The sequence below is a fragment of the Parvibaculum indicum genome (assembly GCF_011762095.1).
In the GTDB taxonomy this organism is placed as follows: domain Bacteria; phylum Pseudomonadota; class Alphaproteobacteria; order Parvibaculales; family Parvibaculaceae; genus Parvibaculum; species Parvibaculum indicum.
This window is the reverse complement of record NZ_JAASQO010000022.1, coordinates 1-43,163: the sequence shown is the minus strand read 5'-3', so window position 1 is coordinate 43,163 and position 43,163 is coordinate 1. Positions and strand designations below refer to the sequence as shown.

Annotated in this window: 36 protein-coding genes; 20 read left to right on the top strand and 16 right to left on the bottom strand. The window is 57.7% G+C overall.

Annotated features, from left to right (window positions below):
* Positions 1-315 precede the first annotated feature (315 nt).
* Complete coding sequence (locus FHS78_RS18430; RefSeq protein WP_205305385.1) at positions 316-1,659, top strand: APC family permease; 1,344 nt, start codon at positions 316-318, stop codon at positions 1,657-1,659.
* Between the two features lie 241 nt (positions 1,660-1,900).
* On the opposite strand, the gene FHS78_RS18425 is transcribed toward FHS78_RS18430, so the two are convergent.
* The 4 genes from FHS78_RS18425 to FHS78_RS18410 are packed head-to-tail and all read right to left on the bottom strand — an operon-like array spanning position 1,901 to position 5,583.
* Entirely contained in the window at positions 1,901-2,449 is a 549-nt protein-coding gene (locus tag FHS78_RS18425) for an ion channel (RefSeq protein WP_343042015.1), read from the bottom strand.
* Positions 2,450-2,483: 34 nt separating this feature from the next.
* Entirely contained in the window at positions 2,484-3,329 is an 846-nt protein-coding gene (locus tag FHS78_RS18420) for an ATP-binding cassette domain-containing protein (RefSeq protein WP_167095888.1), read from the bottom strand.
* A 9-nt stretch (positions 3,330-3,338) separates the two neighbouring features.
* A complete protein-coding gene (locus FHS78_RS18415) occupies positions 3,339-4,448 on the bottom strand; it encodes an ABC transporter permease (protein ID WP_167095886.1) in 1,110 nt (369 codons plus the stop codon).
* Positions 4,449-4,452: 4 nt separating this feature from the next.
* Positions 4,453-5,583, bottom strand: coding sequence for an ABC transporter permease (locus FHS78_RS18410; protein ID WP_167095884.1), 1,131 nt, complete (start codon positions 5,581-5,583; stop codon positions 4,453-4,455).
* Between the two features lie 619 nt (positions 5,584-6,202).
* Here FHS78_RS18410 and FHS78_RS18405 point away from each other — a divergent pair.
* From FHS78_RS18405 to FHS78_RS18355, 11 genes are all read left to right on the top strand, one after another.
* Entirely contained in the window at positions 6,203-6,835 is a 633-nt protein-coding gene (locus tag FHS78_RS18405; RefSeq protein WP_205305384.1) for a cupredoxin domain-containing protein, read from the top strand.
* Positions 6,836-6,889: 54 nt separating this feature from the next.
* Positions 6,890-8,725, top strand: a complete 1,836-nt coding sequence (locus FHS78_RS18400; protein WP_281356711.1) for a copper resistance system multicopper oxidase — start codon at positions 6,890-6,892, stop codon at positions 8,723-8,725.
* An 11-nt stretch (positions 8,726-8,736) separates the two neighbouring features.
* Positions 8,737-9,534 (top strand): copper resistance protein B, encoded by a 798-nt coding sequence (locus tag FHS78_RS18395; RefSeq protein WP_167095882.1) that lies wholly within the window; start codon positions 8,737-8,739, stop codon positions 9,532-9,534.
* Between the two features lie 79 nt (positions 9,535-9,613).
* Positions 9,614-9,970: a hypothetical protein gene (locus FHS78_RS18390; protein WP_167095880.1), complete on the top strand. Its 357-nt coding sequence runs from the start codon at positions 9,614-9,616 to the stop codon at positions 9,968-9,970.
* A gap of 83 nt (positions 9,971-10,053) precedes the next feature.
* A complete protein-coding gene (locus tag FHS78_RS18385; RefSeq protein ID WP_205305383.1) occupies positions 10,054-10,389 on the top strand; it encodes an SHOCT domain-containing protein in 336 nt (111 codons plus the stop codon).
* Positions 10,390-10,531: 142 nt separating this feature from the next.
* Complete coding sequence (locus FHS78_RS18380; RefSeq protein ID WP_167095878.1) at positions 10,532-11,119, top strand: Spy/CpxP family protein refolding chaperone; 588 nt, start codon at positions 10,532-10,534, stop codon at positions 11,117-11,119.
* 73 nt (positions 11,120-11,192) lie between these two features.
* A complete protein-coding gene (locus FHS78_RS18375; RefSeq protein ID WP_167095876.1) occupies positions 11,193-12,122 on the top strand; it encodes a cation diffusion facilitator family transporter in 930 nt (309 codons plus the stop codon).
* Positions 12,119-13,039: a DMT family transporter gene (locus FHS78_RS18370; RefSeq protein ID WP_167095874.1), complete on the top strand. Its 921-nt coding sequence runs from the start codon at positions 12,119-12,121 to the stop codon at positions 13,037-13,039. The genes FHS78_RS18375 and FHS78_RS18370 overlap by 4 nt, the downstream gene beginning before the upstream one ends.
* A 72-nt stretch (positions 13,040-13,111) precedes the next feature.
* Entirely contained in the window at positions 13,112-13,540 is a 429-nt protein-coding gene (locus FHS78_RS18365; protein ID WP_167095872.1) for a c-type cytochrome, read from the top strand.
* Positions 13,541-13,565: 25 nt separating this feature from the next.
* Positions 13,566-14,636: a phospholipase D-like domain-containing protein gene (locus tag FHS78_RS18360; RefSeq protein ID WP_167095870.1), complete on the top strand. Its 1,071-nt coding sequence runs from the start codon at positions 13,566-13,568 to the stop codon at positions 14,634-14,636.
* 25 nt (positions 14,637-14,661) lie between these two features.
* Positions 14,662-16,053, top strand: coding sequence for an MFS transporter (locus FHS78_RS18355; RefSeq protein ID WP_167095868.1), 1,392 nt, complete (start codon positions 14,662-14,664; stop codon positions 16,051-16,053).
* Positions 16,054-16,357: 304 nt separating this feature from the next.
* Here the strand turns inward: FHS78_RS18355 and FHS78_RS18350 are convergent, their stop codons facing one another.
* Together FHS78_RS18350 and FHS78_RS18345 are read right to left on the bottom strand one after the other, a co-directional pair.
* Complete coding sequence (locus FHS78_RS18350) at positions 16,358-16,684, bottom strand: 2Fe-2S iron-sulfur cluster-binding protein (protein WP_167095866.1); 327 nt, start codon at positions 16,682-16,684, stop codon at positions 16,358-16,360.
* A 68-nt stretch (positions 16,685-16,752) separates the two neighbouring features.
* On the bottom strand, positions 16,753-17,466 hold the full coding sequence (locus FHS78_RS18345; RefSeq protein WP_246220593.1) for a cyclic nucleotide-binding domain-containing protein: 714 nt from the start codon (positions 17,464-17,466) through the stop codon (positions 16,753-16,755).
* A 175-nt stretch (positions 17,467-17,641) separates the two neighbouring features.
* On the opposite strand from FHS78_RS18345, the gene FHS78_RS18340 reads away from it, so the two are divergent.
* The 5 genes from FHS78_RS18340 to FHS78_RS18320 all read left to right on the top strand — a co-directional run bounded on the left by FHS78_RS18340 (position 17,642) and on the right by FHS78_RS18320 (position 26,737).
* Complete coding sequence (locus tag FHS78_RS18340) at positions 17,642-19,942, top strand: nitric-oxide reductase large subunit (RefSeq protein ID WP_167095865.1); 2,301 nt, start codon at positions 17,642-17,644, stop codon at positions 19,940-19,942.
* Between the two features lie 786 nt (positions 19,943-20,728).
* On the top strand, positions 20,729-21,928 hold the full coding sequence (locus FHS78_RS18335; RefSeq protein WP_167095863.1) for a TolC family protein: 1,200 nt from the start codon (positions 20,729-20,731) through the stop codon (positions 21,926-21,928).
* Entirely contained in the window at positions 21,925-22,932 is a 1,008-nt protein-coding gene (locus FHS78_RS18330; RefSeq protein WP_167095861.1) for an efflux RND transporter periplasmic adaptor subunit, read from the top strand. The genes FHS78_RS18335 and FHS78_RS18330 overlap by 4 nt, the downstream gene beginning before the upstream one ends.
* 9 nt (positions 22,933-22,941) lie before the next feature.
* Positions 22,942-26,106, top strand: coding sequence for an efflux RND transporter permease subunit (locus FHS78_RS18325; RefSeq protein WP_167095859.1), 3,165 nt, complete (start codon positions 22,942-22,944; stop codon positions 26,104-26,106).
* A gap of 100 nt (positions 26,107-26,206) precedes the next feature.
* The gene (locus FHS78_RS18320; protein ID WP_167095857.1) at positions 26,207-26,737 is read left to right on the top strand and encodes a PepSY domain-containing protein; all 531 of its coding nucleotides are present in this window, start codon (positions 26,207-26,209) and stop codon (positions 26,735-26,737) included.
* An 862-nt stretch (positions 26,738-27,599) separates the two neighbouring features.
* Here FHS78_RS18320 and FHS78_RS18315 read toward each other — a convergent pair.
* The 5 genes from FHS78_RS18315 to FHS78_RS18295 all read right to left on the bottom strand — a co-directional run bounded on the left by FHS78_RS18315 (position 27,600) and on the right by FHS78_RS18295 (position 31,814).
* Positions 27,600-29,249 carry a recombinase family protein gene (locus FHS78_RS18315; RefSeq protein ID WP_167095855.1) on the bottom strand — a complete coding sequence of 550 codons (1,650 nt, stop codon included), beginning with the start codon at positions 29,247-29,249 and terminating at the stop codon, positions 27,600-27,602.
* Positions 29,249-29,686: a DUF2924 domain-containing protein gene (locus tag FHS78_RS18310; protein WP_167095853.1), complete on the bottom strand. Its 438-nt coding sequence runs from the start codon at positions 29,684-29,686 to the stop codon at positions 29,249-29,251. Before FHS78_RS18310 ends, FHS78_RS18315 begins: the two co-directional genes overlap by 1 nt.
* Positions 29,683-29,961, bottom strand: coding sequence for a DUF3489 domain-containing protein (locus FHS78_RS18305; RefSeq protein WP_167095851.1), 279 nt, complete (start codon positions 29,959-29,961; stop codon positions 29,683-29,685). The genes FHS78_RS18310 and FHS78_RS18305 overlap by 4 nt, the downstream gene beginning before the upstream one ends.
* Before the next feature lie 240 nt (positions 29,962-30,201).
* On the bottom strand, positions 30,202-30,909 hold the full coding sequence (locus tag FHS78_RS18300; protein WP_167095849.1) for a nucleotidyltransferase domain-containing protein: 708 nt from the start codon (positions 30,907-30,909) through the stop codon (positions 30,202-30,204).
* The gene (locus tag FHS78_RS18295; protein WP_343042014.1) at positions 30,906-31,814 is read right to left on the bottom strand and encodes a WYL domain-containing protein; all 909 of its coding nucleotides are present in this window, start codon (positions 31,812-31,814) and stop codon (positions 30,906-30,908) included. The genes FHS78_RS18300 and FHS78_RS18295 overlap by 4 nt, the downstream gene beginning before the upstream one ends.
* Positions 31,815-32,127: 313 nt before the next feature.
* On the opposite strand from FHS78_RS18295, the gene mblB reads away from it, so the two are divergent.
* From mblB to FHS78_RS18280, 3 genes are read left to right on the top strand one after another with little or no spacing between them, the layout of a single operon-like run.
* On the top strand, positions 32,128-33,297 hold the full coding sequence (gene mblB / locus FHS78_RS18290; protein WP_167095847.1) for an anti-phage 6A-MBL system MBL-fold protein: 1,170 nt from the start codon (positions 32,128-32,130) through the stop codon (positions 33,295-33,297).
* Positions 33,298-33,301: 4 nt separating this feature from the next.
* The gene (cap2-3, locus tag FHS78_RS18285; protein ID WP_167095845.1) at positions 33,302-35,584 is read left to right on the top strand and encodes an anti-phage 6A-MBL system cap2_3 protein; all 2,283 of its coding nucleotides are present in this window, start codon (positions 33,302-33,304) and stop codon (positions 35,582-35,584) included.
* A complete protein-coding gene (locus FHS78_RS18280) occupies positions 35,577-36,230 on the top strand; it encodes a hypothetical protein (protein ID WP_167095843.1) in 654 nt (217 codons plus the stop codon). The genes cap2-3 and FHS78_RS18280 overlap by 8 nt, the downstream gene beginning before the upstream one ends.
* Before the next feature lie 375 nt (positions 36,231-36,605).
* On the opposite strand, the gene FHS78_RS18275 is transcribed toward FHS78_RS18280, so the two are convergent.
* From FHS78_RS18275 to FHS78_RS18255, 5 genes are all read right to left on the bottom strand, one after another.
* On the bottom strand, positions 36,606-38,546 hold the full coding sequence (locus FHS78_RS18275) for a hypothetical protein (protein ID WP_167095841.1): 1,941 nt from the start codon (positions 38,544-38,546) through the stop codon (positions 36,606-36,608).
* Positions 38,547-38,727: 181 nt separating this feature from the next.
* Positions 38,728-40,098, bottom strand: a complete 1,371-nt coding sequence (locus FHS78_RS19715; RefSeq protein ID WP_167095839.1) for a type II restriction endonuclease — start codon at positions 40,096-40,098, stop codon at positions 38,728-38,730.
* The gene (locus FHS78_RS18265; protein WP_167095837.1) at positions 40,095-40,550 is read right to left on the bottom strand and encodes a very short patch repair endonuclease; all 456 of its coding nucleotides are present in this window, start codon (positions 40,548-40,550) and stop codon (positions 40,095-40,097) included. Before FHS78_RS18265 ends, FHS78_RS19715 begins: the two co-directional genes overlap by 4 nt.
* A complete protein-coding gene (gene dcm / locus FHS78_RS18260) occupies positions 40,543-41,847 on the bottom strand; it encodes a DNA (cytosine-5-)-methyltransferase (protein ID WP_343042012.1) in 1,305 nt (434 codons plus the stop codon). The genes FHS78_RS18265 and dcm overlap by 8 nt, the downstream gene beginning before the upstream one ends.
* A 584-nt stretch (positions 41,848-42,431) precedes the next feature.
* Complete coding sequence (locus FHS78_RS18255) at positions 42,432-42,962, bottom strand: hypothetical protein (RefSeq protein WP_167095835.1); 531 nt, start codon at positions 42,960-42,962, stop codon at positions 42,432-42,434.
* Positions 42,963-43,163: the final 201 nt, after the last annotated feature.

Genomic DNA, 43,163 nt, shown 5'->3' with positions numbered 1-43,163 from the left:
AGCCTCCATGGAGAAACTCCTTCCCGCCAATCAACGGGAAGCAAAATCAATCATCACCTCAAAATGCGAAAGGTGGGGCTACAACACCGCTTACAAAGATGGAGACGGGTGCGCCAAAATGCTGCATGACTTCGTGTAACTCGTCGTCGGAGATATAGTCATCCCGGGGACAATCGATCCGTTGCTATGATCCAAATGTCGATGGCATCACCATCCAAAACGAACTTTCCACCAGGGGACGATGCAGGGGTATTAGCCCACAACGACATTTTGCCGCTCCCTCTTAGTGGCGAGAGTGAATATTAGCTGGAACAAATGGATGAAATGAAACATAGCCATGGCGATGAGGGTTACAAAGCGGGTTCGATAACGCTTGGTGGTGCCGTCGCTATGGGCACTGGTGTGATGATCGGTGCGGGTATATTCGCTCTCACAGGGCAAATTGCTGAGCTTGCCGGACCAATTTTTCCCTTGGCTTTCATTGTGGGCGCGATCGTCACAGGATTCAGCGCGTACAGCTATATAAAGATGTCAAACGCTTGGCCGTCTGCAGGCGGGATCGCGATGATCCTGCAAAAATGTTACGGCCCCGGGGCTGTCGCGGCGGGTGCCGCCTTGCTTATGGCACTCAGCATGGTTATCGCCGAAAGCCTCGTCGCGCGAACATTCGCTACCTATCTTTTGCGACCCTTCGATATCAACGGAGGGCCGTTGGTACCGATTCTTGCCGTCACGGTGATTATATTCGCATTTCTGGTGAACATCGCGGGCAACCGATCGATTGGCTTGTTTTCCCTGGTCATGGCGGCGATCAAGATCGGTGGCATTGCACTATTCGGGGTAGCGGCTCTGTGGTCGAGTGGGATTGAATTTTCAGCAACCTCGCAGAGTGGAGATAGCTTTGGCATCACAGGTTTCATCGCTTCAGTTGCATTGGCTATCCTGGCTTTCAAAGGCTTCACAACGATCACGAACAGCGGTGCCGAGATCACTGATCCACATCGAAATGTTGGGCGCGCAATCTTGATATCGATCGGGCTTTGCGTCGTGGTGTATCTGCTGGTGGCCTTCGGTGTGGGGTCCAGCCTTACCATTGATCAGATTAAGGCTGCACGCGACTACTCGCTGGCGGAGGCGGCTGCTCCGGCCTTAGGCGAGATTGGCTTTCTGCTCACGGTTCTGTTGGCTGTGGTGGCCACGGCCACGGCTGTGCTCGCCAGCGTTTTCGCAGTGTCACGGATGCTCGCGATGCTCACCGATATGAAGATGATCCCGCATAGCCATTTCGGAATGTCGGGGCCCATCCAGCGACATACGCTAGTTTACACGGTCGTGATCGCGTCGACGTTGACGATCCTGTTTGATCTTGGCCGGATCGCCTCGCTCGGAGCATTTTTCTACCTCGTGATGGACATGGTCGTGCATTTTGGTGTCTTAAAATTCCGCCGACGTGAAGTCGGCGCCAAGGTACCTGTACTAGTGGTTGCGCTGGCCTTCGACACTTTGGTCCTGGCGGCTTTTACAATGATGAAGCTACAAAGCGATCCCGCTATCGTTGCCTATGCAAGCGCGGGTATCGTCGCGGTCTTCATCTACGAACGGTTTTACTTGGCACACTGGCTGATGCCTCAGCATGTAGATGACCAGTCGGGCGTATGAAGCGGACATCAGTTGTGTCCCCGAAGCAGCGGAAATTGACTCTCGCTGAGGTTCCGCCGTTCCAGTTTCATGCGTTGACGTCAGCCCGGGACACACTCCTTTGGAGGCTGATCCGCTCCGGACTTATGCAGAAAAACTATTGATGTGAGTCGGTTCGGATGGCTCCCAGATATTTGCGCTAACCGTATCGAAGGATACGTGGAGCAACTGGGGGGATATTTTCAATCGAGCTGTTTCAGCATTAAGGGCGAGCGCAGGGCTGCCAATCCCAAATCCTGTTCATTAGCGTGAATAGAAATGAGGCGGACCATGCGATGAGCAGAAGACCGTTGAGCGCCTCAACGCCGGTCAGAAAACGTATGTGTCCGGTCGGAAAGATGTCGCCGATTCCCAGCGATGTATAGGTAGTCGCTGAAAAGTAGAAGTAGTCAAGCGGGGCCATGAATTGTTTGCCAATGAAGCCTCCGATGAAAAACACGTGCTCTGCTAGCGCATAGGCTCCTGCGTAGAATGAAATTTCTGCCATATGAGCAGCGAAGAGTGCAGCGGCGACTGCCAGAACGCGCGCAGAGGGGGTTAACGGAATTGATGCCATACCGCTGGAGCACCATCGAAGGCATCCGAGGTGAATGAGCGCCGTGATAAAAAAGATAGAGACCGTGAGAAGGGCAGAATAAAGCAAGGTTGCACCTCGAATAACTTTCGTTTCGCGGGTGTTGCCGTAAGGAGCGTATGCGGCACACGAGGCATGACAGGGCGAGTACAAGTCGGGGGGCGTGTCAAAGTCCACATGTGGCAGTAAGCCCTCCCCGAACAGAAGCGAGCTAGGTAGCGGGAAGGTATTTGTTTGGTTCGGTCAGAAACTTCTCCCTGCAGCGTTCCGAGCAGAAGACAAACTCTTTATCACCGTACCGTGCCGAGGAAGTTGCCACCCAGCGATCTACGCGCATGCCGCAGACCGGATCGCGAGCCCATTCATGTGGTTCGGCCTTGCGGTCGCGCAACCTTCCGTCTTCCAGCCACAGGATGTGGTCGGCGATATCCTCAATCCGTTCATCATGCGTGACGATCACCACGGCACGTCCATCTTCTTTCGCGATTTCCTGAAGTAGCATTGCCACTTCGAGCCCTCTCTGGGAATCCAGATTGCCTGTCGGTTCATCCGCCAGAATAATCGGCGGGTCGTTGATAAGGGCTCTGGCGACGGCAACTCGCTGCTTCTCGCCACCGGAGAGCCTGTCGGGCCGTGCGTCTCGACGATGTGAGAGATCAAGTCTGTCGATCAGGTGATCTGCTCGCTCGCGAGCCTTCTCCATACTTTGGCCAGAAAGCCGCGCCGGAAACACAATGTTTTCCGCCACACTGATGGCGGACAGCAGGTTGTAGGCCTGAAAAACAAAGCCGATTTCGCTGGAGCGCATGGAGGCCAGTTCGCCTTCGTTCCTTCCCGTGAGTTTCCGGTCCAGTAGTGTGACGGTACCTGACGTGGGTTTCAGCAGTCCGCCAAGCATGGACAGCAATGTTGTCTTACCCGAACCGGATGGCCCCTTGATCAGTACCAGGTCCCCCTTGTTGACCTTCAGGCTTACGCCATCGACGGCATGAACCAGCGCGTCGCCTGACCCGAAATGCTTGATGAGGTTCTGTGCAGCGAGGATCTCTTCGGCCATCCGCTCCTCCTAGTCCTGAAACACGAGCATAGGATCGACGCTCAGCACGTAGCGAAGCAGCAACAACGCTGAGAGCAGCGCGAGGCAGAGAGTTGCCGTTCCCAAAACGAGCACCGTTATGGAAGAGAAGCTCACCGCGATGCCGGGCACCCAGTGACGCAGCCCAGCCTCCAGCGGGTAGGTGACGAGAGCTCCAATGACTATTCCGAGGAATGAGACGACGGCGGTCTGCGCCAGTGCGGATCCGGCAAGCTGTTTCGTCGGTGCCCCGAGTGCCTTCGCGATTGCGAATTCCCGTCGGTGGCTCGAGGAAAAAACAAAGGCGGTGAAGATGACGATGAGGCCCGCTACAGCGAGCCCCATGACCTCCAGAACGCCGATAAGCGCGCCGCCCATCCTCATCGCAAGATTGAAGTCGTTGTGTCGAAGGGCTTGCGGTGTAAGGGCGGAGGCCTTCTCGACTTCGTGATTGATCCGCGCTGCAAGGTCGGACGGTGATGTATCCGGTCGGGCAAACACAAGCAGCACATTGGCGCCGTCTCCCATATCGAACAGATTTCGTGCATCTGTCTCATCCAGAAAGATAAGGGGATTGGCCATTGAATAGGTCCCTCGGGAAACGCCGGAAAGGATAAAGCTCTCATCTCCGACACGCACCCTGTCACCCGGTTGCAGGTCCTGTGCCCTGGCCATCGGCGCTGGCAGGACAACATGGCCGGGCGTGGGCGCAGTCCACCCGGTTGCCCGTTCCCATGCGGATCTGGCTTCTGACGCTGAAGGGATACCGACAACATATGCGAGTTTTTCCTGCCCATTGGGACCGATCAGACTGTCGCGATAGAGAAAACGGGTTACGCCGGCCACACCCTCGACCTGTCGAACGGCATAGATGGCGTTTTCGTTGAGCCGCGATCGTGCCATGTGGAGGTCGCTGATGCCGTCCTGCAAGACCCAGACGTCGCCGGGTGTTCGTTCGATGAAGGTCACGATCTGGTCGGCTTCACCTCGAAACACCGCATCAAGATAAAGGGCCAGGAGAAGGGCAAGCGCGATACCGCAGGCCGCGGTCAGGACGCTCCATTTCTCGACGAGCAGTGATTTGACGCTCCAGTAAAACATTGCCCTACCTCTGAAAGACGACAGCGGGGTCGAGGCGCAGCAGCGTCCGCATCGGGAAAAGGCTACCGGCGATCGATGCCATGAACATCACACCGATGCCCTGGGCGAGGACCGCCATATCGACAATGCGGGCGCCATACAGCGGATCCCAAAGCGATACGGCACGAGCGAGCAGCGTTGCAAGAAGGACGGCCGGCGGAAGACTGAATGCGAAAAGAATCAAGCCACCGCACAGGAGAGTCCCTGCAAGCCACAAGGGGCGCGCGCCCAGGGCCTTTTGAATGCCGAACGCGCGAAGCTGAGAGCGCACCTCGCCATAGCGGAGCATGCTCATGGTGAGAAGTGCGATGACCCAGGCAATGCCGGAAACGAGATACAGGACCGGGCCGATCAGTCTGTCCCCGAATGCTGCGTCCGCCTCGCCAAGTTCGGTCGGCGTGAAGATATCAGCATCCGGAAGCGCTCGTTCCAGGGCGGCGCGGACAGAACCGATATCCTGCCCCGGGATCACCTCGACAAGCAGCGCTGAGACAAGTGATATGTCTCCCGTAGCGAAGGGGAGTTCGGCGTCCAGCGCCATATCGATAAGCCGGTCATATGTCACGAACACATAGGGTGTGAATGGCGAGGTGCTGCCGGATGACAGCCCGACGACGGTCAGTTTGTTGTCGAGTACCCTGACCTTGTCGCCGAGCACGATCCCGTGAAGCGCGGCAAGGTTTTTGTCGAGCACAATTTCGGGGGCGGGGGTGGGCATACGCCCTGATGCCAGAGAGGGGGGACCGCCAGCATCGTCGAACGCGAGCAACATGGCCGGCGTTCTGCGACCGCTCTCGTTCAGGATGACAGGCAGAAGCATGACTGGCGAAACGCTCGCTACTCCGTTCACACTCTCGGCCCTCAGCCTCGAAAGCTGGGGGAGCTTTGATGGAGCCAGTGCGAAATAAGAATTCCCGCTTTCGATTGCTACGAGATCCGCTGGAAGTGACGCAGGAAACAGCCGAAGATCGTCATGGATACCGACCCTCAACCCCTCGAAGAGTAGGACGAGGGAGAGCACGGCGGCATAAACGGCGATCATGAGAACCGCTCGCTTCGGTTCGCTGATCCATTGTTTCCAGCTCCAATACAGCATCCAGTTCCCCGTCATATCCGGATGAAAGCGAGATCGCTGACCTCGATGAACTCGCGCGGAATAAGCTGTTTCGTAGTTTGCTTATAGCATTCCCTTGACCTTCCCGCTGATGGAAGGTTTATGATTTGCTCAGGTTGAAAATGGCTTCGGGCCGCGTTGGTATGAAACTCCTGCGGGACATAGCGCTCTCATGCGTGCTGATCGCCGCTCTGCTGGTCTCCGGCGGGGCGATTGAGCCCGCGCATGCCGACACCGGTCCGCATCACGATGCCATGGAGGGCCCGGTCCATACGGATGATGCCGTTGCAATAGATGCTACTGAAGATTGCGAGGTGTCCACGGGCATACCAACGGATCGGGACTCCGCGCCTGTGCATTGCTGTCATAGTGTTGTGTGCACCACCGGTTTCGTTTTCGAGCCGATTCTCGGCCTCTCGGCCATCAGGGCGTCGCTTCTTCTGACTGTCCGTCCCCGCTCGTATTCCAGCCGGGACCTCTGGAAGGGAACGCCGCCCTGGCAACCTCCGCGTTCTTTCGTCTGATCACCGCGCCCGCATAGCGCCGCGACTTTTCGCGTGCGGGCCCTATCCAGCGATCAACGAAAGACGAGGTTTTCTCGATGTTTCCGAAACGAACGATGCCGCGCGCCATGACCGCGGCGGGGGTGGCCATATTCATGGCGGTGCTGCCCATGAATGCCAGAGCGAGTGAAGCAGGGGCCGGCATGTCCGGCCACATGGAAGCCGAAAGCAGCCATATGGGTGGCGAAGCCATGCATGAAGACGATCATGCCGGCGGCTCGAAGGTCATAGGCCGGCCGGGCGACCCATCGAAGGTGGACGAGGTTATCAGGGTCGATTTGTCGTCCTATGCCTTCTCGCCAGATTCAATAAAGGTCCGGCCCGGCGAAACGATTCGTTTCGTTCTGACCAACAAGACCGACCTCCTGCACGAGTTCAACATCGGCACCAGCCCGATGCATGCCGAGCACCGCAAGGAGATGCTCGAGATGATGCAGAGCGGCATGCTGACGCCAACAGGCATGGCGCCGGCGTCTCCCGGCGCGTCCGGGGCTGGCATGATGAAGCATGACGACCCGAACTCGCAGCTCGTCGATCCGGGGACAACGCGGGAACTGGTTTGGCAGTTTCCGACAAAGCAGCCGGAAAATGGACCGCTGCTCTTCTCCTGCAATATCCCCGGACATGCCGCAGCCGGCATGACGGGCACTTTCACCTTCACATCCGGGTAATCGGGATCCCGGCGGCCTCGCGCCGCCGGGTGACCTTTCACTGAGGCGAGGATAATGACCAACAACGAACAGTTTTCACGCAATGGCATGCCGCCGGTTGCTCTTTCGAGGCGGCGCTTCGTGCAGGGCGTGGCCGCGGGCGGGTTGCTTGCAGGCCTCGGCCTTCCCACGCGTCCGGCCCGGGCATCCGAATTCGGCACGGGCGGCGAGGTGCTGAAGGGCACGAATATCGATCTCTCTATCGCGCCGCTCGGTGTGAATTTCACCGGCGCGCCCGCCACCGCCATCGCCGTCAACGGGCAGGTGCCCGCGCCGGTTCTTCACTTGCGCGAGGGCGACGAGGTGCGTCTGCGCGTGAAGAACGCCACCCCCGACCTCGCGGCCATTCATTGGCACGGGCTTCTGTTGCCGGCGACGCAGGACGGTGTGCCGGGCATCAGCTTTGCCGGCATCAAGCCCGGCGAGACGCACACTTACGCCTTCAAGCTGCGCCAGCACGGCACCTATTGGTATCACAGCCATGCGGGCTTCCATGAGCCGAAGGGCGTTTATGGCGCATTGATCGTGGAGCCGAGAGAAGGTCCGACGATCCGTGCCGATCGCGACTATGTGGTCGTGCTGTCGGACTGGAGCGACGAGGAGCCCGCGGCGATCTTCGACAATCTCAAGAAGCAGGCCGACTACTATAATTTCAGCCAGCGGACGTTCTTCGATTTCACGAAGGATGTCGCGGAGAAGGGGCTGGGCGCGACGCTTGACGACCGGCTGATGTGGGGCGCCATGAACATGACGCCGACCGACATCGCCGATGTGACGGCCTATACCTACACCTATCTGATGAACGGCAAGGCGCCTGCGGAAGGCTGGTCGGCACTCTTTCGTCCGGGCGAGCGCATTCGCCTTCGCTTCATCAATGCCTCTTCCATGACCTATTTCGATGTCCGCATTCCGGGCCTCAAGATGAAGGTCGTCGCGGCGGATGGGAACGATGTCGAACCGGTTTCCGTCGACGAATTCCGGATGGGCGTTGCGGAAACCTATGACGTGATTGTCGAGCCGGAAGACGACCGGCCTTATGCGGTGTTCGCACAGTCGATGGACCGTTCAGGCTACGCCTTCGGCACGCTAGCGCCGCGTGCCGGCATGCGCGCCAAGGTGCCCGCGATGGATCCGCGTCCGATGCTGACCATGGCGGATATGGGTGGCATGGCTGGCATGTCCGGGATGAGCGGCATGCAGGACATGTCTGGCGTGACCGAGGCCTCCCCGATGGGCGGCAATAATGCCGGTATGGCCGGCATGTCGCATGCGGGCGGAATGCACGGCATGGATGCGTCCGGCGGCAAAGTCATGCCCGCTGCGGCCATGATCGAGGTCACGCATCCGGCTTCCGAAGACGGGCCGGGCGCGGTGATGCAACCGAGTTCCGTTTCACTCACCTATAGCGACCCGGGACCTGGCCTGCGAAAGAAAGGCCGTCGGGTACTTACCTATGCGGATTTGCGCGGCGTCAACAAGGTGCCGGTCACGCGGGATCCGGATCGCGAGATCGAACTCCATCTGACGGGCAATATGGAACGCTACATGTGGTCGTTCAACGGCGTGAAATTCTCAGACGCCGACCCGATCCACATGCGCTATGGCGAGCGGGTTCGCGTGCGGCTCGTGAACGACACGATGATGGCACATCCGATCCACCTTCACGGCATGTGGAGCGAAATCGACAACGGGCAGGGCGATCACCGTCCGCTCAAGCACACGGTGAATGTGAATCCCGGTCACGCCATCGACTATTTCGTGAATGCCGATGCGCCGGGTGGCTGGGCCTATCACTGCCATCTCGTCTTCCATATGGATGCGGGCATGTTCCGCAAGGTTTCGGTGTCGTGAGGAGAGCAGACATGAAAAACCGGAAATCACACGTCGCTCTTGCTGCGACACTTGTCCTGACGGCCTTTGCGCTTCCCGGTATGGCGAATGCGGACGCCTATCCGGAGGGTGTCACGGATAAAGACCTCGCGACCGCCGATGCGCCGCCTGCCGACTGGCCTGCGACCATTCACGACAATCCGGTCACCTACGCTCTGATGGCGGAGCAGCTCGAAATCCGAAATCCCGGCGACCTCAACACGTTCAAATGGGACGTGCAGGGCTGGGGCGGGACGGATCTCGACAAGCTCTGGTTCAAGACGGAAGGCGAGCGGACGGACGCCAAATATGACGGCGTTCGGGCGGAGCTTCTCTATTCGCGGGCCGTCGCCGATTACTGGGACCTTCAGGCGGGCGTGCGCACCGACCTCGCCAGCAACACCGCGTCGCGAAGCTGGGCGGCATTCGGGGTTCAGGGGCTTGCACCGAATTTCTTCGAAGTTCAGGCTACGGCCTATGCAAGCGATAACGCGCACTACGCCCTGCGCGGTGAGGTGAGCTACGACATTATGTTCACCCAGCGGCTTGTCTTGACGCCCCGTGTGGACGCCATGTTCTACAGCAAGGACGACCCGAAGAGGGAACTGGGCGCAGGGCTCTCGAGCGCGGAAGCGGGCGTGCGGCTTCGCTACGAGATCCGGCGCGAACTGGCGCCCTATATCGGCGTCAACTGGGAAAGAAAATTCGGCAGCACGGCAAGCATGGCGCGCGCCGGCGGTGGGGACGTCGAGCTTACGACCTTCGTCGTCGGCCTGCGTCTCTGGTTCTGAGGTTCTGGTGAACACGGAGCACGTCTCAGCCGGTGCAGGTGCTCCGTCTGCAAGCAACCGGCCAACTAGGGAGATCAAAATGAAAAAGCAGGCTACAGCAGTTGCATCTGCATTCGCGTTGTTCGCTTCCGTCCTTATTGCCCCCGGCATTGCATCCGCCGCAGGCATGGGGATGGAAAATGGTCAGCAAATGCCCATGGGACAACAGCAAATGGATGCAGGCCAGCAATCAATGGGTCCCGGTCAGCAAATGCACAGGGGCCAGCCGATGCAGACAAACGGGCGAATGCCGATGGGGCAGGGCATGCAGCAGCATATGGGAGGCATGCAGGACATGTGTGCCCGGATGCTCGAGCAGCATGGCCAAATGATGAATGGCGGCATGATGAATGGAAATCGTGCCCAGGCTCAGGCATGCCAGAATTTGAACCGGTAGGTCTGCAGTCCACCATGCAATACATGTGAAAGCGTGCAGGGGAAGCGGAAAGCTTCCCCTCGCACGCAGAAATGGAGAACACAATGGGTACGCTGTCAATTGCAGCCGCTTTTTCCGGCGTTTTGCTCCGGTCGGTTCCCGTCGCGGCGTATATGGGCGGTTCGGGAGCGGATAGCGGCTATGGTCATATGTCCGGATACGGAATGGGATTTTTCGGGATAGGACACTGGCTTTTCGGCATTCTCCTGATTGTGCTGTTTGCGGCGTTGATTGCAGGATTCGTTCGCCTTTTTGCCGGTGGCAATCGAGGGAAATCTCAAGGTCAGGATCCTGTGACCGCCCTGGACCTGCTCTACGCGAAGGGTGAAATTTCGCGCGAGGAGTATCTGAAGAGGAAAGCCGATATCACCGGGAGCTGATGGCGCCACGCGCGATGCGGAAAATGTAACGCTGTTATTCCGTATGCGGTTTATCGGGAGTGATGTTCGTTGATCTCGCGCAATGCTGCGAGCGGTCGAGTGAGCGAGTTTACTGAAACCAGACTTATCCATGGAGAGCGTGATGAATATTCGGAAAGCGGCCCTTGCGGGCGTCGTAACGGCGCTGTTGGCGTCTACAGCCTATGCGCATGATCCCTCCGGTCAGAATGGCGGATGGATGATGGGCGGCTACGGCATGGGACCCGGCATGATGGGTTCGGGCCAGGGCCATATGATGGGCTACGGTGGCGGCTATGGTCCCGGCGCCATGATGGGCGGCGGTTACGGGATGATGGGCGCCGGCTGCGGCATGGGCGGTTACGGCGCGTCCGGTGACTACGACACCTATGTGGACGGACGCCTCGCCTTCCTGAAGGCGGAACTCAAGATCACGGACGACCAGAGCGCTGCCTGGTCTGCCTATGCGGATGCTCTCAAGGAAAACTTCCAGAGCATGGCGGGCATGCATCAGCAGATGTTCAGCCTGTTCCAGAAGGGCAATGAAGACCGTTCCGCCGTGAATATGCTGGACCTGCAGATCTCGATGATGAAAACGCGTCTTTCGGCGCTCGAGGGGATGAAGCCGGCGGCCGAAAAGCTCTATGCCGCCTTGTCGGACGATCAGCGGGAGACGGCAGACCGGATCCTTCCTGTCATGGGCTGCATGTGATGGTCACCGCGTCTCTCGGGTAGAGACGGGTTGATGAGAGACAGGCTCCCGCTTGATGCCGAAAGGAAAATGAATGACTCACATGTCTGGTGGGCATGCCGGCCATATGCCTTCAAGCGGCCGGGGACTTGCGATTTCCGCCTGGTTGACGGGGGTTTATTTCTTTATCGAGATGGGAATCGGATTCTGGACGGGCTCCATCTCTGTTATATCCGATGCCTTCCACACATTCTCGGCGGTCGGCGGGGTCGTGGTGGCAATCGTCGCGGCGAGAGTGGCGCGCCGTCCCGCCAGTGAAGAACAGAGTTACGGCTGGTATCGGGCCGAGCTTGTCGGCGCATTCGTAAATGGCGGTTTCCTGCTGGGCATGGCGCTTGTCGTCATTGTCATGGGCGGCATGCGGCTGACAGCGCCCATCGAGCTGCCGACCGGCCCGATGCTCTGGGCGGCAGCAGGCGGCCTTTTTACTGAAATCATTTCTCTCGGTCTGATGTGGCGTCAGAGCCGGAACGACCTCAATGTCAAGGGTGCGCTGTGGCACATCATACAGACCTTCGTGGGAAGTCTGATCATTATTGTCGCGGCGCTGGTCATTCGTTTTACCGGCTTTCTGCTTATCGATCCGATCCTCGGCATGGCGTTCGGCTTCGTGTTGCTTTGGGCGAGTTGGACGATCCTCAAGGACGCCACGCGTCTGCTCATGGAAGGAACGCCTTCGGACGTGAACCTGCGTGAGATCGCCACGGCGCTTCAGAAGCTTGATGGCGTGAAGGATGTGCACCACGTCCATGCCTGGGCTCTGACCAGCGGAAAATATGTGTTCTCCGCGCATATGCGGGTCGACAAGGACGCGTCGGGTGGAGACATTTTGCGCAAGGCTCACCACCTGCTTAAGCAGGAATACGGCTTCTTTTTTGCGACGCTGCAAATCGAGGATATCTGTCTTGATGAGGCGGGCGCAGAGGCAATCGACGTCATCTCGACGAGTTCCGGCACGGCATGACGGCGCAAACGGTTTCTCTGCTCGCGCTTGTCACCATTTCCGAGGCGACCATCGGGGTTTTCGTCAAGCTGACCGGCGGTCTCATACCCATACAGACGCTTAACTTCTACGCGCTTTCTCTGGCGGCCTTACTGCTGTTCGGCTTCATGCCGCGCGTAACTGGCAAGCCGTTGCGGTTTCCCCGGGGCAATCTGACGGACACATTAATGATCGGGGTTCTGATCGCCGCGCAGATCAGCGTGTTCAACTACGCGATGACGCTTGTGCCGATTGCCAATGCCGTCATCTTCTGGAGTATTGCTCCCTTTTTCACATTCATCTTCTCGGCAGTCTTTCTGGGCGAGAAGGCGCGGCCCGGTCATGTCCTCATCTTTTTAGTTGCCTTGGCTGGCGTTGCCATTGCCAACCCGCTGAAAGGCGGGGAGATGGCGGGCAATCTCGTCGCGCTGGGAGATGGCGCAGTGTACGCCGCCATGGTCACCTATCTGAGGTATGAAGGTAAGTCGGAAGCCGGAAACGATATCGCATGGTCGATGCTGATTGCGGCGATCGTGCTTTCCCCTTCGACATTGCTGTTCGGGGGCGGCGATATCCTGCACGGCATATACTATGAGCCCCTTGGCATGACGGTTCCGGTTCTGCTTTGGGTTTTTGGGCTGGGGGTCGTTTCCACCGGGTTCGCCTATCTCGGCATATCGATGGTTCTGAAGACTCTCGATGCAAACATATACGCCCTGATCGACATCATCGTGTCGCCGCTCGTGGCGTCGTTCCTTGGTTATCTGGTCTTTGGTGACATTCCCTCGTCGGGGATGGTGCTGGGTGGCGCCATGCTGCTCGGCGCAGGATTCTGGCTGACGCGCGAGACGTCAATGGGGATGGAGAACCAGGCGGTTCATCCGTGCCAGTGCGCGTAGTGATGACTGATGCAATGAAGGATTCATCAGCTCCAGCGTATCGTTTTCGCTGACGGCAACAGGGAGCAAGCGATGGTGAAAAATTTTCCTACATATGCTGTGCTTGCAGTAATTGCAGGCGGTGTCGTTATTGGTGCATGGCGGATGTTTGGAGAAGAAAGCGGGCACTCTGCGAAGAGCGATGTCGTTGTTCCGCCTCTTTCCGGCGATGCAGCTCTTGGCAAGGCAGCGTTCGACAGAAATTGCGCCGAGTGTCATGGCGGTAATGCCAGCGGCACCGGTAAAGGGCCGCCGCTCGTACATCAGATCTACAATCCCGGGCATCATGCCGATGAGGCATTTTTCAGGGCAGCCGAGTACGGCGTCCGCCAGCACCACTGGCCCTACGGAAACATGCCCGCACAGCCGCAGGTGTCGCATCGTGAGGTCGCGCGAATCGTCGAGTATGTCCGCGCCCTCCAGAAAGCTAACGGAATCGTCTACCAGCCCCACAGAATGTAGGCCGTACAATCAACGCAACAGGGCCATGAACGGAGATCAGACGAGATTCAGCCTTTTTACAGAGGGCGATGAGCTCTTCGAAAGCATGCTGCGTGACATATCCAGCGCATCGAAGTCGATATTATTCGAGGTCTATATCTTCAGGTCTGACCGTGTTGGGCAAAGGTTTCTGGACGCATTCGCGGGAGCCGCCGGCCGGGGCGTCGATGTTCGAGCAAGATTGGATGCATTCGGATCCTGGGGCACATTTCCGGGGAGCGCGCATGACGCCCTCCGGAGAGCTGGTGTGCAGTTGAAATGGTACGGACGCTGGAGTTGGCGTCATCCGTTCCGCTACGGACGACGAGATCACCGCAAGCTTCTCGTAGTCGATGGAGAGGTTGCCTATCTCGGCGGCTTCAATGTTGGAGAGGAAAGCTCTAGGACGAGCATCGGCCGAACACGGTGGCGAGATACTCATTTGCGTTTCACCGGGCGTCTGGCATCCCGTGCGGAACAGCTTTTCCACGATTTCGAGGAAAGGAGAGAATGCGGCAAAGAGGAGTGGGTGGACGGATCGCTGCTGTTGCCAAACTACGGTGTCGGATGCCGATACAGATGGCACTGTGTTCTCCGGCAGCATCTTGGCGAGGCCACAAAAAGAATCTGGATCACGACGCCCTATTTTGTGCCGGACGCGGCTACGCAGCGGGGGCTTCGCAACGCAGCGCTACGAGGTGTGGATGTGAGGTTGCTGGTTCCCGGTAAGAGCGATGTTTCTGTTGTTCAATGGGCTGCCCGGCTTTCCTACGAATCTCTCCTGGGCGCCGGCGTGAAGGTTTTTGAGTTCGGCGGACGTGTGCTCCACGCCAAGACGATTGTCATAGATGATGACTGGGCAAGTGTCGGAACCTCGAATCTCGATTACAGAAGCCTGTTCATCAATGATGAACTCAACCTCGTGACGCGGTCATCCCGACTGAACCACGAGCTGGCTGACGTATTCCTCGATGATCTTGAACATGCGATGCGCGTGGTACAGAAACCGCGAGGGAAAATATCTCTGCTTCGCTTTGCTCAGGGGTTAATTGGCTGGGCCGCACGAAAATGGTTGTAGGCGAGCGATATGGCAGGGAGTGAATATGGCGGATGGAAATGCACTGTTCGATCTCGATGAAGAGCATCGACTCACGGCGGTGCTCGCAGGTGTCATCGGCAATATCCTCGAATGGTACGATTTTGCACTCTACGGTTTTATGGCGTCAGTGCTCTCGGGGTTGTTTTTCCCTGACAGCAACCATCTGGTCTCGTTGATAGCGACCTACGGTGTGTTTGCCGTCGGCTTTATCATGAGGCCTTTGGGCTCTGTTGTATTTGGGTGGATGGGCGACACATTTGGCCGGAGTCGGACATTGGTTTTGTCTGTGGCAATGATGGCTTTTCCAACATTGTGTCTGGGTCTCTTGCCTGTCTACGCGCAGGCTGGAGTGTATGCTCCGCTTCTCCTCGTTTTAGTGCGCATGGTGCAGGGGCTGTCTGTGGGCGGCGAGTTCTCGACATCCGTGACCTATCTAGTGGAAACCGCCCCCGCCGGCCGACGGGGTGTTGCCGGAAGCTGGGCGAACATTGGAAGTCTGTGCGGCATGCTGTTGGGATCGGGCGCAGCCACTGCTGTGACGAGTTTGCTGACCGCCGACGCCATGCATTCATGGGGGTGGCGTATACCCTTTATCTTTGGCGGAGTGCTTGGTGCGATAGCCATCGTTCTAAGACGTGGTTTGCCGGAGTCGCCTCATTTCAAACGATACCAGAGTGCCCGCTGCCGAAACTCACCTATCGTGGAGGCGTTTAGCTGCAATCGTCGCGAAACCGTGCAGGGAGTTCTGTTCGCCTCGTCCTATGGCGCATTGTTCTACCTTGCGCTCGTCTATCTGCCGACCTGGGTAGCGCAGGTCACGACAATCCCGCTCGATAGTGCCATGCGTATCAATACCCTGACGTTGGCATTGTTGATCCCGTTTATTCCTCTGGCGGGCTGGATTTCAGATCGGTTTGTGAGGCGAACGCATTTGCTCGCGGGTGCGATCCTCGCAATCGGAGGAGCAGGCGTTTTTCTGTTGCCATGGATTCTCGCTGACGGAGGATTCGCCGCATTGGTAGGTCAAGTCGCCATGGGACTCTTCCTTGCGGTACCGCTCGGGGCGGCTCCCGCGCTGTTCACCGAACAGTTTCCGGAGGACGATCGCCTGACCGCCTACTCCATAGTGTTCAATACTGGTCTCGGGATCGTGGGGGGAACCACTCCGGTTCTCGCTAGCTGGCTCATTCTGGAAACTGGTTCACAACTAGGACCGCTCATTGTCTTGCTCGCTGCGATGTTGAGCGGTGTCACGGGACTCATCTGGATGCGTGACAGGAGCCGTGAACCTCTGATGACGCAATGCGGAATTTCTGTGCGGCACGCCATGTCTGCCGGACGTGAAATGAGAGAGCGGGGGCGATGTCCTGCATATGCTGAAACGCAGGCCAGGTAGTTCCCGAAACCCGGAAAACAGGTTGGCGTTAGATACTTCTACAGAGTCGGACCATATGATTACTACAAAGAATGTCCGAACCATGTGCCTCGTAACTAGGCGAGCACAATGTCGTCCCGATGCGCAATTGTGGATATTCGAAACTCACCCGAGAAGGCTTGTGCAAAAAATGGCCGTGCGACGTGAGCGGACAATTCCATAATGGGTGCTATCGGCTAGCCCTGAAGAGACAAGAATCTTTTCTTTAATGGTATTTCCTCAATCTTGGAGGCGTTCCCGTACCTCAGGCCGCCGTGTAGCTCTCTCAGTTCCATCTTTGCCAGTCCGGAATATGCAGTCTCAGTCCATTCAGAGCGGGGGACAGATTTATCTGACAGCCTAATCTGCTTTCTGGTCGCGCGTTTGGCGCAAAATCGAGAATGTCTTCTTCGATACCCGATGCGGGGCCAACCAGCTCAAGCCATTCGTTATCAACATATACGTGGCACGTTGAACAGGCGCAGTTCCCTCGGCAATTCGCTTCTATACCTTCAATATCGTTCGAAACCGCAGCATCCATCACATTCGTGCCCGGGCGAACCTGGAGTGACTTTTCCGTTCCGTCGGGAAAGATGAATGTCACTGTTGTCATTTTGCTTGTCCGCTTCGATACATGCGAGGGAAATGCCTGCGACTGTCTTGCAGGTAGAGTGGTTTGCTTTACAGGTGGAGCTCTTCGTCCGGGTCGATCAAAGGGTCGGGTCCGCAGGCGGCCGCAAGACGTTCGTCATCGTGGATGAGGATGGTGTTTGCCTGGACCTCGATACCGTCATGTTGAAGGGACGCAAGGGCCCGGGAAAAGCTTTCACGCGTGAGCCCCAGTTCGGAGGCGATCAGAGTCTTTTCGTAAGGAAGGGTGATGCGGTTTCCGCCGCCCTGTTTCCGCCGGAGCGCAAGGATGTAGCAGCCCGCGCGCTGCGAAGCCGATCTCAGTTTCAGGTTCTTGATCTGACGGACCATGCGCCGGAACTGACCGGCGAGACTGGCAACAAGCGCATGCGACAGAGCGGGATCCTGTTGCAGGGTGCGTCGAAAGGCGTCTGCCTGGATCAACAGGAAGCGCGACGCTTCCTGAACGCGTGCCTGCATGAGATAGGGCGAGTTCGTTACCACGGCGGCGGGAATGATGAGGTCCGGCGGTTCGACCACTTCGATCAGCACCTCCTTTCCCTCGCTTGATCTGCCAAACAGATGGGCCGCCCCCTCAAGAAGAACATGCTGAAATGTGGGCATCGTCCCTTGTTCGAAAAGAACGGTTCCCGCCGGTGCGCTGTGGACGACCGCATGGCGCAGCAGCTCCTCCCGCGCCGGCGACGTCATCTGCGCAAAGAGGGGGAGCTGGTCGATGTCTTCAACGGAAACAGAAACGCTCAATTCGTACCTTTCTCTTTTCGCACGCTGCCGCAGCGGTCAGAATGCGCGTGATATAAATCACACGAAAATTTGATTTATATCAAATCAAATGGTGAAATTTGCCTTCTAGTTGAGTCTCTTCGCGACCGGGCGGCGAGGGCTCCCCCCTCGCGCCGAACTTTTCTGGAGGGGAATAATGGCTATCGAAGCGGCGGGCGTCGATCAGGCGCCGGAAGATCCTGTCAGCAATGTCCTGAAATGGGTGTTGCTGGCGGTTGCTGTCATCTGCTTTGGCATACTCGGCTGGGTCACGGTGCTGACCTATAGAGATGCGCCCCCCTTCCCCGACAGTTTTGTGCGTTCTGACGGGACGGTCCTCATGTCCGCCGACGATATCGTCCGTGGCAAGGAAGGCTTCCAGAAAGCCGACCTCATGGATTATGGCAGCCTTTATGGTATGGGCTCCTATTTCGGCGAAGACTACACGGCTGACAATCTGGTCAGGCTCGGAAAGCTGACGGAAGCAAATATCGCGCGGTCCCGCTACGGCCAGGCACTCGATACGCTGCCGACAGCTGAGCGCGCTGTGGTCAAGGCCGAAATGCAGTCCGTGCTGCAGGGCGTCGACCTCACGCAAAAGAAAGTTGTGGTGCCTGATGCTCTGGCCGAAGCGATCACGACGCGGCGTGCGCAGATCACCCAATCCCTCCTCCATCACGATTTCGCGCGAGGCTGGACGCAGGCCTATAGCCTTGACGAGACCAGCGCCGGATATACGGCGGATTTCCTTCTCTATTCCTCGCTGACCACAGTGGCGCGCCGGCCGGGTACGGATGCATCATGGACCCAGAACTGGCCGTTCGAGCCGTTGGTAGGTAATACGCCAACGACAAGTACCTTCCGCTGGACCTGGATCAGCTTCTGTTTCACCTTCTTCGCCTTTGGCGTGGTGCTCTTCATCTACGAGCGCTTCCTGAACGATCCGGACAACGCGCCGATGGATCCGGTTCTTGGCGAATTCAAGCCACTGACGCCGAGCCAGCGTCGCGTCTGGAAATATTTCCTCGTCGTCGCGGCGGTTCTTCTGCTGCAGATCCTCGTCGGCTCCATCATGGCGCACTACTACACGGAGCGGGCGGCCTTTTATGGTATTCCCATCGACAAGTATCTGCCGTTCAATTTCCTGCGCGACGTGCATATCCAGGCGCCTATCGTCTGGATCGGTGTATCCTGGATCGCGGCTGCGCTGTTCCTGGCTCCCGCTATCAGCGGGCGGGAAGCAAAAGGGCAGGCTGTTCTGGTCGATATTCTCTTCTGGGTGACGCTTTTCATCGTCGCGGGCGCGCTGCTTGGAAATTATCTCGGCATCATGGGGTATATCGACAAGCACTGGTTCTGGTTTGGCAATCAGGGCCTGTCCTACATTCAGCTTGGGCGTGCCTGGCAGATCGGATTCTTTGGCGGACTGGCGATATGGAGCGTGCTCGTATTTCGCGCCTTGTGGCCGACACGCGAGACGTTGTGGGCGGCGACGCGCCAGTTCTGGTCTGGGCGGATCCGGCTCGAGCACCTGCTCTGGGCCTCGACCGTCAATATTGCCCTTCTCTACGTCTTCGGCATGATCCCGCTAACCGGAATCGAGAAGTCCTTCACCATTAGTGACTTCTGGCGCTGGTGGGTGGTGCATCTCTGGGTGGAGCAGTCCTTCGAATTCTTTGCCTCCGCCATCAGCGCCTATCTCCTGATGGCCGTCGGTTTGGTCTCTCGCCGGCTTGCTGAACGTGCGGTTTATTTCGAGTTGATCCTGATCTTCCTTGGCGGCGTGCTGGGGACAGGACATCACCTTTATTGGGCCGGCGAGCCGGGTATGTGGGTCCCGCTTGGCTCGATGTTCTCCTTCATCGAGGTGTTACCACTGGTGCTGCTCATCATCGAGGCAATCCAGCAGCGTCGTCTTATTCAGGCGCATGGCGATTTCAAATATGGGCTCGCCTACACCTATATCATCGGTGCTGCATTCTGGAACTTCGTCGGGGCAGGCGTTTTCGGTGGCGGCACGCTCAATGCCCCGCTGGTGAACTACTACGAGCATGCGACGTTCCTGACGCTCAACCACGCGCACACCGCCTTGTTCGGCGCATTTGGTCTGCTCGGTATCGGGCTCATCTATTTCTGCCTGCGCTACATTGCGGGCGAGAGACACGAATTTGGTGAGAGCGTCGGGCGCTGGGCGTTCTGGCTCTACAATATCGGGCTGGTGATGTGGATATTCCTGAACTTCTTCCCAATCGGTTGGCCTCAACTCGATGCCGTCTATGAGCACGGTCTGGCCTATGCGCGAAGCCAGGAATTCTACGACACAACGCTCTTCTGGCAGTGGATGCGCATGCCGGGCGATATCGTGTTCGCGCTTGGAGCTCTACTCATGGCTTGGGATTTTCTCGTCAAACTTCGGCCTATCCTTCCGATATTCGGGACGAACGAGCCGATGACGTGAGCCCCAGGTTTCATCCAGCTGGAAGCAGTGTCCTTTGATCACTTGAGCCTGAGCAGCTCGGTGATGCAACGGGACGGGGCGTGGAGCCCCCATAGTGCTCAGACGCGCTGGTCCGTTTTTAGCCATTTACGATCTCCCCATGGGGAGTATCGAGCGCCTTTAAATCGCAGATACTCTCTTTGTAAGACGGAGTTGAAGCAGCGGGTTTTTGCGCATGCGTCCTTGGGACGCACCCCGCCAGCGCGTCCAAGCAGGATCTCTTGACCTAATTCCGCAAATTGTCTGTTGGCTTCGCCTCTTGACGAAGGCATATTGCTGCAATGTTCAAGTGGCTAGTGATTGTACTCTTGTTGAGCGTGACGTTGGGCGCGGCAGAAAGTGCTCGGCACTTTGCCGTTGCGCCAGCTTCGTCCGGCAATGAGGTGTCGATCGAGAAATCCTCAGGCACGCATACAGTCTCCGTGGGAGATATACTGTGCGAGGTTTGCCACATCGGTGAGCATTTTGGTTGGCGGTCCGAACCGAACAGATCGCTAAGACTTTCGTCAGCCCACGTGAAATCCTCGAAGCACTCCCAGCTTCGCGATCATCCTTTGGATTTCGAAACACCTCCCCCGCAAAACATCCTGTCATAGCTGTAGCTGTGCCGACATCGATCGGCGCTTTCCAATCTTCTTCTACAGGTGACGAATGTTTTCTCCCCTATGTCGGGCACGGGGGATGGGATGGCTCGTGTGCTGTTCCATCTTTGTGCTGACGCCTGTCCGTGCGGCAGAGACTATTTCAATGAACAAGGCTGTGGAGCGTGCAATCGCAGCCAATCTCAACCTATCGATCGCGCAATCGGCAATAGAAGCCGGTAAAGGCGATCTTGAACAAGCCGGTCTGCTACCCAATCCCGAATTATCGATAGAGGCGGAAAATGCTTTCGGCTCAGGAGCGTATACAGGTCTGAAAGAAGCTGATCTGACGGCGGCGGTCTCGCAGAAAATTGAACTGGGCGGGAAGCGAGAAATCCGTATGCGCCGCGCTCGGGCCGCCAACGAGGGCGCCCGCCTGCACAGGGATCTGGTTGTTCGCGACCTTGAGGTGAAAACCAAGAAAGCTTTTGTCCGCCTCCTCGCTGCGCAACGAGAAGTCGACCTGGCGTCCAGGGCCGCTAAGGAAATGAAAAATGCTGCGCGTGCGCTTCGTGAGAAGGTTAGCAAGGGGGCGTCGCCGGAAGCGGATAGCAACCGGGGCGAGCTTGCCCTTGAACTGTCGGGCATCAGGCTTCAACGCGCACAATCGGGATTGATCATTGCACGGCAGGCTCTTCTTACTCTCTGGAACGAGGATGGCTACCGAAAGCTCAAGGCGACTGGCTCTCTTGCTCTCGCCTCAACAAATCTTCCCGGGCTTGGGGAGCTGCTAAAGAAAGTCGACGCACATCCGATTCTCGGTGTTGAAAAGGCAAAAGTGGAAGAAGGAAGCGCTGCCTATGCACTGGAAAAGTCCAGAGCTGTTCCAGATCCCACAATCGGAGTCGGTGCCCGCCATTTCAATGGTATAGACGAAAGCGCCTTCCTGATTTCGTTGTCTATTCCCATCCCGGTTGCCGATGCAAACCAGGGAAATATCCGTGCGGCCGGTGCGCGCACCAATGCTGCCAGGCTTTCCGTCAGGCAAACGCAACTTGTTTTGTCCGAGAGGCTGAGAAAGGCCTACCAAGAATATCAAAGTAGCTGCCTCGAGGCGAAAAGGTTTCGCAACACCGTGCTTCCGGCCGCGCGAGACTCGGCGCGTTCCATTCGCAAAGGTTATCGCCTCGGCCGCTTTGGTGTGCTCGATCTCCTCGGCGCATTGCAGGTGGAGATCGACAGCGCTCAACAAGCCGTTGAGGCCGTGCTCTCGTGCCGACTTTCCCTGATCGAAATAGAAGGGCTTACCGGCGACACGTATCAATCAGCCGCTTCGGAAATGTCGCGAGAGGGAGAAAAGTCATGATTGCGTTCGAAAGCAAACCCGCAAATTCGATGAGCTCTGCCGCAATGGTGGTTTTTCTGGCGGCACTTTTTTCTGTCGCTTCACCGGCCTTTTCGGCCGAACAGGAACATCCCGAGCGGGAAGCGTCGGTGCATGAGGAAGGCAACGCAGACAAGCATAATTCCGAGGCCGAACACGAGAAAGAAAACATTGTTGAGTTGTCGGACGCGCAGCTTGAGGCAGCGAACCTCACACTTTCTACCGCCGGTTCCGATCTTATCACCCCTTCGGTGGAGCTGTTCGGGGTCATCAGGCCAAATATGGAAAGACTGGTTCATGTCGTGCCGCGTTTCGAAGGTGTCGTAGTCGAAGCAAAGGCACGATTGGGTGAGAGCGTTGAAAAAGGTGATGAGCTTGTCGTCATAGAAAGCAACGAAAGTCTGCGAGCCTACACAATAAAGTCGCCGATTGATGGACAAATTATCCGCTGGAATGTGGTGACGGGCAGTTACGCGGGACTTGAAGAGCCCTTGATGGTGATCGCAGATCTGTCGTCTGTCTGGCTTGATCTTCAGGTGCATCGACACGACGCGGACAAGATTGAGCTTGGCCAGACCGTCAGCTTTCATCCGAGTGAAGGCGCGGACCGGCGGGTGTCGACTATCAGCTATATGTCGCCGGTCGCGCGGCAGGATACTCAAAGCCTTCTCGCGCGGGTGGTCGTCCCAAACGAGCGGTCGGACCTCCAGCCGGGGCTCTATATGCGTGCATCGGTGGAGAGAGAGCCGACCAGCGCAGAGATCGTTGTTCGTAGATCCGCAATACAGTTTGAGGGTACCGATCCGATGCTCTTCGTGCAGCGGGATGAAGGACATTTTGTGATGCGTCGCGTCCAGCTAGGGCGTCAGGACAGCACGAATGTGGAGATCATCAACGGCCTGTCTGCCGGCGAGGTCTATGTCTCGGAAAACAGTTTTCTACTTAAGGCGGAGGCTGAAAAAGGTTCCGCTACTCACGGGCACTGAGGAGCGGTCATGATTGCAAGAGTCGTATCTTTCTGTGTCCAGCACCGCTGGTTGGTGCTTATGGCCACTGCTTTTGTCGCTGCGATCGGCGCCTACAATTTTACACGCCTTCCCATTGGGGCTGTTCCTGACATCACGAATGTTCAGGTTCAGGTTAATACGGTGGCTCAAGGCTATTCCCCGCTCGAGGTGGAGCAGAGGGTAACCTTTCCATTGGAAACGGCAATGAGTGGTCTGCCCGCGTTGGACTACACGCGCTCGATATCTCGATATGGATTGTCGCAGATTACCGTCGTCTTCCGAGAAGGGACGGACATATATCGGGCGCGGCAACTTGTCGGGGAGCGGATACAGGCCAGTGCGGCCGAGCTTCCGAATGACACCGAAACGAGCATGGGCCCGATCTCCACGGGTCTTGGGGAAATCTTCATGTACAGCATGGAGTTTCGCCCTGATCTGGCGTCCGGGGATATCTCATCCGGCAAGTCCGATATCCGTGCATTACATGACTGGGTCGTGAAGCCGCAGCTGCGTACGGTTAGGGGAGTCGCCGAGGTGAATGCGATCGGTGGCTTCGAGAGGCAGATACATGTCGTGCCGGATCCATACAAGCTGACATCTTACGGCATGTCATTCAGCGACCTGAGAGAGGCGTTGGAGGACAACAACGTAAATGTTGGTGCGGGCTATATCGAACAGAACGGCGAGCAGTATCTGATCCGGGTTCCCGGTCAGGTCGAAACCACGGAACAGTTTTCGGAAATCCTTCTGGGTACGCATGAAGGCCGCCCGGTCTATGTACACGACATTGCTGAAGTGACGTTCGGAAAGGAGTTACGTACCGGCGCGGGAACGCACAACGGAACTGAAACGCTGATCGGAACGGCAGTTATGCTCGTTGGCGAAAACAGTCGGGAGGTCGCTGCCGCTGTCAGAGCCAAGGTCGACGAGATACAGAAAAGCCTTCCCGCGGGATTTGTGATTCAGCCACTCTATGATCGGACGTCGCTGGTTCAGAAGACGATCGAAACAGTTCAGAAAAACCTGTTTGAAGGCGCGGCGCTGGTGATCGCTGTCCTGTTCATTCTTCTGCGCAATTTCAAAGCTGCATTGATCACTGCGATGGTCATTCCGCTTTCAATGCTCATCACCATTACCGGCATGGTCGAATATCAGATCAGTGCCAACCTGATGAGTTTGGGCGCGCTGGATTTCGGGCTGATAGTCGACGGTGCGGTGATCATTGTCGAAAACTGCCTCCGCCGGCTTTCCGAAGAGCAAAAACGATTTGGCCGGACGTTGCATATGTCGGAACGGTTTTCTGTGGTAGCGGATGCGACGCGGGAGGTCATGACCCCCGCTTTGTTCGGCTCCTTCATCATCACAGTGGTCTACCTCCCGATCCTTACCCTCTCCGGGGTGGAGGGTAAAATGTTCACGCCGATGGCTCTCACCGTAATCCTTGCTCTGGCAGGAGCGATGGTGCTGGCCCTGACATTCGTTCCCGCGGCAATCGCCATATTCATTCGTGGCAATGTCGAGGAAAAGGAGAGCCCAATCATGCGTTGGGCGCAAAGGACCTATGAACCTGGCCTTTCCTGGGCGCTGCGGCACAATTACACGGTGTTGTCGGTTTCCATCGTCCTGCTCGTGCTGACCGGCCTCGGTATGACGAGGTTCGGAACGGAATTCATTCCTCAGTTGGACGAGGGGGATGTGGCCGTACAGGCTCTTCGCGTTCCGGGAACAAGTCTTACGCAGTCTGTCGAAATGCAAACCGATGTGGAGAAGGTTCTCCTGAAACTGCCGGAAGTAAGGGATGTGTTTGCCCGCACGGGAACGGCGGAGGTAGCGACAGACGCAATGCCGCCGAACATTTCCGACGCATACGTCATCATGAAGGATCGCGAGGACTGGCCGGATCCATCCAAGCCCAAGGATGTTCTTCTCGCCGAAATCGAGCAGAAACTGGAGGGCCTGCCGGGCTCCAAGTTCGAGCTCTCGCAGCCGATCGAGCTTAGGTTCAATGAATTGATCTCCGGTGTCAGGGCGGATATTGGAATCAAGGTCTTCGGCGATGACATGGAACAGCTGCGCCAAACCGCCGGTGAAATTGCCACGGTCGTTGGCGGGATTGATGGTGCGGCCAATATAAATGTCGAACAGGTAACGGGCCTGCCGGTTCTTTCGATCGATATCGATAGGGATGCTGCGGCCAGGTTGGGGCTCAACGTGGCCGACATACAGGAAACCGTAAGATCGGCGATGGGAGGGAGCCGGGCAGGCACATTCTATGAAGGGGACTGGCGTAGCCCCGTCATTGTCCGCCTTCCGGAAAACGTCAGGCAGGATGTCGACAGGCTGCGAGAGTTGCCGATTCCGTTGCCTCCCGTTCATCCGGAAACGACAGATGTATCGATCTCCTCATATGAGCCTTTCCCCGAAACCATGCCGCGCGTCGTCCCTTTGCGGGAAGTAGCGAATGTGAAGCTCACCACCGGCCCCAATCAAATCAGTCGGGAGAATGGCAAGCGTCGAATAGTGGTGTCTGCAAACATTCGTGAGCGCGACCTTGGTTCATTTGTCTCGGAAGCACAGAAACGGGTGAAGGCCAATGTAGTACTCCCCGCCGGTTACTGGATGGAATGGGGCGGGCAGTTCAAGCAATTGGTCTCGGCGGTTCGAACACTTTCTGTCGTCGTTCCGCTTGCGATGATTCTGATTTTTGCTCTTCTGTTTGCAAGTCTGGGAACCGCCAAGGATGCTCTCCTCGTCTTTTCCGGCGTACCACTGGCCTTGACGGGTGGTCTGGTCGCCCTCGCCATTCGCGGCCTGCCACTCTCAATATCCGCCGGCGTAGGCTTTATCGCTTTGTCCGGAGTGGCGGTCCTGAACGGCCTGGTGATCATCAGCTTCATCAAGAATCTGCGAGCGCAGGGAATGCACCTCGACGAAGCGATATGGGAAGGCGCGAGCAGGAGGCTCCGTCCTGTGCTTATGACGGCCTTGGTTGCGTCGTTGGGGTTTGTGCCGATGGCGCTTGCCACCAGCGCAGGTGCTGAAGTTCAGCGCCCTCTCGCGACTGTTGTTATCGGCGGAATCCTGTCGTCAACGCTTCTCACCTTGGTTGTCCTGCCTGTTCTCTACAAACTCGCGCACGGAGCGGAGCGGTAGAACAATGCAAGGTCACAAAATTTCTCGGTGTTCAAACCTAGACCGAAATTCCGTACTCCAACGGCGCCCGTCAGGGCGTGCCTCAAGGAAAGGCTATCTCATGAAAACCGCTCTCGTCATATCGCTGGCTGCACTCGCATCAACGGCTCCAGTCGGTCATGCCTATTCAGGAAATGACTATAGGTTGCAGACAGTGTCTTCGGATCAGGCGCGGATGTCTCTTTTGGATATTCTCGATTCCGCAAGGATGCATTCGAAGGGAACGGCAGTGAGCATAAAGCCGGATAGGCGAGATGAGGCACATGCTTATCGCGTGGAATTCTTGACGTCCGAAAGAAAGGAAATCGTGTTTATCGATGGTAAGAATGGCGCGGTACTGGATAAATCGTACCGCCGATATCTTTCCAGATCACTCCGGGCTCGACATCGGAATATGCGCATGGCAGTTCAAAACGCTCGGATCGGCTTGATGCAAACCATCGCAATTGCAGAAAACAGAGGGAACGGCGTCGCAACAGCTGCATGGATACCCGAAGCGCAAAGACCAACCAAAGCAATTCTGACAGTCGTTTCGCGAGGGGGAGACGAAACACTTTCTGTCTACCTTGACGGATCAGACCAAATGCGATGAGAACGACTGCCTGCTGAGAGGATAGACCATGCCATCATGTTGTGAGCTCCGTCGGCGCGTCTTGGGATTGAATGTTTTTATTCGGCGTGACGTGAGCCCCGCAAACTCCTCCAAAAATGAGTAGAGTCCGTCAAGGAGAAGGAGACGGACGATGAAACGATTGAGGTTCACGCAAGAGCAGATCATCGCGATCCTGCGGGAGCAAGGGGGAAATCCGGACGCGGCAATAGTCGTCCATCATCCTCTTGAGAACGCGATCGCTCATGGCTGGCCTCGTTGGAAAGTTCCAATCTCCGGGCCAAGAATCGCATCTGATTCTGACAATTGATGCGGCTTGAGCCGCGCCGTTAGGCGGTCGGTATGGTCCCTGTTCCCTCGCGAAAATTCCCTGATATGCCGATTAAATTTCCCTGTTCTGGTTTCCAGGGAAATTGACGCTAAGTCACGGAAGTTGCCGGGCTATTTCAGCGGTCTTTAGCCTTGGGGATGCAGATTCGGGCGAAATTCCCTGTATTTTCCCTGAAATTCAGGGAATTGAGCAGAGGGAACAGGTCTATCGACTGTCGACACCACCAGTCCTTCCCCAGCAAAACGAAGACCTCCAGGCCTCTCCGCAAACTCTCCGTCATTCCGGGGACTTGTGGCCCATTTGTGCATCGCGGTGACCGGCAGAGGTGCTCTGCGGAGAGCATTTCGACGCCATTTCATGGGTATATCTCTGCGAGGGGCCAAACAGGTCCGCTTCAGCGTATTTCGATGCACGATGATGCACCGTGATGCAGCCGTGTTTCGCGGGAACGTCAACGGAACGACAAAGCCCGCGCAGAAGCGCGGGCAAGTGCATTCTCCGACTCTGGCCGATTTAGGTGAAGCCCAGTGCCTCGCGCTGTTCATCCCAGTTCGCCGGTAGCTTCGGCAGCCGGATCAGTCCCTGCGAAGTCAGGCCCTCCGGCTCGCGGCCATTGAGGATGTCTCTCGTAATATCAGGAGCCAGGAAGGCCAGCCGCACAGTCCGCGCGACCAGCCGTTCGTCGATCGTATCCCGCGCGCCGATTTCCTTGTAGCTGAGCCCCGCTTTCAAATCCTCGAGCCAGGCGTGTGCCCGGGCGATGGATTTGAGAAGTGACGCATCAGGCTGAGCGGTCTCATTCGGGTTTTTCGCCCCGATGATCAGCTTCTTGCCGCGCCCAACCCGCTTCAGCTGATACCGGCGTGTGAGGACGACCGGGTCGGAATATGCATCCTCATTGACTACGGACGTGTCGGCGTACCCGAGAAGCTCAGCCATACCCTGCCGGTTTAGCGTGATATGGATTCGAGATTGCTCGACGGTGACTTTCTCAATGAGATTAAGGACGACCTCGCGCGTGGGCTGGGCCTTCAGCTGGGCCGCATGCTGCGCCGCCGTCGTCCCGACCAACTCGATGAGATTGGGATGATCCGCCCCGATTATCCTGCAAAGCTCGGTCTGCTGTCCCAGCAGGGCAATGAGCTCGCTGGTGACGATGCTCTCGATCTCAGGGGCGGGTAAGGTCGTTTCTGGGTGCCTGTAGTAGTGGAGACGCCTGCCCTGTAACTGTGATTGCCGCGGCCGGAACGGGGTGCCGTCTTTATGGAAGAGGAGCCCGGCCAGCAGGCTCGGGGCGCTGGCGTTCTTTCTTGTCCTGTTCTCGTGCCGGTTACGGGCAAGGAGGTCCTGCACCTTCCCCCATGTCTTCATGTCGATGATGGAGGCGTGCAGCCCCTCGTGAATCTGATCCTTGTGCCGGATTTTCCCGATGTAGATCGGGTTCTGCAGGAGGAGGTAGAGAACGCCACGGGTGAAGCAGGCTCCACCGATCGTCCGCCCTTTCTGGGTGGTCCATCGTTTTGAATGGATTCCTCTGGCATCCAGGTCCTTCATCAGTGCCATGGCCGAGCCGAGTTCGAGATAGCGGTCGAAGATGTGGCGGACCTGCTCGGCTTCGCCCTCGTTGATGATGAGCTTCCGCTTGTCGACGTCGTAGCCGAGGGGCGGTTTGCCTCCCATCCACATCCCCTTCTCCTTGGAGGCCCGGAACTTGTCACGGATACGCTCGGCCGTGACCTCTCGCTCGAACTGGGCGAAGGAAAGCAGCACGTTGAGAGTGAGGCGTCCCATGGAGTTCGTGGTGTTGAAGGCCTGGGTCACCGAGACGAAGGAGACGCTGTGTCGATCGAAGAGTTCGACCAGCTTGGCGAAGTCGGCCAGCGACCGTGTCAGCCGGTCGACCTTGTAGACCACAACAATGTCGATCAGGCCTTTCCCGATATCCTGCATCAGGCTCTGCAGGGCGGGGCGCTCGAGAGTACCCCCTGAGTAACCGCCATCATCGTAGTGAGCAGGCAGCGCCTCCCAGCCCTCATGGGTCTGGCTCATGATATATGCGGCACAGGACTCGCGCTGGGCCTCCAGTGAGTTGAAGTCCTGATCGAGACCTTCATCGGTCGATTTGCGGGTATAGATCGCGCAGCGAAACTTGCGGGCAACCATCAGGCGACCTCCTTCTGCTTCTGTCTGAGACCGAAGAACTTGGGTCCGTTCCAGCGGGCGCCCGTGATCTCGCGGGCGATCTCCGAGAGGCTGCGCCAGACCCTGTTCTCGAAGAGGTATCCGGTATCGAGCACCTGAACCTGGTAGGTCCTGCCGTTCCACTCCCGTACCAGTGTCGTGCCGGGGTTGAGGTAGGAACGACTCTTCGTGATGCCCGGCTCGCGTCCCTCCCGGACATCCTCGACCAAAGCAGCGATCTGTTCTCGTGTCGCCCGATCAAGGCCGCCATGAGCCTTGGTCTGGAGGTGCCAGCCGACACCGAGCTCGAGCAACTCACGGCCGGCGCGAGGCGGGGGAGGATTGCCATGGGCCGCACGCCATCGTCTGTGGAGGTTACCCAAATCGAGTCCAGCCAAATCCGGTTCGACCTGATTCATTTGGTGCCTCCCGCCTTCGCTTTCTTCGGCAAGCGGTAGACGCGGCCACGGGTCTCGTCGTTAGTCGCAGTCACGTCCAGGCCGTGGCGCTTCTTCAGCTGGCCGCTGATTGCTCCTCGTACGGAATGAGGTTGCCAGCCGGTCGCTTCGACTAAGTCACCGATGGTCGCTCCCTTGGTGCGCTGCAATAGCCGGATGATATGGCCGAGCTTGCCAGCGGTCGGGGGAGGAGATTTAGGCGCAAGGTTTGAGGCAGAATTTGAGGAATTTGCCATGTTCGGGGTTCCTGTTGGTTGCAGGCGCCCGCCAATCCGGCGCCCTCACCCCGAAAGGCCCCCTGACTATCGTCCCGCGGGGCCTGCGCCGTTTGGCGCATGCACATGGATGCTTCCTTTGTGGGGGAAGTCCAGTCGAACTTAGATACTATTCTAGTGCACATTTGATTGTCTGATTTGCGCCAGAAGCGGTCATTCTTGCTATTTCTGTAGTAGCCGAGCCCAACGCGCCAGCGCCGATCAGCGGTAATGGTGCGCATCCTCTGCCGTCGACCGAATACCACGCTCGATCGTCTGCAGTCCTACCTCATTGCCGGTCTGGGCGAACAAGGCGCGATAGTCCTCGAGCGTCGCCTCGTCCGGCAAGACTGGATGCCCAATCTCCTGAACTAAATACTGCCGAAATCGCTGCCGCGTTGTTGCATCCAGTCTGCGCTGATGGCGACTAGCAAGAAGATCCGCAGCCGAAGGCGCCGCCGCTGCCAGCGCGGCAGGCGCGAACGCCGGCGTACCTCGTTCAGCGAGCTGCGCGATGAGGATTGTACGAATACACCAGACCATGCGCCGCACAACTAGATTGGAGTTGAGAGCGCCAGCGTGGCGATCGAGGAACCAACCGAGGTCACGAGCGTGCGTGATTTCGCGGGCATAGCTCGTCCGCAGCCTGAACTGGGATCGCAATTTATCAAGCTGGCCCAGCGGGTCGAACAACGGTTTGGCCTCGCGCACGATGTGACAGACGAATAGATCTCCGTTGCATGCGTCGGAGATCAGCTTCTCCCACGGATAGAAGAACATCGAGAGGTGGCCAATCGATTTGTGCTTTGGAGTATCGGGCGGGCTGATAAGCAGGAGATCGGTATCCGACCCCCGGCTATTATCTCCGCGCGCACGGCTGCCAAAGAGCAAGATCGCGGATATCCCTTGATCGCCAATGCTCTTGTTCACCGAGAAGCTCGCTCGACAGCGTCAATTGAGAGCTTACGCGCCGTGGCCCGCGCATTGACTACCTCGTCACGATTGAGGAGCACCAGCTGCTGCTTGCCTGGCGGTAGCGTGTCGGGCTCTACGTCGAAATTGTGCTCGGTCATCAAGTAGAAGGTCTGGCTCAGCCGCTGGGTAACGACGAGCCTGCCGTCGGTCATACCGTACTCGGCTTCGAGTGCCGCTTGTTGATTTGCTGACAGAGCCGGGTTTGGTGCGAGAATGAGGTCGATCTTATGCATCCATTCGAAATCAAGTGTAGAATCGATGGCGGCCGTGACGATGTCGCCAGCTTGACCAATCCGGAAAAGGTTATAATCGCGAAAATCGGAATGCTCGTTCGACCACGCTCGGACATACCACCGGCCGACAGCATGAAAGAGCGCGTGGGGCGCTATTACACGGCGCGGCTCCGGCGAGCCGGTGATCGACCTGTACTGAATCTCCAGCTGGCCACGTTGATTGATGGCGTCGAGGATATGGAGCAGAATCCGAGCGTCCGTTCGCTTGCGTAACAGCGAGACGTTCTCAATGGGTGGCGTGTTGTCGAACCAGGTGTCCTCCTGACGCATCCAACGGTTTTCTATCGCGACGAGTTGAAGCAAATAGCGTTCGGCCGACGCGTGCATCAGCTTCGGCTCGTAGGTCGGCGCGCGCAAATAGGCTTTCAGGGTCTGATCATAAGCAAGGTTCCCGGGCGCAAGCGCGGTGTATTGGGCGATGTCGGAAGAGGCTTGCTGCGCCGAGATTCCGAAGGTCTCTGCCAAATCGCGGCGATTGAACCGCCCGTCCCAGAACAACCGGAAATCGATGAATTCGAGGCGCCGTTGAACGCCCCAGCGTACCGTTTCTCCCGTCTCTTCCGCCACAAAATCCTCCAATAAGTCGATTCGAAAAAAATATCCCATCGTGTTTCTTGACTGGTCTGGGCGCAGTCTCTATATTCAATGGACGCGAAGACTGCAGGGGTCAAGGACGAAGGGAGGCGAGTGGGCAGAAAATTCCGGGCGAGGGGGTCGGAGCGCTGCGGTCACGGGTAGCCCCCCGATTTCAGTGGCCGAATGGACTAAGGAGTCGCTCGCGAGCCGAGCGGTCGCGATAACCCTAACGCATAAATGCCGGGCCAAGCGTCGCCAGATTGCTGCACGGCGCTCGTCTCACTGTTTGACCGAAAGGATTGCAATGACCGCCTCAATCACATTTTTCCCCGTCGGCAACGGTGATATGACGCTGATCACGTTCGACAACGGCCAGAAGCTCCTCGTCGATCTACATGTGCGCCAAGCTGCGGACGACGATGATGACGATACGCCGGATGTCATGGCTGATCTCCGCAGTCGGCTGACTCGCGATGGAAAAGGCCGTCTGTTTGTTGATGGCTTTCAGCTCAGCCATCCGGATAAGGACCATATCCGCGGCCTCCAAACTCACTTCCACCTCGGCCCGCCCGATGAATGGGACGAGGATGACGACAAGATTCTTATCCGGGAAATGTGGTCGTCGCCGATCGTCTTCCGCCGTGCGTCCAAGTCTCATGTCCTCTGTGATGATGCCAAAGCGTGGGCGAAGGAAGCTCGCCGTCGTGTCGCACTGTATCGCGAAAAGGGTGCCGCGACGGTCGAGGGTGATCGTATCCAGATCATGGGAGAGGACGAGGATGGCAAGACCGACGATATTCCGGGGGTCGTCGTCAAGACGGATGATGTCGTGACGAGTCTCAATTGCATTACGGTTGGTGCTTTTGAGGCTAGGCTTCTCGCGCCGATCCCGCATGGTGACGATGAAGAGCTGGAAGATCTGCTCGACAAGAATCATTCGTCGGTGGTCCTGCGCTTCTCGATCCGCGGCGGGGGCATTCTCGACAAATGCCGCTTCCTGACCGGAGGTGACGCCGAGGTCGCGATTTGGGAGCGGCTATGGGGCAAGCATGGCACCTATCGGGCCGACTGGCTCAGCTACGATATTCTGCAAGCCCCGCATCACTGCTCGTGGCACAGCCTCAGCTACGACAGCTATTCGACCTATGGCGAGGACGCGGAGGTCTGCGACGACGCGCGCAGCGCGCTGGCGCAAATTCGGAAAGGCGCGATTGTCGTAGCCAGCTCGAAGGCGATCGATCCTGAAGAAGCGGACCCACCCAGCGATCGCGCCAAGCGCGAATACATCTCCATCGTCGATGGCAAGAGCGATCGGTTCATCTGCGTCGCTGAGGTCTGGGAGGGTGAAGAGTGCGCGCTGGAATACGAGATCACTTCTAGCGGCGTCACAAAAGTCGTGAAGAGCGCTGCCAAGGCGGCGGTAGCCGCGTTGGGGATCGGTGCCACCGCTGCCCAGGCGCGTCCACACGGCTGAACCTATGGCAACCGAGGCGGGAATCGATCCCGCAGAGCATCTTTTGCGCGTCGCGCTGACTCATCCCGAATGTGTCGGCGGCGCGGTGCTTGAACCGGAAGGCGGCAGACCACGCATTCGGCTGGACATGAACGTCGAGATGCCGCTCGACATGAAGGCGGACGGCATCAGCTCGAGCGGCGTCCGAGTACGCGAGCCTGTCGTTCTCAAGCTTCCAACATACTATCCATGGCAATCGCCGCGCTTCTACCTGCGCGAGGATTTCCCACGCAACTTCCCTCATCTCATGCCCTTTGCCGCGATGCCCCGACCGTGCTTGGTTGATGGGGATCAGGACGAATATTTCTTTCAGTTCGGTCTGGTCGAGTATGGCATCTTCCATCTGGTCGAGCAGCTCGCGATCTGGCTTCGCAAGGCTGCAATCAGCGATCTGATTAACGCTAAACAGGGTTGGGAGCCTATGCTCCGCCGCGATTTCCGCGATATCGTTGAAATCGACGCCGATGCCGCGCGCAATGCGGTCACCAAGAACGGCGGGTGGATCGCATGGCAGGGCATGTTCTTCCGCCGTGGTGCGTCCGAGGCATACCTCAATGACTCGGTCGAGACGTGGATCTCAAGCAGGGGTGTGCAGACCCCGCTTATGCAGAAGTCGGACGATACGACGTTCACGTCGCGTCGGCCCGATTCTAGCGTGAGCCTAGGCAATACGGTGGTCGGGGTGGTCTGGCCCGACAAAAATCCCAATGGCACGCCACGTGTCAGCGCGACCTATCTGCCGGAGAGCGTCACAACATTGCACGACCTGCGCGCGCGAGCCGCCGAGCTCGGATGCGGACGCAGCCTGGATACCTTCCTCGCCAATGTCGAACGAAGCTTTAACGGTATGCTGCTGCCTCAGCCGATCCCGATCGGCATCGTTCTGTGCGCGCGGCGTCCGATTCATCTGATCGGCAGCGCTTACGACATCGAGTTGTTACCTTATGTCGTCGAGATACGCGCCGACAAGAACCGCGCGTCGCTGTTCGCCCAAGCTGACAAAGAGCCTGTTGCGCCGGCGATGCACTATCAGTCACTTAGTGCTCCATTGCTCCAGACGCTGTCCGGCATTCCGGCGCGTAGCGGACTTGCCATGCTTGGCTGTGGCAGTGTTGGATCGAAGATCGCCATGCACGCGGTGCGTGCGGGCCAGGACATCGTGGCGGTGAGCGACGAGTCCTTGCTTAGACCGCACAATCTGGCGCGGCATGCTCTCGGCGCGAAGGACGTCTCCAGCAACAAGGCGGAGGCGCTCTCGAAAGAACTCGTCGGCTTCGGCATGGCGCCTGCGGTGCACAAAGGCGACCTCAGCCACGATCTCCGAGATCCTGAGCAGGTCAAGCAGATCATGCCCAAAGCCGCAGGCGCAGTGATCAATTCGACCGCTTCGCTGTCCGTTCGCGAGGCGTTGGTATCTGCCGCAACATCTCGCCTTCGTGCGCGGCTGTTCGAGGCAGCCCTTTTCGGCCGCGGCCGCGGTGCGTTTCTGCTCGTGGATGGCAAGGACCACAATCCCAGCCATTGCGACCTGATCGCCGAACTTTATGCAACCCTTGACGATGGACGCGCCGCCGAGCTGCTCTTCGATCCTGCTGATGGCCTCGCCGAGGTTCAGATCGGGCAGGGATGCGGTTCGTTGACGATGACGATGGACGACGCGCGTCTGTCGGTTATGACAGCGTCCCTCTCGCAGGAGATTTCCAACGCGCTCGACGCGCCGACCCACGAGGGGCTGATCGTCATCGGTACAGCAGATGAGGATAGCCCGTCGACACGTTGGAGTCGGTGTGTTGTTCCTGCGTTCGAGACCGTCGCCATCGCCGGCAGTGATGGTTGGCAGTTGCGACTGTCCCGGCGCGTGGTGGACCGCGTTCGGGCCGAAGCCAAAGCCTATTCGGCGGTTGAAACTGGCGGAGTAATGATCGGCTTGACCAGCGCCCGACTGAAGACGGTGACCGTAGTCGATCTTCTTGAAGCGCCTGCCGACAGCCGCCGAACGCCCACGCTGTTCGTACTAGGAACCGATGGCCTGCAATCGACCATCCGCCATCGGCATGAGCAAAGCGGACGAACCCTGTTCGACGTGGGAACCTGGCACAGCCACCTTCGGAACGAGGGTCCGTCTTCGACCGATTGGAAGACCGCAGCCGACCTTGCCGCCGAACGCGCGCCACCATCGATTTTGCTGATAGCGACACCTGCGCGATTTCATGCGCTGGTTTCATCTCGAAAGGACAACGATGGCTGACGGTAAATCGCTCAAGGAGCAGAATGCGGTGCTGATTAGGGCCGCTATGATCGGACATATCGTGGCCTTTGCCTGGATCGCAGCCGAGCCGCTGCACCTCCTCTCGATGAACGGCCCCGCGCTCGTGGCGCGACTCGAGGCGGCAGCCGTGCCTGGCACCGCGGCATTTGGGCTCATCGTGGTCGCCTCACTCTTGCTACTTGGCTTGATCAATCCAAACTGGCGCGATCGGATAATGCATTGGCGCTGGCATGATCCGCTTCCCGGCTGCCGAGCCTTTACTAGCGTCGGGCCGCACAGTAGCCATGTCGATATGGAGCTGCTCGAAGCTCAATACGGACCGCTTCCTCTGGCAGGCAAGGAGCAAAACAAGCTTTTCTATCGGATCTATCGGGAATTCCGAGATGATGTGGGAGTGTTAGACGCACACGGACGTTATCTTGCGGCTCGGGACATTGGGTTGATTACGGCGTTGGTAGTGGTTCCCCTACCGGTGCTGGCTTGGTGGGCCTCTGGCAACGGCAAACACGCTCTAGTCTATGGCGTGGTGCTGTTCCTGCTCTACATGCTGTGCGCCGTCGCGGCGAAGAACTACAGCTGGCGCATGGTTCAGCATGTTCTGGCGTTGGCATCATCAAAGGCCTGATCCGGCTCCGGTCAGCCCCTTAAATTCTGGTTTCAGGCCGCTGAGCAAGAGGTTGCGGCAGCGCGATATTCGATTTGTAGACCATGTCCGAGTTCAACGCCGAACGTCCGTTTTGCTAGGCAAGTTCCGCTCTTGGCGCATATGCGCCACTAGCGGACGTTCAACTCGAAGAGGCTGCGGTCTCGGATCGGCACTTGCCCCTTGGCCTTCCCAAAGGGGCAGCGTGCGCAGGACGGAGTCTTGCGGTGGCGGAGAGCTCGACCATCTTCGATCCAATCGGCATGGCACTAAAAGAGGGCAGTTAAATCGAGCGTCAATTAAGTTTCCAACGGCTCAGCAGGGATTCTCCGGCAGACGGGCTTGAGCTGGATGCTCTCAGCTCTCCTCGATGTCGGTTCGGGCAAGTTGATCAGGGAACTTCAACAAGCCGCTTGCGATCGCTGCTTCTGTCCAAGATGCGCTCATAGGCCACTGCACCTCGACTTCACCACTACGTTTGATTTCGATAATACCGCGATCAACTCCGTCCCAAATAACGGCTGCAGCTTTGACCGGTGCAATCTCGGCTATAGCGTGCGCCATTGCCTCTATCCATTCCGAGGGCATCCTAGTCAGATCAATCAAACTGGGCAGTCGCCTTAGCATAGGCAACACCAATGCGGCGCGCCCCGCTAACGTAAGCGTGACTACAATATTGTCGTTCTGCCACATGATGGGAATTGCTACTTTCTGCGTTCGGCCACTCTCAATGTCTTCTTCGAGCGCATCGGCGAGACCTCTAATCTCATCCGCAAATTGGTTAGGCAACTGGTCGGACTCAACGATGCCCAGACGAGATAGGTTGAGGACGTCGTCGTGAAAGCCGATTGGGGTTACGTCCTTGTCACGCTTGCTATCTAGGTACTTCGACACCGTGCCCATGCCGACTTCCACGAACGGGAAGTACTGACTGCCGATCTGCAGAAACAACTCTGGATAGAGCATCGTTCCATCCGTCAATCGGCCGGGAGAAAGGGAAATGAACGCTGCCAAAGGTGCCTCGGCCTGCTCCCGAATAGCCGACGATGAAGTTGCGCTTCGTGATTGCGCAGCGTCCTGCGGCGCGCCAAGATACTCAGGTATCAGGTTGTTGCCTCGATAGTAGTCGCTAAGCAGCCGCTTCCAGTCCGGCACAGAGAGTTCACCATCGAAACGAAACAGTTTCGTGTAGTCGGAATTCTTTCCAGCACGATCGATTGAAGCGTCAAATCTTATGAGATACTTATCGCCATCATAGGCTCGGATCGCGCCGTCAAAATGGGTGATGTCATCCGCGCTCGACGAGTACTCAGCATGGGCATATCTACACCCGTACCGTCCGTCCGCAAGCCCGGGCGACGGGTCCTCGATGAGTTCTTCTACCTCAAATGTGCGGTAGTCGGTCGGTGCACTGCCAACCATACGGGTTTCTGGGGCCTTCCACCAAATTTGGGTTCGATCGACCCCTTCAAACTGTCGGGTCACCTCGTCCGCCTTGTGTTCCGCTACTCCGCTCGGGATTTTGCTGATGTCTTCGTCGTATTTGGGGCCACGCCAATATTCGAGCTCAATGAGACTCTTGGTGGAGGCGGGATGACCAAGCAGATCAGGATCGAGCCTCAATCGAGCTCTCAGTTTGGGGTTCTCTTGGGCGACTCCTGAAAAGCTGCGGAAAAACTCGGTGTTCAGCGCGTTCAAATGAGACAACCTACGCCGAAAAAACCTGTGGGCGACCAGAACCAGATCGCGCTTCTTGTCATGAAAAACGCCCGGCCACAGCTCGGTGGTACGGGATAGGAGCTCTCCGTATTCGACAAGGCCATCCTTGTCGACCAAACCTGTACTCGGCACAAAGAACTCTGGATACAGTTCGGCAGCAAGTCCTTCTCGCTTGGCGAACACCGACTCCGTTCGCAGGAAGCTCAAATTCCCATTGTTGGGAAGTCCGATCTTCGCCGAAAGCTCATCGCGAAACCGTGCGGTTTGAGCGTCGTTGACGCGCTTCCTATGCCGCGCAACACGGTCTTGTAGTTGAGCGCAATCTTCTTCGTTCTCAGGATACTCGATGCAGCCTAAGACGCGAACCATTTCGCCATCTATGTAGAGCCCTAGCTGCCGGCTCCACCCGATCACACGATGCATGTCGTGCTGCATGTGGGCAGGCGTTCCAACCGGCGCGCGAGACAGGAGGGCCTCGCGCTGATGCTCTTCCTCTGAGCGCATCAAACCAGCCGCAGAGAACTTGATAAGCTTTTTGTTGATCTGATCTGTATTGAACACCGCAAAGTCGAATTTCACGACGGTCCTCCGATCTTGAAGTGTCAAAATAAAGGGCCTTTGATCACGCGGCCAGATCGAACGTCCGCTTCTGGCGCAAAGCGGCCATTTTCCTCCAAAGCCTAATTCTCGGCCTGACGGTGTGGGAGCGCCCATGTTCGCTCTCTGAGAGGTGAGACTCTGGTTCGTTTCCTTGGTCGAATCACGCCATTGCGGCGTTCCACAAGATCAGATGAGGCTGTACGAACTCGTCGCAGAACTCCCTGAAGCTCACGACGTTCTCATGGCCACTGTATTCCGTCTCCCTGGACTTCCTGAGGCTTTCGGGAATAACCAGGCAGACGCCGATGGAGTCCATGTCCTCGATCGTGCTGCCGGCAATGTTTTCATCAACCGTTGTGAGGAACAGCTGGCGGTCGCCTTTCTCGCGTTCGACCTGTTTCCATCTCTCGCGAAGTGTGGTCTTGGCGCTGAGGATCAGGCCCGTCGCTGCATCCTCTGTCTTGCTGTCGACGAAGGCGAGCGACGGCAGAACAAAGTCGGGGCGCTTCCTCGAGGCAATGACGACCTGCTTTTCGTGGGGGATCGATCCGCCGAGAAGCATGGCCTCTATGTGATGCTCGTAGGAGTAGCCCGCTCGCGACTTGCGCTGCTGGCTGGCGGAAAGCATCAGCGCGTCTATTGCCGGGAGTTCGTCGACGAGCCTGCGGATCACCTCTGACGCGGTTACCTTGCGTGGCTTGTCACCCAGCACCAGCCGCACCAGTTCGACGGCTCTCTCCCTTCTCTGGAATTCCTTGAAGAGCTCCCACTCGATGCTGCGACTGATCTCTCGCAGGACGTCGCCCGGGTTCTCAAGGGCGAAGGGATCGAGCTTCTCGAGCCCGTTTTTCTCCAGAAAGGCGGTGCGTGCCATCTGCGCCAGTTCCGCAGTCGGAGGCATTGCAGCGTTGGTTTTCGCGAATTCCGCGATCGTACCTTTCTCCCAGGCCGCGATTACCTGCTCGGCAAAGTCCAGAATACGTTCGCGCTCTCTGGCTCGGACCGCGGCAGGATCCAGCACGGCCACCATGAAGGTGGCGTCAATGTCGAACATCTCGGCCAGAAGAATGGCTTCATCGCTGTCGGAGTCGATCGTCAGGCATTCGTATCTGTACCCATCGTCCTTCGATACGCGTCCCATCACGAGGAACGACGCGGGAAGGAGCTCGGCGAAGGCCTCTTTTGGCAGGCCGGTCATGTGGGTTTCCTGGCCTTTGCTGGTGTAGTGGACCAGCCGGGTCAGCTTCTCCTCGTCATTCAGCTGCGGCCATACGGTCGGAAAATAGACCTCCCGGATCTCCGCGCCTTCTTCTTTCCGCTCCTTCGCTTGCAGGGCAGGAAAGAAGCCGCCGTCTCTCTCCTCGTGCGGGATATAGACGCCGGCCTGATGCTTGTTTTTGTAGCGCGCCCAGTCGCGGTCATTGTTGGATAGTTTCTTGACGAGGACCTGGTCCGCCCGATCAAACAAACGGGCGAGCAGATCTGCATCTGTTCCCGATCGCCCGAATGCCATCTCTTCCTGTGCGGTCACTCTCTCCCCCTGATCTCTCCGATACCCCTGTCGCTGCGCAGCCAGGCTGCAGCGGATGATAGGACCTCATCCGGATCGCGTCTCGTCCGGCCTTTGAGCGCACACTCCCAGATGACCAGCACGCGCCAGCCCTTCTCCCGGAGAGCGGCGAGGTGTTTCTTGTCATTGGCACGGTTGGTCCGGATCTTGGTGCGCCAGAACTCCTCCCGGGACTTCGGCCATTTGAAGAGATGGCAGTCATGGCCGTGCCAGAAGCAGCCATGCACGAACACCACAGCCTTGTAACGCGGGAGGACCAGGTCGGGCTTGCCGGGCAGGTCCTTCACGTGAAGCCGGAAACGAAATCCGCGGGCATGCAGCCCGCGGCGGATCATAAGCTCCGGCTTCGTGTTCTTTCCCCTGATACCGGACATCATCCGGCTGCGGGTTTCCGGTGAGACGGTGTCAGCCAAGTTCGAGGCGCAGCTCTTCCGATGGTTCCGGGGTGAAGGGCTCGGCGGCCTCGAAGAGTTCGCCCGGATCGAGGATCCGCATCACATGCGGCTTCATGTAGCGTGCGATCTCCGCGACCACGGGAACAACCACTGCATTGCCGAACTGCTTGTAGGCGCGCGTGTCGGAGACCGGAATGTCCATTCGGGTCTCCCGATCAGGATCGAAGCCCATCAGACGGGCGCATTCGCGGGGCGTCAGGCGGCGCGGGTTCTTGCGGGCCTGTGCGATCAGAATCTCGCTGCCGTCCTTGTAGTAACGCGCCGAGAGGGTGCGGGCCTTGTCCTTCGGGGTGTTGAGCCCGAAGCCGAAGCCGTTGCCGGCCGCACGGTGCTTGTCGGCATAGCCCTGGAGGTAGGTCCAGAGCTTGTCGGAGAGCGTGTAGCGGTCGTCAGCGGCTGTCACGTTGTCAAGGCGCCCGATCTTTTTCGTAGTGGTGTAGTGGCCCTCCGGGTCCTCGTCATAGGAGTGGAGGATCTCTTCAAGCGTCGGGCCCGTCTTGGGATCCCGGAACTCCAGCCGTTCGAAGTCGAAGCCCGTATCCTCGCGGAAGCCCGCAATGAAGATGCGTTCCCGGTGTTGCGGGACATAGCCCTTCGCATCGACGATGCGGCAGCTGATCTTGTAGCCGAGGTCATTCTCCAGCGCGCCGACGATGGTGCGGAACGTGTCGCCCTTGTTGTGACTGCGCAGGTTCTTGACGTTCTCGAGCAGGAAAGCTGCCGGGCGATGGTGCTTCAGGATACGCAGCACGTCGAAGAAGAGCGTACCCTGCGTCTTGTCCATGAAGCCGTGCTGGCGTCCCAGTGAGCCGAGCTTGGAGACACCCGCAATCGAGAAGGGCTGGCAGGGGAAGCCTGCAAGCAGCACGTCGTGCTCCGGGATCTCGTCGGCATTCACCTTCGTGATGTCACCGGCAATGTCGTGATCGTCGGGGAAGTTCGCGCGATAGGTCCGCTGGGCATAGGAGTCCCATTCGCTTGTGAAGACGCATTTGCCCCCGACGGACTCGAAGCCCCGCCGCATGCCGCCGATCCCGGCGAAGAGGTCGATGAAGCGGAAGGCGGGCTTCTCTTCCTGATGCCCCATCCGGCCTTCCAGCCGGTGCTTCAGCATTTCGATATAGGCCTTCTTCGGCTTCGTCTCACCGGCTTCCCAGCGTCGGATGGTCTTGGGGTTCATCTCCAGAAATTCGGCCGTCTCGTCGATCGACAGTCCGTTCATCTCCCGCAATGCGCGGAAAGAAAGGTCTTCCACCGGCTACCCCCTCGCGAATCAAAACTGGGACAAAAATGGACAGGATGTCTTTTGTGCGTCCTCGCGTCGACGGGGTCAAGCGGGAAATGTATTTGTTTTGTTCTTCTTGTCGTCTAGTTCCCTGTAGGGGGACGCTCCTCAAGTTGGGTTGCCTTCCTGTTAGCGAGTAGGCTTCCGCGATGGATCGTGATGCCTGCTATAGATTGTGTTTGAGGCTAACGGAGAGGCTTTCCCGGGGGGATACGCGTGCGTTGCGCTGCGCGACGGAAAAAGAACTGAACGGCTTCAAGGCGATCCGGTCGAGGTGCCACGAGAACGTTGATCGCTGGTGTCGGTTGCACCCGGGTCACGTCCCGGTCCGTGGGTGGCTGAACTCAGGTGGTATTCTGGACAGGCATTCTGTTGTGGATCCAGGAGACGGAACACTCCTCGATATCTCGCCAAGGAGAGATGCGGCCCAACTACCGTTTTTGCTTCATGACACCGAAGACGGGCCATTCGACACACTGCCGCACCAGGTAATTGTGACGAGGCTACTTTTGTGAACGCTGGAGCTTCGAGTTCAATTTCATAAGATGCGGATCTCAGGAGTCTTTAAGGTTGTCTTTGTTGCGCTTTGCGACCTCCGGAAGCGCTGCGACAAGATTTATAAGTGCCATCATATTCGCCACGTACTTTTGCCTGAGCGTTAGTTCGCTGTAGAGGGATTCAAAATTGCGATTACCTTTGAAGGTGAATTTCATTTTCCCGTAGTCGGGTATCAATGCGTTGATCATACGATGAAGGTCCGATACCTGTTCGACGGTAAGCTCGTCTTGTCCGCGATGAGCAAATTGATTTCTGTGGTCATTGTGGCGGCGCAATGGGCTCAGTAGATTGTCGCCAACACCGAGTAGCCGTAGCACTTCGATTTTGTCGCCGAAGTTGCGAAATCCACGGCTCCCATCAGATTTGAAGCGCCCGTCGGTGAATTTCTTGAGTGCGTGGTCAACTGCGCGCTCGGTTTCGAAGTGGCATCTGACTATCGCGCCAATATCATCCTCTGCGAAAAAAGCTCTGCCGACACGATGTCGATCAAGACCAAAGCTGAGAACAATCACGTCGTCGTCATTCATGGCGAGCTTCCTTCCAAGTGAGCCGTCGAAGTTTGTTCAATCTAGCACTCGTCTTCTCCTGTAGAGGCAACACCTATGGTGATGTCAGGCTGCCTATGTCCGCCTAGAGATTTTTGTGTCACACGCGCCGATGCCCGCAATTTCGTGAGATAGATTTCTGCATTTGCGGGCAGGTGTCGAACCGAGGGCGGCTTCTGCCGG

What these genes read in the sequence shown, in the direction of transcription:
- FHS78_RS18410 (WP_167095884.1), bottom strand. Translation starts at nt 5,583, where the DNA reads ATGCTGTATTGGAGCTGGAAACAATGGATCAGCGAACCGAAGCGAGCG.
- FHS78_RS18335 (WP_167095863.1), top strand. Translation starts at nt 20,729, where the DNA reads ATGAACAAGGCTGTGGAGCGTGCAATCGCAGCCAATCTCAACCTATCG.
- FHS78_RS18360 (WP_167095870.1), top strand. Translation starts at nt 13,566, where the DNA reads ATGAACGGAGATCAGACGAGATTCAGCCTTTTTACAGAGGGCGATGAG.
- FHS78_RS18395 (WP_167095882.1), top strand. Translation starts at nt 8,737, where the DNA reads ATGAAAAACCGGAAATCACACGTCGCTCTTGCTGCGACACTTGTCCTG.
- FHS78_RS18280 (WP_167095843.1), top strand. Translation starts at nt 35,577, where the DNA reads ATGGCTGACGGTAAATCGCTCAAGGAGCAGAATGCGGTGCTGATTAGG.
- FHS78_RS18330 (WP_167095861.1), top strand. Translation starts at nt 21,925, where the DNA reads ATGATTGCGTTCGAAAGCAAACCCGCAAATTCGATGAGCTCTGCCGCA.
- FHS78_RS18375 (WP_167095876.1), top strand. Translation starts at nt 11,193, where the DNA reads ATGACTCACATGTCTGGTGGGCATGCCGGCCATATGCCTTCAAGCGGC.
- FHS78_RS18370 (WP_167095874.1), top strand. Translation starts at nt 12,119, where the DNA reads ATGACGGCGCAAACGGTTTCTCTGCTCGCGCTTGTCACCATTTCCGAG.
- FHS78_RS18350 (WP_167095866.1), bottom strand. Translation starts at nt 16,684, where the DNA reads ATGACAACAGTGACATTCATCTTTCCCGACGGAACGGAAAAGTCACTC.
- FHS78_RS18315 (WP_167095855.1), bottom strand. Translation starts at nt 29,249, where the DNA reads ATGGTTGCCCGCAAGTTTCGCTGCGCGATCTATACCCGCAAATCGACC.
- FHS78_RS18310 (WP_167095853.1), bottom strand. Translation starts at nt 29,686, where the DNA reads ATGAATCAGGTCGAACCGGATTTGGCTGGACTCGATTTGGGTAACCTC.
- FHS78_RS18255 (WP_167095835.1), bottom strand. Translation starts at nt 42,962, where the DNA reads ATGAATGACGACGACGTGATTGTTCTCAGCTTTGGTCTTGATCGACAT.
- FHS78_RS18405 (WP_205305384.1), top strand. Translation starts at nt 6,203, where the DNA reads ATGTTTCCGAAACGAACGATGCCGCGCGCCATGACCGCGGCGGGGGTG.
- mblB (WP_167095847.1), top strand. Translation starts at nt 32,128, where the DNA reads ATGACCGCCTCAATCACATTTTTCCCCGTCGGCAACGGTGATATGACG.
- FHS78_RS18420 (WP_167095888.1), bottom strand. Translation starts at nt 3,329, where the DNA reads ATGGCCGAAGAGATCCTCGCTGCACAGAACCTCATCAAGCATTTCGGG.
- FHS78_RS18305 (WP_167095851.1), bottom strand. Translation starts at nt 29,961, where the DNA reads ATGGCAAATTCCTCAAATTCTGCCTCAAACCTTGCGCCTAAATCTCCT.
- FHS78_RS18320 (WP_167095857.1), top strand. Translation starts at nt 26,207, where the DNA reads ATGAAAACCGCTCTCGTCATATCGCTGGCTGCACTCGCATCAACGGCT.
- FHS78_RS18430 (WP_205305385.1), top strand. Translation starts at nt 316, where the DNA reads ATGGATGAAATGAAACATAGCCATGGCGATGAGGGTTACAAAGCGGGT.
- FHS78_RS18385 (WP_205305383.1), top strand. Translation starts at nt 10,054, where the DNA reads ATGGGTACGCTGTCAATTGCAGCCGCTTTTTCCGGCGTTTTGCTCCGG.
- FHS78_RS18415 (WP_167095886.1), bottom strand. Translation starts at nt 4,448, where the DNA reads ATGTTTTACTGGAGCGTCAAATCACTGCTCGTCGAGAAATGGAGCGTC.
- FHS78_RS18400 (WP_281356711.1), top strand. Translation starts at nt 6,890, where the DNA reads ATGACCAACAACGAACAGTTTTCACGCAATGGCATGCCGCCGGTTGCT.
- FHS78_RS18380 (WP_167095878.1), top strand. Translation starts at nt 10,532, where the DNA reads ATGAATATTCGGAAAGCGGCCCTTGCGGGCGTCGTAACGGCGCTGTTG.
- FHS78_RS18355 (WP_167095868.1), top strand. Translation starts at nt 14,662, where the DNA reads ATGGCGGATGGAAATGCACTGTTCGATCTCGATGAAGAGCATCGACTC.
- FHS78_RS18365 (WP_167095872.1), top strand. Translation starts at nt 13,112, where the DNA reads ATGGTGAAAAATTTTCCTACATATGCTGTGCTTGCAGTAATTGCAGGC.
- FHS78_RS18325 (WP_167095859.1), top strand. Translation starts at nt 22,942, where the DNA reads ATGATTGCAAGAGTCGTATCTTTCTGTGTCCAGCACCGCTGGTTGGTG.
- FHS78_RS18340 (WP_167095865.1), top strand. Translation starts at nt 17,642, where the DNA reads ATGGCTATCGAAGCGGCGGGCGTCGATCAGGCGCCGGAAGATCCTGTC.
- cap2-3 (WP_167095845.1), top strand. Translation starts at nt 33,302, where the DNA reads ATGGCAACCGAGGCGGGAATCGATCCCGCAGAGCATCTTTTGCGCGTC.
- FHS78_RS18390 (WP_167095880.1), top strand. Translation starts at nt 9,614, where the DNA reads ATGAAAAAGCAGGCTACAGCAGTTGCATCTGCATTCGCGTTGTTCGCT.